Below are 56859 nucleotides of genomic sequence, written 5' to 3' on the forward strand. Positions count from 1 at the left end.
GATCCGATACGGTCCGCGTCGGCCCGCAGGGCGGTGCTGCTGCGCAGCGGCGGCGCGTGCGAGAACCCCGCCTGCGCCGGCCGCCCGGCCGACCTCACCGACCGCGGCGAACCGCTCCTCGAGGTCGACCACGTCATGGAGATAGCCCGCGGCGGGCGTGACCACCCGAGCCAGATGGTGGCCCTCTGCCCCAACTGCCACGCGGTCAAGACCCGTGGGCGGAGCCGGCACGCCCTCACGGAGATCCTCCGGGGCGTCGCTGCCGCGCGGCACCGGGAGGCGTCGGCGCAGGGACCGGCAGGGGCCGGGGAGGCTGCTGGGCCGGTGTCCGCGGCTCCCGTGCCGTGATCGGCGAAGACGGGATGCGGTGGCGGTGCCGGACCTTCCCGCCCCCCCTGTCACGGCAGACCCTGAGGTGATGCTGCCCCGCTCCCCCGTGTCGCCGGAGCGCCAGGAGAAACGGCGCGTCGGCGGCCGCACCCAGGGCGATCCTGAACCCCTGATCAGCTCAGGAAACTCAGCCGCACCTGGCGGTCCGGGTTGTCCTTGTTGGTGTCGACCACGCAGACGGACTGCCACGTGCCCAGCGCCATCTCGCCGCCGATGACCGGGATCGTGGCGTGCGGGGGCACCAGGGCCGGCAGGACGTGGTCGCGGCCGTGGCCGGGGCTGCCGTGGCGGTGCTGCCAGCGGTCGTCGGCGGGGAGCAGGGTGTGCAGGGCGGCCAGCAGGTCGTCGTCGCTGCCTGCGCCGGTTTCCAGGATGGCCACGCCGGTCGTGGCGTGCGGGGTGAAGACGTTCAGCAGACCGTCCCGGCCCGCCGCGACCTCCCGCAGGAAGGAGGCGCAGGCGCCGGTCAGGTCGTGGACCGTTTCCCGGGTGCCGGTGGTGATCCGCAGCGTACGGGTGGTGAATGCGTCGCTCATGCCTCCCATGGTGTCACCGCGCCCGCGCGTGTCCCGCGAGGCGCCGTGGACGTGACGGGGCGTCGGCCCCACGATGGGGGGATGACCTCCGACGCCGCGTCAGGCAGTCCGGGCACGGCACCGCTGCCCGCTGCGGTCGACGTCGTGGTCGTCGGCGGCGGGGTCATCGGCGCGAGCATCGCGTTCCACCTGGCCGAGGCGCGCGCCGGGCGGGTGCTGCTGGTGGAGCGGGACACGCCCGCGTCGGGGTCCTCGGGCAAACCCGTCGGCGGCGTGCGGGCGCAATTCTCCGACCCTGTCAACGTACGGCTGGGGCAGCGCAGTCTGGAGGCGTGGCGGGCGTTCGGGGAGCGGCCCGGGGCGGACGTGGGGCTGGAGAGCGTCGGCTATCTGTTCCTCCTGGCGGACGAGGCCGAGGTGGAGACGTTCCGGCGGGGCCTGGAGGTGCAGCACGCGCACGGCGTGCCGAGCCGGCTGCTGACGCCGGGAGCGGCGCACGCGCTGTGCCCGTACGTCGACCCCTCGTCGTTCGTGGCGGCCGCCCACTCCCCCGCCGACGGGTACGCGCTGCCCGGGGCGGCCGTGCGCGGCTATCTGCGGGCCGCGGAGGCGCTCGGCGTGACCGTCCGCACCCGGTGCGCGGTCACGGGGGTCGAGACGTCCGGCGGGACCGTCCGCGCCGTCCGCACGACCGCGGGGACGGTGCGCACCGGCACGGTCGTCTGCGCGGCGGGCGCCTGGTCGCGGGCGGTCGGCGCGATGGCGGGAGTGACACTGCCGGTGACCCCGCTGCGCCGGCAGATCGCGCTGACCGGGCCGCTGTCGCCGGCCCCGCCGCGCGTGCCCTTCACCCTCGACTACGGCTCCACACTGTACTTCCACAACGACGGCGCCGGCGGGCTCGTGCTCGGGATGTCCGACCCGCGCCAGGAGCCCGGGTTCGGGCGGGAGTTCACCGAGGACTGGCTGGAGCTCTTCCGCGAGGCCGCGGCCCGGCGCGCGCCGCCGCTCGCCCATCTGCCCGTGACCGGCGGCTGGGCGGGCCTGTACGAGATGACGCCCGACCGGAACGCGCTGATCGGCGAGGCCCGGGGCGTCAGCCGGTTCCTGTACGCGACGGGCTTCTCCGGGCACGGCTTCCTGCAGGCACCCGCGGTCGGGGAGGTGGTGCGCGACCTGTACCTCGACAGGAGCCCGGTGGTCGACGTGGGGCCGCTGACCGCCGACCGCTTCGCCGGCCCCGCCACCGCGCCGCGCACGGAGGCGCACGTCATCTGAGGCGTACGGGGACGACCTGCCGCTCGCCCAGGGCGTGCGCTTCCCGTGAGGGCGAGTCCGCGGACGACTGCGACCGGGGCGGGCCCACGGGCCGTGCCGGGAAGAACCGCGGCCCCGCACTGGTTGGTGGAAGCGTGAATTACTTCGTGGATGTGGACGTCGTCGTCATCGGCGCCGGACAGGCCGGCCTCTCCGCCGCGTACCACCTGCGGCGCACCGGCCTGGAGCCCGGCCGGGACTTCGTCGTCCTGGACCACGCTCCCGAGCCGGGCGGCGCCTGGCAGTTCCGCTGGCCCACGCTCACGTACGGCAAGGTCCACGGCATGCACGCGCTGCCCGGCATGGAGCTCACCGGAGCCGATGCCGGCCGCCCCTCGTCGGAGGTGATCGGGGGCTACTTCGCGCGGTACGAGGAGGAGTTCGGCCTGCGGGTGCACCGGCCCGTCGACGTGACGGCGGTGCGGGACGGCGACGGCGGCCGGCTCCTCGTGGAGACCTCCGAGGGCACGTACGCGACCCGGGCGCTGGTCAACGCGACCGGCACCTGGGACCGGCCGTTCTGGCCCCGCTATCCGGGTCAGGAGACCTTCCGCGGGCGGCAGCTGCACACCGCCGGCTACCCCGGTCCGCAGGAGTTCGCCGGGCAGCGGGTGGTCGTGGTGGGCGGCGGGGCCTCCGGGACGCAGCACCTGATGGAGATCGCCGAGGTCGCGGCGGAGACCACCTGGGTGACCCGCCGCGAGCCGGTGTGGCGCGAGGGGCCGTTCGGGGAGGCCGAGGGGCGGGCGGCGGTCGCCTTGGTCGAGGAGCGCGTACGGCGCGGCCTGCCGCCGCAGAGCGTGGTCGGCGTGACGGGGCTGCCGCTCACCGACGCCGTCGAGCGGGCGCGGGAGCAAGGCATCCTCGACCGGCTGCCGATGTTCGACCGGATCACCCCCACGGGTGTGGCCTGGGACAGCTTCCCCGGGCGCGACGGGGAGCCGGAGCAGGGGCGGACCGTCGACGCGGACGTCATCCTGTGGGCCACCGGTTTCCGCGCGGCCATCGACCATCTCGCGCCGCTGCGGCTGCGCGAGCCGGGCGGCGGCATCCGGCTCGAGGGCACGCGGGCGGTCCGTGACGAGCGCGTCCATCTCGTCGGGTACGGGCCGTCCGCCTCGACCATCGGCGCGAACCGCGCCGGGCGGGCCGCCGTCCGCGACGTCCGGCGCCTGCTGGACCGCGACCGCGACCGTGCCCCGGTGGCGGCCTGACCCGAGTGCGGGACGGTGTGCGGGACCGGCGGCCGGGACCGTCAGCCCGCCACCGCGTCGCGCCGGGCCTCGTTGAACTCCTGCACGTTGCGCTGGTGCTCCGCGTAGTCGGCGGTGAACCGCGTGTCGCCGGGCCGCACGGTGACGAAGTACAGCCAGTCGCCCGGCGGCGGATCGATCGCGGCGTCCATCGCCTGCTCGCCCGGGTTGTCGATCGGGGTGGGCGGCAGACCCTGGCGGTTGTACGTGTTGTACGGGCTGTCCATCCTCGTGTCGGCGTGCGAGGTGTCGAGCGTGGAGCGGCCCAGCGCGTAGTTGAGCGTCGAGTCCATCTGGAGGGCCATGCCCCGGGCCAGCCGGTTGTAGACGACGCGGGCCACCTTGCCCATGTCCTCCACCGTGTCCGCCTCGGCCTGGACGATGCTCGCGATGGTCACCATCTGGTAGGGGCTCACCCCGTTGCGCTGCGATCCCGCGCTGATGCGGTCCGCACCGAACCGCTCGTGGGCGGTGCGCACCATGTAGTCCAGCAGGCCCCGCGGGGTCGTCTTCTTGTACACCGGGTACGTGGCCGGGAACAGGAACCCCTCCGGGTTGCCCTGCGCGTCCGCCGGCAGCTTCAGCCTGCCGCTCTCGGCGACCTGGCGCGTGGTGCCGGCCGGCGCCCCGAGCGCCTGGTCGACCGCGCTGTACACCTGGGTGGCGCGCCAGCCCTCCGGGATGAGCAGCATCCTCGGCTTCTCCGGGGGTGGCGGGGCGGGGGGCTCCCTGAGCAGCAGAAGCGGCACCAGGACGGCGGCAGCCGTGACGACGACCAGGCCGGCGGCGAGGGAAAGCCAGCCGCGGCGGGTCATCGGGGACCGGCGCCGGGGCGTGCCCTGCGGGGACTCGTTCACCATGCGGGCACGCTAACCCGTGGTGTCCGCCGAACCCGGCAGCCTGCCGTGCCCGTGGCCCTCGACCACCGGGTCGGCCCTGAACAGACGAACGCGGGATCGGATGTTCGCCGGAACGTGTGATCGCATCGGGGTTTCCGTGCCGCGCGCGGGTGCGGCCCGTGATGCTTACGGTGCGCAAGCGACGGGCTGCAGACCTCGGTTGCGCCGTCCCACACACGCACCACGAAAGCACAAGGGGAACGCACCCTCATGAACGTCCTCACCGACCTGCTCGCCGGCTTCCTCCACTTCGTCGGCCGGCTGGTCTGACGCCGGTCCCCCCGAAGCGCCGCTGCTCCCGCGTCCCAGGGAGCAGCGGCTGCTGCGTTGTCAGGGGCTCGTCCGGCGGGGGGGGCGAACCGAGGCGAGCACCGGCCCGGGGCCGGAGGGTCACGGTGCCGCGGGGGTGAGGTGTGCGTCGCCGCGGACCAGGGCGGCGTAGCGGCCGTCCAGCCGGAGGAGTTCGTCGTGGGTGCCGCGTTCCGTGATGCGGCCCCCGTCGAGGACCACGATCTCGTCGGCGTCCCGGACGGTGGAGAGGCGGTGCGCGATGGTCAGGGTGGTGCGGCCCGCGGAGAGGGCGTCGATGGCCTGCTGCACCGCGTGCTCCGTCCGGGTGTCGAGGGCGCTGGTCGCCTCGTCCAGGATGAGGACCGGCGGGTCGCGCAGGATGGTGCGGGCGATCGCCAGACGCTGCTTCTCACCGCCGGAGAACCGGTACCCGCGCTCGCCGACGAGGGTGTCGTACCCGTCGGGCAGCGAGGCGATGTGGTCGTGGATCTGGGCCGCCCGCGCGGCCGCGTGGATCTCCTCCTCCGTGGCGTCGGGGCGGGCGAAGCGCAGGTTGTCGGCGACGGAGGCGTGGAAGAGGTAGGTCTCCTGGGAGACGACGCCGACGGCCCGGGCGAGGGTGTCGAAGTCCAGGTCGCGCACGTCGACGCCGTCGAGGGTGACGCGGCCCGCGGTGACGTCGTACAACCGGGGCACCAGATAGCTGAGCGTGGACTTGCCGGAGCCGGTGGGGCCGACGACGGCGAGGCTGCCGCCCGCCGGGACGGTGATGTCGATGCCGCGGAGCGTCTCGCCGCTCTTGTCGTCGTACCGGAAGTCGACGTCCTCGAAGCGGATCTCGCCGCGGACGGTGTCGAGGCGGACCGGGCTCTCCGGCTCGGTGATGTCGACGGGCAGGTCGAGGTACTCGAAGATCCGCTGGAAGAGGGCGAGCGAGGTCTGGATCTCGACTCCGGTGGACAGCAGGCTGACGGCCGGGCGGAAGAGCCCCTGCTGGAGCGAGACGAAGGCGACGAGCGTACCGATCGAGAGAGCGGCGCCACCGGCCTGGAGGGCGAGCCCGGCGGCCCAGTAGATCAGCGCGGGCATGGCGGCCATGACGATGCCGATGGTGGACATGCGCCACCGCCCGGCCATCGAGGAGCGCACTTCGAGGTCGACGAGGCGCTCGGACTCGGCGGCGAAGGAGCGGGTGAGGGAGTCGGCGCGGCCCATGGTGCGGCCGAGGAGGATGCCGCTGACCGAGAGCGACTCGGTGACGGTGGCGGCCATCGCGGCCATCTGCTTCTGGCGCTGCGTCGTGATCCTCTTGCGCTCGCGGCCGACCCGGCGGCTGATCCACACGAACACCGGCAGGAGCAGCAGGGAGACGCAGGTGAGCCGCCAGTCCAGGGCGAGCATCGCGACCACGGTCGCCACCACGGCGGTGAGGTTGGAGGCGAGGGAGGTGGCCGTGGAGGTGACGGTGGCCTGCATGCCGCCGATGTCGTTGGCGATCCGGGACTGCACCTCGCCCGTGCGCGTACGGGTGAAGAAGGCGAGCGGCATGCGCTGGAGCTGGTCGTAGACGGCGGTGCGCAGATCGTGCATGACGCGCTGGCCGACCGTCGTGGAGATCAGCGTCTGCAGGACGCCGAAGATGCTGGTGACCACCGCGGTGAGGATCATGCCGAACGCGAGCAGCGTGAGCAGACCGGTGCGGCCCTGCGGGATGGCGGTGTCGAGGATCTCGCGCAGCAGGAACGGCGAGGCGACCGTGACCAGCGAGGAGGCCGCGACCAGCAGCCCGACGACGGCGAGCCGGCCGCGGTAGGGGCGGAAGAGCCGCAGGATCCGCCGGATCTGGGCCGGCGGCTGCTCCGGGTCGGGAGGTGGTGGTGTCCAGGAGGACTCGGCGTGGATGCGCATGGGCTCCTCGGGGCCGGCGCGACCGCAGGGGGCGAGACGCGCAGTCGCGGGTGTCGGCGGACGCGGCGAGACTCGTGCGTACGCCCGGTCATCGTTTCAGAGCTTAGCTCATTGTTACCTGACCTCACAATGAGCGTGGTCCTGGTAGTCTGCCGTCATGGACTCCCCCGACGCCGACGGCGTGCTGGCCGAGCAGTTGCTGCGGCTGACCCGACGCCTCCACCGCAGCCAGCAGCGGCAGCTGGAGACGGCCGGCATCGCCATCACGCCCGCGCAGTCCCGGCTGCTGCGGATCGTCGCGCACTTCGACCGCCCGCCCCGCATGGCCGACCTGGCGGCCCGGCTCGAAGTCGTGCCGCGGGCCGTGACGAGCCTGGTCGACGGGCTGGAGGCGAGCGGCCGCGTGCGGCGGGCCCCCGACCCGGACAACCGCCGGGTGATACGGATCGAGCTCACCGACACCGGCCGGGACACGCTGCGGCAGCTGCGCAGCGCGCGCCGGGCGGCCGCGGAGGACATCCTGGCTCCGTTGACCGCCGAGCAGCGCGAGGAGCTCGGCGGGCTGCTGTCCACTCTGGTCGACGGGGATCAGGCGGTGGCGCGGGCGTGCGGCGAGGAGGCGAGCCTCCGGAGGTCCTGAGCGATCACGGGCCGCGCCACGCCCGCCCCGCACGTCCGCGTCCGGAGCGGCAGTGGTGAAGCGAGGTGCGACGTGAGAGGACCGTGTCATGCCGGTGCTGGAGCCGAATCCGGACGCGTTGCACCCCCGTGCCCGGCGTGCGCCGGCCCCCGACCGGGTGCCCGACCCGGTGGCGTACGGTTCACCGGGACGGCTGCGCGACGAGCTGAGCGCGCTGCTCGGCCCCGGCAAGGTGCTGTGGCGGGTTTCCGACCTCGTGCGGTACGCGTCGGACGCCAGCCCGTACCGCTTCGTGCCGCGGATCGTCGTGGTCGCCGAGAACGCCCACGACGTCGCGGCCGTCCTGTCGTACGCGCGCGACGAGGGCCGGGAGGTGGTCTTCCGGGCCGCCGGCACGAGTCTCAACGGCCAGGCGCAGGGCGAGGACATCCTGGTGGACGTGCGCCGGCACTGGGTGGGCGTCGAGGTGCTGGACGGCGGGGGCCGCGCCCGTATCCGGCCGGGCACCACCGTGGCCCGCGCCAACGCCGCCCTCGCCCGATACGGCCGGGTCCTCGGCCCCGACCCGGCGAGCGCCGTGGCCTGCACCGTCGGAGGCGTCGTCGCCAACAACGCCTCCGGCATGACGGCCGGCACGGCCCGCAACGCGTACCGCACGCTCGCCTCGCTCACCGTCGTCCTGCCGTCCGGCACCGTCGTCGACACCGCCGACCCGGCCGCCGACGCCCACCTCGCACGGACGGAGCCCGCACTGTGCGCGGAACTGCTCGCGGTCAAGGCCGGGATCGAGGCCGACGCGGAGCTGACGGCCCGCATCCGCACCAAGTACCGGCTGAAGAACACCAACGGCTACCGGCTGGACGCGTTCCTGGACGGCGCCACGCCCGCCGGGATCCTGCGCGGGCTGATGGTGGGCTCCCAGGGCACTCTCGGCTTCCTCTCGGAGGTCGTCCTCGACACGCTGCCCCTGGACCGCGAGACGGCCACCGCCCTGCTGTTCTTCCCCTCCCTGCCCGCCGCCGCGGCCGCCGTGCCGCTGTTCTCCCGGGCCGGGGCGCTCGCCGTCGAGCTGATGGACGGCCACGCGATGCGCGCCTCGGTGAGCGTGGCGGGGGTGCCCGCCGACTGGGCGGAGCTGCCCCCGCGGACGGCCGCGCTGCTGGTGGAGTTCCGCGCTCCGGACCCGGCGGCCCTGGAGGATCACGAGCGGGCGGCCCGGGAGGTGCTGGCGGGTCTGGAGCTCGTGGCGCCGGTCGCCTCGGTGACCAACCGGTTCACCCGGGATCCGGTGGTGATCGACGGCTACTGGACGGCGCGCAAGGCGTTCGTCACCGCGGTCGGCGGCTCCCGTCCGCCCGGAACGACCCTCATCACGGAGGACTTCGCGGTCCCGCCGGCGCGGCTGGCCGAGGCCTGCGAGGCGCTGCTGGAGCTCCAGTCGGAGCACGGCTTCGACGCCGCCGTCGCGGGCCACGCCGCCCACGGCAACCTCCACTTCCTGCTGGCCTTCGACGCCGCCGACCCGGCCGACGTGGACCGCTACGCCGCCTTCATGGACGCCTTCTGCCGGCTGACCGTGGAACGGTTCGACGGCTCGCTGAAGGCCGAGCACGCCACCGGCCGCAACATCGCGCCGTTCCTGGAGCTGGAGTGGGGACCGAAGGCCACCGAACTGATGTGGCGCACCAAGCGGGCCTTCGACCCGGCGGGGGTGCTGGCGCCGCGGGTCGTCCTGGACCGCGATCCGCGCGGGCACCTGCGCGGGCTGAAGACCCTCCCCCGTGTCGAGGCGCTCGCCGACGCGTGCATCGAGTGCGGCTTCTGCGAGCCGGCCTGCCCCAGTTCGGATCTGACGACCACGCCCCGTCAGCGGATCGTGCTGCGCCGGGAGATGATGCGGCAGCCGGCCGGCTCACCGGTCGAGGACGCCCTGGCCGGGGCGTACGGCTACGAGGCCGTGGACACCTGTGCCGGTGACGGGGTCTGCCGGCTGGCCTGCCCGGTCGGCATCGACACCGGGGCCCTGATGAAGCGGCTGCGGCACCGGCGGCACTCCGCCCGCGAGGAGCGCGTGGCGGCGCTGGCCGCGCGCAACTTCGCAGCGGTGGAGGCCGCGGCCCGGCTCGCCCTGTCGGCCGCCGGAGGGGCCGGCGACCGCCTGACGACCGCGGTCACGGGCCTGGCGCGCAGGACGGTCCGGCCGGATCTGGTCCCCGCATGGCTGCCGGAGGTGCCCGGCCCGGCGCGCGCCCGGCTGCCGCGTACGGAGCGCGCCCCCGCGGCCGCCGTCTACTTCCCGGCCTGTGTGAACCGGATCTTCGGCGAGCCGGACGGGTTCGACGGCCCGTCGCTGCCGCAGGCCGTGGTCGCGCTCTCCGCCAGGGCGGGCAGGCCGGTGTGGATCCCGGAGGACGTGGCGGGCACCTGCTGCGCCACCGTCTGGCACTCCAAGGGGTACGAGGAGGGCGCGCGCGTGATGGCGAACCGCGTCGTCGAGGCCGCCTGGGGGTGGACGGCCGGCGGGCGGCTCCCCCTCGTGGTCGACGCCTCGTCCTGCACGCTGGGCCTCGCCCGGGAGATCGGGCCGTACCTGACCGGCCCGAACCGGGAGCTGCACGGCGGGCTGACGGTGGTCGACTCGCTCGTGTGGGCCGCGGACGAGCTGCTGCCGCGGCTGCGGGTGCGGCGCCGGGCGGGCTCGGCGGTGGTCCATCCGACCTGTTCGATGCGGCACCTCGGCGACGAGGGACGGCTCACGGCGCTGGCCCGGGCGTGTGCCGAGGAGGTGGTGGTGCCCGACGACGCGGGGTGCTGCGCCTTCGCCGGCGACCGGGGCCTGCTGCACCCGGAGCTGACGGAGTCGGCGACGGCCCGGGAGGCGGCCGAGGTGACGGCCCGTCCCTTCGACGCGTACCTCAGCGCGAACCGCATGTGCGAGATCGGCATGGAGCACGCGACGGGCCGCCCGTACCACTCGGCGCTGCTGGCGCTGGAGCGCGCGACCCGGCCCGGCTGACCGGCCGGCCCCGGGGGCCCGGGAGGCGCGGGGTGCCGCGGGTGCCGGCTCCCGCGCCGGTGCGGCCGGAGGGGGCGTCGGTCCCGCGCGCCGGGCCGGAAGGTCACCCGTGTCGGTGAGGGCGGGCCGCCTCGGTTTGTCCATGGGCCCGCAACGAGAGTCCAAACCGGCGTACTTGCGCACCACCCGTCCCGGCGGACAGGGTCCTGTGCGGAATTCATGGACCAGCCACGCACGTCACGTACGGGAGGTTCGATGAACGACGCAGCACCCGGGAACCACGGCTCGCCCAGCCGCCGTTCCGTCCTGCGGACCACGGCCGGTGTGGCGGGCGCCGCCGGTCTGGGCCTCGGCGCGTCGAGCGGCACCGCGGCCGCGGACGACGCGGCCGGGGCACCCGCTCCCCCGCGCCAGGGCCGCACCATGGCGGGAGTGCCCTTCGAGCGGCGCTCCACCGTGCGCGTCGGCATCATCGGCCTCGGCAACCGCGGCGGCAGCATGATCGACCTCTTCCTCGCGCTGCCCCATGTACGCGTGACCGCCGTCTGCGACCCGGTCAGGGCGAAGGCGGAGGCCGCGTCCGCCAAGGTGGTGAGGGCGGGGCAGCCGGCGCCGGCCGTCCACGCCGCCGGCGAGGACGACTACCTGAACCTCTGCGCGCGCGGCGACGTCGACTTCGTGTACGTGGCCACCCCGTGGGACTCCCACTTCGCGATGGCGCGGGCGGCGATGCTGGGCGGCAAGCACGTCGGGGTCGAGTGCCCCGTCGCGATGCGCCTGGACGAGCTGTGGGCCCTGGTCGACCTGTCCGAACGCACCCGCCGCCACTGCATGCAGCTGGAGAACTGCTGCTACGGCAGGAACGAGATGCGCGTGCTGCGGATGGCGCACGCCGGCGTGTTCGGTGAGCTGCTGCACGGCGCGGGCGCGTACAACCACGACCTGCGGGAGCTGATGTTCTCGCCCACGTACTACGAGGGTCCGTGGCGGCGGCTGTGGCACACCCGGCTGCGCGGCGACCTCTACCCCAACCACGGGTTCGGTCCGGTGGCCAACTACATGGACGTCAACCGCGGCGACCGCGCGGTCAGCATCAGCAGCTTCGGTACGCCCGCGCTCGGCCTGGCCGAGTACCGACAGGCGCACATGCCGCCCGGCGACCCGAGCTGGAAGGAGACGTACGTCAGCAGCGACCGCACGATCAGCATGGTCCAGACGGCCAGGGGCCGGGTGATCCGGCTGGAGCACGACGTGTCGACGCCGCACCCGTACAGCAGGATCAACAGCCTGGGCGGCACGAAGGGCGTCTTCGAGGACTACCCGGCGCGGATCTATGTCGAGCCGGACCACAAGGGCCACCAGTGGGGGGACTTCTCGGCGTACGCCGAGAAGTTCGACCACTGGCTGTGGAAGGAGCACTCCGCTCCCCCGGGCGGGCACGGCGGCATGGACTACATCATGGTCCTCCGGCTGATGCAGTGCATGCGGCTCGGTCTGGTCCCGGACTTCGACGTGTACGACGCGGCGACCTGGACGGCGCCGGTGCCGCTGAGCCACGCCTCCCTGCGGGCGAAGGGCGCGCCGCAGCAGATCCCGGACTTCACGCGGGGCGAGTGGAGGAAACCGCGGTCCGGGATGGATTCCGTCAAGCCCGGGTGACCGGGGGTGCGCGGGACCCGGTCGTCCGCCGGGCCCCGCGCGCCGGCGCCGTCAGCAGCGGCGGCGGTCCTCCGTCAGCGTGCCCTGCGCCGTCCGCAGGGTCCGGTCCCAGCAGCCCGCCGAGCCGTGCAGCCGGTAGCGCTCGGACGTGGTGCCCACCGCGTGCCGCTGGTCGCGCGGCACGCCGGTGGTGTACGTCGCGTCGCCCGCGTACGCGTCGTCGAGCCGCGACCACGCGAGCGTCCTGCCGCCCCGCAGGGTCGCGGTGCCGGCGCGGTCGCCGAGTGCGAGGACGGTGCGCAGCCGGTCCCCGGCGCCCAGGGTGGTCTCGCCGTCCATGGTGTACGTCCGGTGTGTACGGGTGACGGTCGCGCCCCGGGTGACGGTCTCGTCGTCCTTCCAGCGGGCCGTCAGGGCGTCGCGGTTCTCCCCGTCGGTCCAGCGGTGGGCGGAGGTGTGGGCGAGCGCGCGGGTCACGGTGGTGGTGACGCGGCCGTGCGAGGTGTCGAGGTGTCCGGCGACGCTGAGGCGGTGGCGGGCCGTGGTGTCGACGCGGTGCTCGGCACCGGGGGTGTACACCGAGGAGCCGGCGGGCGCGCTCTCCTCGTGGCGGGTCAGGGCGCCGGTGACGACGGCGCGGCCCTCGTCCTGCCAGACCAGCACGTTGGTGGGGACGGACCAGCCGGGCCGGCCGGCCGGGACGCCGGCGACGGAGACCTCGACGCGGTGCGGCCGGCCGTCGTTCAGCAGCGCGGCGAAGGGCGTCAGGTCGTAGACGACCGGCTTGACGTCGAAGGCGCGCGGGCCGGGGATGACGTACCAGAGGAACGGGTTGGACCAGCCGCCCGTCCAGACCACCGGGAACGGCGTGGCGATGCCGGCGAGCCGTCCGTCCACGCTGATCCGCACGTGCCGGTCGGGGCCGCCGGCGGCCTTGCAGGAGTAGGGGGCCTCGTCGGGCACGGTCATGTACCAGTACTCCTCGCAGCCGCCGCCCGAGCCGGTGGCGTACACCTCGGCGAGGATGCGCTCGGTGTTGCGCGGGGTGGTGAGGGCGGGGGTGGCGAGCGGGATCACCCGGTCGGGGACGTCGGCGGCGGCCGGTGGCCGGCCCGCGTGGAAGGTGAGGGTGACCGTGACGTCGATGACGCCGGTGTAGGTGTCGTCGACGACGTTGCCGATGAGCATCTCGACGGGCTGCGGCCGGCGCAGGGTGTCGCTGTAACGGGTGATGTCCTTCTCGACCGACCAGGTGATGCCCTCCGGGGAGGGCTGGGGCGTGGAGGTGCGGAAGACCTCGACGCAGCCGATGGCGAGGTGGCCGAGGCGGTCGTACTGGCGGCCCTTGACGGTGCCGTCGAGGCGCAGGACCACCGCGCTCCACCGGTCGCCGCAGCCCTCCGGGGGCGCGTAACTGCCGCGGTACGGCGTGAAGTCACGGAACTGCGCCCGGGCGACGGTCACCTCGCAGGAGCGGGTTCCGGCCGGGCGGACGACGGGCGGGGCGGCGGTGAGGGGGTCGTGCCAGTCCGTGCCGAACTCGGCGGGCGGCTGCTGCGGCGCGGGGCCCGCCGTGCCGCTGGCCGGGGCCGCGGTGGCGGGGGTGGCGGCATCCGCCACCGGAGTCGCGGTGGGGCCGAACAGTGCCGCCAGGGCGAGCGCGGGCACTGTGAGCATGCTCATGACGTTCCGTGGTCTCATGGGGGGCGAGTGAAGCGTGCGCCGTCGCCGCCCGCCAGACGGGCGGGTGGACCTTGGCGCGTTCTGCGCCGTCGTGCCGGAAAATCGATTGCCGACGCCCGGGCCGTGAGGCGAACCTTGCACGGTTTCCCCCCGCCGGCCGTCGATCAGATCCCTGGGGCGTCATGCAGATCCACCACCTTCCGTACGCCGACCCGGGTGACCCCGACGTACGGTCGGGCGCGCGCTTCCTGCTCTGGCTCGGGCGCAACCAGCTCGGCGGGCAGCTCATGTCCCTCGGCTGGGGCCTGCTGCACCAGCTCGGCATCGCGGGGCTCCCGCTCGCCGTGGGCCTGGCGGTGCAGGCCGTCGTGGACGGCTCCCCGGGCGGCCTCGCGCTCGCCGGCGGCCTGTTGGCGCTGCTCGGCGCGGCCATCTCGGTGGGCGACACGATGATGCACCGCACCGCCGTCACCAACTGGATCACCGCCGCGGCCCGGGTCCAGCAACTGCTGGCCCGCAAGACCGCCGAGCTCGGTTCGCTGCTGTCCCGGCGGGTCGCCGCGGGTGAGGTCGTCGCCGTCTCCACCGGTGACGTGGAGAGGATCGGCTGGTTCGTCGAGGCGCTGTCGCGGTTCGGCGCGTCCGCCCTCACCCTGATCGTGGTGTGCGCCGGACTGCTGTTCTACCAGCCGGCGCTCGGCGCGGTCGTGGCCGTCGGCATCCCCGTGCTCGCGCTGGCCGTGCTTCCGCTGCTGCCCCGCGCCACCCGGCGCGCGGACGTCCAGCGGGAGAAGGCGGGCCGCGCGACCGAGCTGGCCTCGGACACCGTCGCCGGGCTGCGCGTGCTGCGCGGCATCGGTGGTGAGGAGCTGTTCCTCGACCGCTACCGCACGGCCTCCCAGGAGGTCCGCGAGGCGGCGGTGCGCAGCGCCCGCATGTGGGCGCTGATCGCGGCGATGCAGGTGGTGCTGCCGGGCCTGCTGCTGATCGGCGTGGTGGTGTACGGGGCGAAGCTCGCGCTCGACGGGCGCATCGAGGTCGGTCAACTGGTCACCGTCTACAGCGCGGTCACCCTCACGCACTACCCGCTGCGGACCTTCGAGGAGATCGCGATGGCCTTCTCCTTCTCCCGGCCCTCCGCGAAGCGGGCGGCGCGCGTGCTGGCCCTCACGCGTACGGTGACGGCCACCGACGCCCACCCCCGGTCGCCGCGCGGGGACCTGTACGACCCGGTCACCGGACTGCGCGCGCCGCAGGGCCTGTTCACCGCGGTGGTGTGCGGGGACCCGGACGCGGCGGGGAGGCTGGCCGACCGGCTCGGCGGGCACCCGGCCGAGGACGCCGACGGCGCCGGCGGTCATGTGTCGGTCCTCCTCGGCGGCGTGCCGCTGGACGAGCTGCCGCTGGACGCGGCGCGCACCGCCGTTCTCGTACAGGACAAGGACCCGGTGCTGCTGTCGGGCACCCTGCGGGAGCTGCTGGACGTGCCCTCGTCGGGAGCGGTGAGCGCCGACGAGGCGCTGGAGGCGGCGCAGTGCGGGGACGTCCTCGACGCGCTCGTCCAGGGGACGGCGGACACGGGCGGCGACCCCCTGCGGACCCGGATCACCGAGCGGGGCCGGTCCCTGTCCGGCGGGCAGCGCCAGCGGCTCGCGCTGGCCCGGTCCCTGGTCACCGACCCGGAGGTGCTGGTGCTGGACGAGCCGACCTCGGCGGTGGACTCGCACACCGAGGCGCGCGTCGCGGCCGGCGTCGCACGGCTGCGCACCGGCCGCACGACGGTGGTGATGGCCTCGTCGCCACTGCTGCTGGACCGGGCGGACCGGGTGGTGCTGGTCCACGAGGGCGAGGCGGTGGCGGTGGGCACGCACCGCGAACTGCTGGCGGGCGAACCGCGGTACAGGGCGGTGGTCACCCGCGAGACGGACGACGAGCGTGCCGGACCGGTGCGCGCGCACGAGCTGGTGCACAGCGAGGAGAACGCATGATCGGCATGGCGCCACCGGAGTACGACCCGGCGGCCCCGGAGTCCGCGACGACGCTGCCCGTCGGCACCGCGGCGACGGTCCGGGCGTACGTGACCGGGCTGCTGCGCCGGCACCGCACGGCGTTCACCGTGCTCGTCGCCGTCAACGCGGTGGCCGTCATCGCCTCGATGGCCGGTCCCTACCTGCTCGGCTCGGTGGTCGAGCGGCTCGCGGACGGCACGCGCGAGCTGCACCTGCCGCTGACGGTCGGCCTGTTCGCGGCCGCGCTGGTCGTGCAGACGGTGTTCGTACGGCTGGTGCGGTTGCGCGGCGCGATGCTCGGCGAGGAGATGCTGGCGGACCTGCGCGAGGACTTCCTCGTCCGGTCGGTGGGGCTGCCGCCCGGTGTACTGGAGCGCGCCGGGACGGGCGACCTGCTGTCACGGATCACCACCGATGTGGACCGGCTGGCCAACGCCATGCGGGAGGCCGTGCCGCAGCTCGCCATCGGTGTGGTGTGGGCGGGGCTGCTGATCGGCGGGCTGGCGGTGACCGCGCCGCCGCTGGCCGTGGCGATCCTGGTGGCGGCGCCGCTGCTGATCGCGGGCTGCCGCTGGTACTTCCGGCGGGCGCCGGCCGCGTACCGCTCGGAGGCCGCGGGGTACGCGGCCGTCGCCGGCGTGCTCGCCGAGACGGTGGACGCGGGCCGGACCGTCGAGGCGCACCGGCTGGGCGCGCGGCGGATCGCCCTGTCGGAGCGGCGTATCAAGGAGTGGACGGCGTGGGAGCGGTACACGCTCTTCCTGCGTTCGGTGCTCTTTCCGGTGATCAGCGTGACGCACACGACCGTGCTCGCCGCGGTCCTGCTGATCGGCGGCTGGTTCGTGCTGCGCGGCTGGCTGGACGTGGGGCAGCTGACGACGGGCGCGCTGCTGTCGCAGATGCTGGTGGAGCCGGTCGGGATCATCCTGCGCTGGTACGACGAGCTCCAGGTGGCCCAGGTGTCGCTGGCGCGCCTGGTGGGCGTGCGCGAGATCGAACCGGACGCCGGGGACGCGGCGGTCCGGCCCGAGGGGCGCGACGTGCGGGCGGAAGCGGTGCGCTTCGGGTACCGCGAGGGCGTGGACGTGCTGCACCGGGTGTCGATGGACGTGGCGCCCGGCACGCGGCTGGCGCTGGTCGGGCCGTCGGGCGCGGGCAAGTCCACGCTGGGCCGGCTGCTGGCCGGGATCTACGCCCCGCGCGAGGGGCGGGTCACGCTCGGCGGGGCCGAGCTGGCGCGGATGCCCGCCGAGCGGGTGCGCCGGCACGTGGCGCTGGTCAACCAGGAGCACCACGTGTTCGTGGGCGCGCTGCGGGACAACCTGCTGCTCGCCCGGGCGGGCGCGCGGGACGAGGAGCTGTGGGCGGCGCTGGCCGCGGTGGACGCGGACGGGTGGGCGCGGGCGCTGGCGGACGGCCTGGACACGGAGGTCGGCTCCGGCGGGGCGGCGCTCACCCCGGCGCAGGCGCAGCAGGTGGCGCTGGCGCGCCTGGTGCTGGCCGACCCCCACACCCTGGTTCTGGACGAGGCGACGTCGCTGCTCGACCCGCGGGCGGCCCGGCATCTGGAGCGGTCGCTGGCGCGGGTGCTGGAGGGGCGTACGGTCGTGGCGATCGCGCACCGGCTGCACACCGCGCACGACGCCGACCTGATCGCGGTCGTGGAGGGCGGCCGGATCAGCGAACTGGGCACCCACGACGCACTGGTGGCGGCGGACGGCGCGTACGCGGCGCTGTGGCGCTCCTGGCACGGGTAGGCCGCTGCCCTGACGCACTGGCGCGCGAGGTCCCGGCACGGGCGCGGCAGTTCGCGGGCACGGGCGCGCAAGTCATCCGCACGGGCGGGGCGTTCGCCGTACTCACCGGCGCGCGCCCCGCCCGGCTCCCTTCCGGTAACCACCGGAATAAGCGGCGGCGAAATGCCCGGATCGCGGCCGGCCGGGGCACCGGGATTTCTCTCCGGTGGTCACCTGACATACCGGCCGCGCTGCGGTCGACACCCGAAAGTGCAGGCTGGCAGGCTGTCGGGCGACCAGGCCGGCCACCATGCACGGGGGGTACCGAATGACCGCGCCGACGCGCAGCGGGGGCGTATCGGGTAATTCCGCGATACCGTCCCTGGGTTTCCGGGACAACGTCTCGGGAATTCTCGCCGCCCGCCGTGACCAATTGGGTTTCATCCAGCACGCGGCCGCCCAGGGGGACATCGTCCGTATGCGGCTGGGCGGACTCCCGATGGTGCTGATCAATCACCCGGACTACTTCCAGCACGTACTGGTGGACGCGCACGCCCATTACGACAAGGACAACTTCCTCTACCGGGCGGTGCAGACCGTCTTCCGCGGCGGCCTGGTGTCCAATCCCGGCGGGGAACGCTGGCGTGTGCGGCGCCGGATGATGCAGCCCTCGTTCAACCGCGGCAGCATCGTCGACTTCACCCCCGGGATGACGGAGCTGACGGGCGGACTGCTGCGGAAGTGGGCGGACCGGCGCGATCCCGGGGCGGTGGTGGACGTCTCCGGCGACATCGGCGACCTGACCCTGAAGATCGTGCTGCGCTCGCTGTTCGGCGTGGAGGCCGGAGCGGAGGTCCGGGCGTTCGAGCGGAACTTCCTGGAGCTCAACACCATCGTCGGCAACTTCTTCCGGATGCCCTTCCCGCCGCTGGGGCGCCGCCCGCGGCTGCGGGCGCTCATCCAGGAGATGGACGACTTCGTCGACCGCCTGATCCGGGCCCGGCAGGCGGACCCGCAGGACCGGCGCGACCTGTTCGCGGCGCTGCTGAACGGGACGCACGGCCCGGACGGCGGCGTGTTCACCCAGGAGGAGCTCCTCGGCGAGATCCTCTCCACGATCGTCTCCGGGTACGAGACGTCGAGTCACTCCATCGCCTGGGTGTTCTACCGGCTGGCCCGGCACCCGGAGATCCAGAGCCGGGTGCAGGAGGAGGCCGACCGCGTCCTGGAGGGGCGGGTACCGACGCTTAAGTCCCTGGCGAAGATGCCCTACACCCGCATGGTCATCGACGAGACCCTGCGGCTGCACACGCCCGCCTGGCAGACGATGCGCCGGGCCCTGCGGGACGACGAGATCGGCGGTTACCGCGTCCCCCGCGGGTCGAGCGTCTACCTGAACTTCCTCACCTACCACCGCCACCCGGACTTCTGGCCCGAGCCGGAGCGCTTCGACCCCGAGCGGTTCACCCCGGAGAACGTGGCGCGGCGGCCCCGCAACGTGTACCAGCCGTTCGGCAGCGGCCCCCGCTTCTGCATCGGCAAGTACTTCGCGCTCACCGAGATCCACCTCGTCACCGCGATGCTCGCGCAGGTCTTCACCGTGTCGGTGCCCGCGGGGCAGCCGCCCGTCGGCTTCGCCCCCCTCGTGACCCTGCACCCCAAGGGCGGGATCCGCCTCCACCTCACCCCCCGGTGACCGGCCGCGCCGCACGCGCACCCCTCGCCCCGCCGTCCGGCACCGTCCGGCCGGCGCCCGCGCCGCCCAGCCCTCAGACCACCTCGATGAACGGGGAACCGATGTCCTCACGCCCGTCCGCGCCCACCGTGGGCCGGCCGACCGGCACCCGAGAGATCCCGACGATCCGCCGCAAGGACGGCCTGGGCGGGGCACTGGCCTTCCGCAACGACCAGCTCCGCTTCCTCGGGGCGGGACTGGACCGGTACGGCGACATCTTCCGCTTCCGGCCGCTGGGCATCCCCATCGTGATGGTCAACCACCCGGACTACATCCGGCACATCCTCGTCGAGAAGGGCGAGAGCTACGACAAGGACGCCGTGCTCTTCCGCGTGGTGCGGCCGGTCCTGCGGCAGGGCCTGATCGCCAACCCCGACATGGAGCTGTGGCGCCGGCAGCGGCGGATGATGGCACCGCACTTCACCCCCCGCACGGTCGGCAACTTCGCCCGCAACATGACCGACGAGACCGCCCTGATGCTCCAGCGCTGGGAACGGCGCCCCGGTGAGGTCCTGGACGTCACCGACGAGATCGGCCAGCTCGCGCTGCGCATCGTCAACCGGTCGCTGTTCAGCGCCGAAGTGGGCGCCACGGCGCAGGCGTTCGAGCGGGCGTTCGGCACGGCCAACGCCATCCTGGGCGCCTTCTTCCGCTTCCCGTTCCCCCCGCTGAACGTCCCCACCCCGCGCAGCCGCAAGCTGCACCGGGCGATCGACGAGATGGACACCTTCGTCTCGACCTTCATCCGGGCGAGGCTGGCCGAGGACACCCCCGCGAGCGAGGACGCCGACCTGCTCACCCTGCTGCTCCACTCGGTGGACGAGGAGGACGGCAAGGGGATGGACCTGGAGCAGCTGCACCACGAGGTGCTGAACATCTGCATCGGCGCCTACGAGACCACCACCAACACCCTGTCGTGGGCCTTCTACCTGCTCGCGCGGCACCCGGAGGTGGAGGCGAAGCTGCACGCCGAGGTGGACGCCGCCCTGGGCGGGCGGTCCGTCCCGTCGTTCGAGGACCTCGCCTCGCTGCCGTACACCCGGATGGTCATCGACGAGACGCTGCGGATCTACTCGCCCGCCTACCAGTTCATGCGCCGGGCGCGCGAGGAGGACACCGTCGGCGGGTACCGGGTGCCGGCCCACACCAACATCCTGGTCAACAGCTACTTCCTGCACCGGCACCCGGACTTCTGGGAGGAGCCGGAGCGCTTCGTGCCCGAGCGGTTCACGCCCGAGGCGATCGCCGCCCGGCCGAAGCACGTCTACACGCCCTTCGGGGCCGGCCACCGGATCTGCATCGGCAAGCACTTCGCCCTGACCGAGCTGATCCTCGTCCTGGCCACGGTGGCCCGCCGCTACCGGCTGACCCTGCCCGACGCCGCCACCGAGGTGGTGCCCGAGGCCCTGATCACCCTGCACCCCAAGGGCGGGATCCACCTGCGGCTGGAGGAGCGCCGATGACCGGCGAGCGGACGGACACCACCGCGAGGACGCACATACCCGAGCTCCACTGCCCGCTGCCGCACCGGGTGAACCCGTACGCCGAGCAGGCCCGCCGGCACCTCAGCCACTGGGTGGGGACGGTGGGTCTGATCCAGCGGGAGTCGGCCAGGCGGCGTTTCGAGCACGCCGACTTCGGCTGGTTCGCCTCGGTGGTCTACCCGACGGCCGACGAGGAGGGCATCGCGCTGATGGCGGACTGGTTCGCCTGGCTGTTCCTGGTCGACGACCAGCTCGACGACGGCGCGTTCGGCCGGGACCCGGAGCACGCGGGGCAGGTGGTCGCCGGGATGCGCGCCGTCCTGGAGAGCGCGGACCACGGCGAGGCCGCGGCGCGCCGGACCGGGCTGCCGACGGCGGTCTCCTCCCTCGCGGACCTGTGGCGGCGTACCGCGCCCGGGATGCCGGCGGCCTGGCGGCACCGCTTCGTGCGGCACCTGGAGGACTGCCTCACCGCCGCGGCGGTGTGGGAGGCGGGAAACCGGGTGCGCGGGATCGTCCCCGAGGAGGACGACTACATCGAGAACCGGCGCCACACCGGGGCGATCTACGTCTGCATGGACCTCATCGACGTCGTGGAGCGCCTCGACGTGCCGGTGGAGCTGTACGACAGCGAGGCGTTCCGGGAGGCGCTGGACGCCGCGTGCAACGTGGTCTGCTGGACCAACGACATCTACTCGCTGGAGAAGGAACGTTCCCTCGGTGAGGTGCACAACCTGGTGCACGTCGTCGAGCACCACCGCGGGCTGGACGCCCGGCAGGCGATGGACCACGTCTGCGAGGCCACGTCCGCGGAGACCCGCCGGTACCTGAAGCTGGAGGAGCGGCTGTTGCACCGCTATCCGGAGCACTCCGGGGTGCTCCTCCCGTACGTCTCCGGCATGCGGACCTGGATCCGCGGCAACCTCGACTGGTCGAGCCGTACCAAGCGGTACCAGGCGCAGGCCGGGGCGCCCGTACCGCAGCCCGCGTCGTACCTGGAGCCCGACCTGGTGGTGGCCGACCGATGACCACGACCGTCACCACCACGGACACGTCGGACGCCTGGGAGGTGCTGCGGCGGGCCGGCGAGCTGACCGGTCCGCGGATCCGCACGGCCCTCGACCGGCTCGGTGAACCCGCCCGTACCGTCGCCCGGTACCACTTCGGATGGTGCGACGCGGACGGCCGGCCGGCCGACGCGGGGTGGGGCAAGGGGCTGCGCGGCGCACTGGTCCTGGGCGGTGCCCGGGCCGTGGGCGGCGACGTGGGGGCGGCGCTCCCGGCCGCCGCCGCGGTGGAGCTGGTGCACAACTTCTCGGTGCTGCACGACGACGTCATGGACCAGGACGCCACCCGGCGCGGCCGGGCCACGGCGTGGACCGTGTTCGGCAGTGCCCAGGCGGTGCTGGCCGGGGACGCGATGCTGGTGCTGGCCGTGCAGGAGCTGGCGTCCGCCCCCGCCCACCACTGCGCGGCCGCGCAGGAGCTGTGCCGTGCGCTGCTGGACCTGGTCGCCGGCCAGAGCTCCGACCTCGCCTTCGAGGAACGCGCGGACGTGGGGCTCGACGAGTCGATGACCATGGCGGCGGGCAAGACGGCGGCGCTCTTCGCCGGCGCGTGCGGCCTCGGCGCCATCGCCGCCGGGGGCTCCGCCCGGCAGGTCGAGGCGCTGCGGGGCTTCGGCCACCACCTGGGCCTGGCGTTCCAGCTCGTGGACGACCTGCTCGGCATCTGGGGCGACACCCGCGCCACCGGAAAGCCCGTCGGAGCGGATCTGCGCCGGCGCAAGAAGTCCCTGCCGGTCGTCGCGGCACTCGGCAGCGGGACGCCCGCCGGCCGGCGGCTGGCCGAGCTGTACGACGACGAGCGCCCGATGGAGGCCGCCGACGTGGTGCGGGCGACCGCCCTGGTCGAGGAGGCCGGCGGGCGCAGCTGGGCCGTCGGCGAAGCGGCCCGGCAGCAGTCCGCGGCCCTGGAGCGGCTGGCCGGGGCCGCCCCCGACGCGGACGCCGCCCGCGGTCTGCGGTCCCTGGTGGACCTGGTCACCCACCGCAGCAGCTGACCGGGGCCGGCAGGTCGCAGGTCGCCAGGTCGCAGATCGCACTCACGAGAGAGGGAACATCACCGATGCGCGTGCTGTTCGCCACCATTTCCGAGAAGACGCACATGTACAGCATGGTCCCGCTGGCGTGGGCGCTGACCACGGCGGGCCACGAGGTGCGGGTGGCGAGCAGTCCGGCGCTCACCGACGCCATCACCCGCACCGGCCTGACCGCGGCGCCCGTCGGCACCGACCACCGGATGCACGACGGGTTCGCCGCGCACCAGGACCTGGTCGCGCGGATCTACGACGCGCGCAAGCGCGACGACCGCACCGAGGCGCGGGCCCTGTACCGCACCCTGCACACGCTGCTGGAGAACGAGGCCACGGACTGGTCCGAGCCGAGCAGGGAGCGGGAGACCTGGGACAGCGTCCTGACCAAGTACCGGGTGGGCGTCGAGCACATGTACCGCGTCTACAACGACGGCATGGTCGACGAGCTGGTGGAACTGGCCCGCGCGTGGCAGCCGGACCTGGTGGTCTGGACGCCGCTCACCTACGCGGCGCCGGTGGCGGCCCGGGTGGTGGGCGCCGCCCACGCCCGCCTGCTGTGGTCGGTGGACATCTACGCGGCGATGCGCGGCGTCTTCCTCGCCCTGAAGGAGCAGCAGCCGCCGGAGCGGCGCGAGGATCCGCTCGCCGACTGGCTCACCGGACACCTCGCCCGGCACGGCAGCGACTTCGCGGAGGAGGTCACGACCGGCCAGTGGACCGTCGACCAGACTCCCGGGAGCGTGCAGCTGCCGCTGGACGTGCACCGCGTCCCGATGCGCTACGCGCCGTACAACGGCCCCTCGGTCGACCCCGCGTGGGTGCGGGAGCCGCCCGCCCGGCCCCGGGTCTTCTTCACCCCGGGGCACTCCTCGGCCGCCGTCATCGGCGCTTCGTACATGCCGGTGCAGGAGATCCTGGACGCGGTGGACGGCCTCGACATCGAGTTCGTCGCCGCGCTGCCCGCCCGGGAGACCGATGCGGTGCTGCGCGTCCCGGACAACACCCGGGTCGTCGACTTCGTGCCGCTGCACACGCTCGTGCCGAGCTGTTCCGCCCTCCTGCACCACGGCGGTTTCGGCGGCTGGTCGGCGGCCCTGCTGCACGGCGTGCCGCAGTTCCTGCTCCCGGTCCGCTTCTCGGACCTGTGGACCAAGGCGACCCTGCTCGACGCCCAGGGGGGCGGCGCCTACCTGCACGCGTCGGAGGTGACGGCCGAGACGCTGCGCGCGGGCCTGACCCGCCTGCTGGAGGATCCGTCCTACCGGTCGGGGGCCGCGCGGCTGCGCCGGGAGATGCTCGCGGCGCCCACCCCGAACGACCTGGTGCGCACCCTGGAGGAGCTGACGGCGGCGTCGCGAGGCGCGGGTTCCTGAGAAAGCCGGTCCGGGACGCGGTATCCAGGGCCTCGCGTCCGGTCCGTGCCGGGCTCGTGGCGTCCGAAAGACCTCAGATCACGTCGAGGGCGGCGGCCCCGCCCACGCCGCCCAGGATCATGAAGGCCGGCATCAGCACCTTCAGCTCCACCCAGCTGCCCGCCCGGAAGCGCAGCACGGCCGGCGGGCCGACCGGGTACCAGCGCTTGCGGCCGACCGGGATCGGCCACAGGATCGGGCAGCCGGAGACGGTCAGGGCGTCCCCGATGTCGTGGACGAGCGCACCCAGCACGATCGGCAGGCCGAGCCACAAATATTCCTGCCCGGGCGCGGTGAACAGCCAGCCCGCTCCGTTGCCGGGCTGGTCGAGGATCCCGGCGAGGATCCAGGCGCTGGTCGCGCCCAGCAGCCACACCAGCACGTCGCTGGACACCCGGGCGGCGCGCCAGAGCAGGCCCTCGACGGCCAGCACCAGGTGGACGAAGAGGATCGCCAGGACCGCCCACCGGCCACCCCGGATGGCCAGCCCCGACGCACCCGCCCCGCACAGGACCGCCCACACCCAGGTGTGCGTCAGGGTGCGGTGCCCGCCGCTCCGGCGGGCGTCGGCCGGGGTCTTGGTCGCTTTGTAGACGGCGTACGACAGCTTGTCGACGATCTCGCACAGCCCGCGCGATATCGGCCCGAAGGCGCGCGAAATGGTCGCCGACTTGTGGTCGAGGTCGGGGGCGAGCGCCGCTCCCGCGCAGATCAGGGCGCCGACGACGAGCACCGGCCAGGGCATCGGACGGCCCGCGGCCGCGGTGGCGGCCCCCACCCCCAGCCATGCGGCCGCGCCGGAGAGTGAGTGCGCCGGTCCCATCATGATGTTGTGCCCCGCCCCGTGTGTTCCGTGCCGCGTCGTGCCGCGTTCCCCGCGCCGCGCGGCGAGTTGACGGGACAGCGTATCGCCCGGTGATCTTCCTGGGGACGGCCGGTTCCCGTTCATGGGGGTGGGCCAGGCAAGATGGGGGCGTGACCCTTATCGATCAGCTGCCGCCGGACGCCGACCCCGATGCCCTCTTCGAGGCTTTCTCGTCATGGGCCGAGGAGCGGGGCATCACCCTGTACCCGGCCCAGGAGGAGGCGCTGATCGAGGTGGTCTCCGGGGCCAACGTGATCCTCTCCACCCCGACCGGCTCCGGGAAGAGCCTGGTCGCGGCGGGTGCGCACTTCACGGCGCTCGCGAACGACCAGGTGACCTTCTACACCGCGCCGATCAAGGCGCTGGTGTCGGAGAAGTTCTTCGACCTGTGCAAGCTCTTCGGCACCGAGAACGTCGGCATGCTGACCGGCGACGCGTCCGTGAACGCCGACGCGCCCGTGATCTGCTGCACCGCCGAGGTGCTGGCGTCGATCGCGCTGCGGGACGGCAAGGACGCCGACATCGGCCAGGTCGTGATGGACGAGTTCCACTTCTACGCCGAGCCGGACCGCGGCTGGGCCTGGCAGATCCCGCTGCTGGAGCTTCCGCAGGCGCAGTTCGTCCTGATGTCGGCGACGCTCGGTGACGTCTCCATGTTCGAGAAGGACCTCACGCGCCGCACCGGGCGTCCCACCTCCGTGGTCCGCTCGGCGACGCGGCCGGTGCCGCTGTCGTACGAGTACCGGCTGACGCCCATCACGGAGACGCTGACCGAGCTGCTGGAGACCAAGCAGGCACCGGTCTACATCGTCCACTTCACCCAGGCGCAGGCGGTGGAGCGGGCGCAGTCGCTGATGAGCATCAACATGTGCTCGCGCGAGGAGAAGGACCGGATCGCCGAGCTGATCGGCAATTTCCGCTTCACCACCAAGTTCGGCAAGAACCTCTCCCGGTACGTGCGGCACGGCATCGGCGTGCACCACGCGGGCATGCTGCCCAAGTACCGGCGCCTGGTCGAGAAGCTGGCGCAGGCGGGCCTGCTGAAGGTCATCTGCGGCACGGACACCCTGGGCGTCGGGGTCAACGTCCCGATCCGCACGGTGCTGTTCACGGCGCTGACCAAGTACGACGGCAGCCGGGTGCGCACGCTGCGCGCCCGCGAGTTCCACCAGATCGCGGGCCGGGCCGGCCGCGCGGGCTTCGACACCGCGGGTCTCGTGGTGGCGCAGGCGCCCGAGCACGTCATCGAGAACGAGAAGGCGCTCGCCAAGGCGGGCGACGACCCGAAGAAGCGGCGCAAGGTGGTCCGCAAGAAGGCACCGGAGGGGTTCGTCGGCTGGACGGAGAACACCTTCGAGAAGCTGATCGCCTCCGAGCCGGAGCCGCTCACCTCCCGTTTCCGCGTCACGCACACCATGCTGCTGTCGGTGATCGCCCGGCCGGGCAACGCCTTCGAGGCGATGCGCCGGCTGCTGGAGGACAACCACGAGCCGCGCAGGAACCAGCTGCGGCACATCCGCCGCGCCATCGCGATCTACCGGTCCCTGCTCGACGGCGGGGTCGTCGAGCAGCTGGACCGGCCCGACGCCGAGGGCCGCACGATCCGGCTCACCGTCGACCTCCAGCAGGACTTCGCGCTCAACCAGCCGCTGTCGACCTTCGCGCTGGCGGCGTTCGACCTGCTGGACCCCGAGTCGCCGTCGTACGCCCTGGACATGGTGTCGGTGGTCGAGTCGACCCTGGACGACCCGCGCCAGATCCTCGCCGCCCAGCAGAACAAGGCGCGCGGCGAGGCGGTCGGCGCGATGAAGGCCGACGGCGTCGAGTACGAGGAGCGGATGGAGCGGCTCCAGGACATCTCGTACCCGAAGCCCCTGGAGGAGCTGCTGTGGCACGCGTACAACACGTACAAGAAGTCGCACCCGTGGGTCGGTGACCACCCGGTCTCGCCGAAGTCCGTCATCCGTGACATGTACGAGCGGGCGCTGTCGTTCACCGAGTTCACCTCGTTCTACGAGCTGGCGCGGACCGAGGGCATCGTGCTGCGGTACCTGGCGTCCGCGTACAAGGCGCTGGACCACACCATCCCCGACGACCTGAAGACCGAGGACCTGGAGGACCTGATCGCCTGGCTGGGCGAGATGGTGCGGCAGGTGGACTCCTCGCTGCTGGACGAGTGGGAGCAGCTGGCCAACCCGGAGGTGGAGACCGCCGAGCAGGCCCAGGAGAAGGCCGACCAGGTCAAGCCGGTCACGGCCAACGCCCGCGCGTTCCGGGTGCTGGTGCGCAACGCGATGTTCCGCCGGGTGGAGCTGGCCGCGCTGGACCAGCTGCGGGAGCTGGGCGAGATGGACGCGGAGTCCGGCTGGGACGAGGAACGGTGGGCGGAGGCGATGGACGCGTACTGGGAGGAGTACGACGACCTCGGCACCGGCCCCGACGCCCGCGGCCCGAAGCTCCTGTCCATCGAGGAGGACCCGGCCCACGGGCTGTGGCGCGTCCGGCAGACCTTCGCCGACCCGAACGGCGACCATGACTGGGGCATCGGCGCGGAGGTGGACCTGGCGGCCTCGGACGAGGAGGGCCGCGCGATCGTCCGCGTCACCGACGTCGGCCAGCTCTGAAAGGACCCGTGGATGACCAACCCCGCCGAGCGACTCGTCGACCTGCTCGACCTGGAGCGGATCGAGGTGAACATCTTCCGCGGCGCGAGCCCGCAGGAGTCCCTGCAACGGGTCTTCGGCGGGCAGGTCGCCGGCCAGGCGCTGGTCGCGGCCGGCCGCACCACGGACGGCGACCGGCCGGTGCACTCGCTGCACGCGTACTTCCTGCGGCCGGGCATCCCGGGGCTGCCGATCGTGTACCAGGTCGAGCGGGTGCGGGACGGGCGGTCGTTCACCACGCGGCGGGTCACCGCCGTCCAGCGCGGCAAGACGATCTTCAACCTGACGGCCTCCTTCCACCAGTCGGAGGAGGCGGGCTTCGAGCACCAGCTGCCGCCGCGGCTGGAGTTCCCGCCTCCGGAGTCGCTGCCGCCGGTGGCGGACGAGGTGCGCGAGCACCTGGGCGCGCTGCCGGAAGCGATGGAGCGGATGGCGCGGCGCATGCCGTTCGACATCCGGTACGTCGACCGGCTGCGGTGGACGGCGGAGGAGGTCAAGGACGCCGATCCGCGCAGCGCGGTGTGGATGCGCGCGGTGGGCCCGCTGGGTGACGACCCGCTGGTGCACACCTGCGCGCTGACGTACGCCTCCGACATGACCCTGCTCGACGCGGTCCGCATCCCAATCGAACCGCTGTGGGGGCCGCGGGGGTTCGACATGGCGTCGCTGGACCACGCGATGTGGTTCCACCGGCCGTTCCGGACGGACGAGTGGTTCCTGTACGACCAGGAGTCGCCCATCGCGACGGGGGGCCGCGGTCTGGCGCGCGGCCGCATCTACGACCGGGAGGGCCGGCTCCTGGTCTCGGTGGTGCAGGAAGGTCTGTTCCGCAGGCACTGAGCCGGTCCGCGCCGACGGCCCGATCCGGCGCATCGGCCGGATCGGGGCGCGGTGCCGCGGGGCGACGTGTTTTCATCGAGCCTGTTGGCATCGCATCCCGCAGTTCCCGACGAGGAGACCCCATGAGCCTGTACGACACCCCGCTGCGCACCCTGTCCGGTGAGCCGACGAGCCTGGCCGCGTACCGGGACAAGGCGGTCCTGGTGGTCAACGTCGCCTCCCGGTGCGGTCTGACCCCGCAGTACGCGGGGCTGGAGCGGCTGCACAAGCAGTTCGCCGACCGCGGCTTCACGGTGCTGGGGGTGCCGTGCAACCAGTTCGGCGCGCAGGAGCCGGGCACGTCGGAGGAGATCGCCACCTTCTGTTCGGCGACGTACGGTGTGACGTTCCCGCTGCTGGAGAAGACCGACGTCAACGGCCCGGACCGGCACCCGCTGTACGAGGAGCTGACGCAGGTGGCCGACGCGGACGGCGCGGCCGGGGACGTGCAGTGGAACTTCGAGAAGTTCCTGATCTCCCCGCGGGGCGAGGTCACCCGCTTCCGCCCGGCCACGGACCCGGAGTCGCCGGAGCTCGTCGCGGCGGTCGAGGCGGCGCTGGGCGCCTGACGCGCCGGAGGGTAAGGACGCCTCCCAGGGTGCGGGCGCGTCGGAGGGTGCGGGCGCGTCAGCGGGCGGGGCAGGCGGACCACAGGCCGGCACCGGCCTGGCGGGCCGCCGCCTGGGCCGCGGCCATCGTCTTCGCGTACTTGTCATTGGGTTCGAACAGCACGCTGGTGGCGTGGCCGCCGCGGACCAACGACTCGTTGACGAAGACGTTCTGCTCGTTCCACACGTAGAGCAGGTACCGGTCGTAGCGGTCCTTGAGCTCGACGTCCCGTTCCGTGCGCAGCCGGCTGCCGACGGGCAGGAGTTCGGCGGTACGGGCCGTGGCCTCGCGGCTGAAGCAGTCGCCCCGCTCGGGGGCGTCGATCTCCAGCAGCCGTACCCGCGCCACGGCGCCGGCGGGAACGACCCTGCCGTCGCCCCGCACCTCGACGGTGTCGCCGTCGATCACGCGCAGCACGACCGGTCCGCGCTGCCGGACCGGTTCGGGCTGCGCGGCGGCGGGCGGCGCCAGGCCGACGAGTCCCACGGTGGCCGCGAGGGAGGCGACGACGGCACCGGTCCGGGCCCGCCGGTGGGGTGCGGTCCATGAGGAAGGGTGCATGACTCCCCCTCTCATCAGGGGTTGCGTCCTTCAGTAGAGCACCGGGAGCATGCTCACGCGACCGCGCTGAGGGTGTCCGCGAGGCGGTGCCGTGCCGCGCGGGCCGCGGGCAGGGCCGTCAGGGCGATCGCCCCGAGCACGGCGGCCGCGGCCAGCAGGACGAGCTGCGCCGCGGGCGGGGCGTGCGCGATGCCCGCGCCGACCCCGATGGCGTGGGCCTCGCGGTCGATGAGCCAGTGGGCGAACGGCACACCGGCGGCCGTCGCGACGGCCGCGGCGGCGAGGGCGGTGCACCCGATGGCCGTGACGGTGACGGCCGTGATCTGGCGCGGCGACAGCCCGATGGCCTTGAGGGCGAGCAGATCGCGTTCCGCCTCGCGCAGGCTGCCGCCGATGGCGGTGGACAGTTCCGTGAGCCCGATGAGGGCGAGGACGCCGATCAGCCCGGCGACGACCCCGCGCAGCGCGGAGAGCCGGTCGGCGGGGTTGCTGACCTCGTGGATCTCCAGCCGGCCCGCCGAGGCCTCGGCGAGTCCGGCGCGGACCGCGCGCGGGTCGGCGCCCGGGGCGAGCTGGAGCTGGTAGAGGGTGGGGCGCAGGGCGGGGTCGTTCTCCCGGAGGGTGTCGAGCGAGGTGGAGATGACCCGGCCGCCGTTCTCCGGCTCGATGCTGCGGCCCACCAGGTGCAGGACCTGGGGGTGGCCGCCGACCGTGACGCGCACCCAGTCGCCGACGCGCACACCGAGGAGGTCGAGCAGGCCCTGTCCGGCGACGGCCTCGTCGGGGCCGGTGGCCGGGCGGCCCTCCGCGATCGAGTACGGGTAGGGCTCCTCGCGGGTCCCGAGACCGCGCAGCGCGATCGTGCCGGTCTGCCCGGGGACGAGGGCCGCGACCTCCAGGCCCGGGTGGGCCGCGGTGACGCGTCGGTCGGCCTTCAGCAGCGCGGTCGCCTCGCGGTCGCTCAGGGCGGCGTCGGGTCGGGCGGTGAGCGCGGCGGCCAGGCCCAGCTGTTCGGGGCGGCTGTCGAAGCGCTCGATGGTGGTCCATGCGCCGAGCGCCACCGTGATCAGCAGCAGCGGCAGGGCGAGGCGGACGATCGTGGCGGGGGCGCGGCGCCCGCGGCCGAAGGCCCGGTGCCAGCCGAGGACGAGCGCGGCCGGGACGCGCAGCCCGAGGGCCTGGCGGGCGGCGCCGGACAGCCCGCCGCCGGGGGCGACGCCGGCGGGCAGGACCGGTACGGGCTCCACACGCCCCGCCCGCCAGGCGGCCAGGCAGGTCGCCGCCCCGATGAAGAGCACGGCCGCCACAGGGACCGCGAGCAGCGCCGCGGTGTGCCCCGGCAGGCCCTGCCACACCGCGACGGCGTCGCCGAGCCGGCCGGGCAGCCGGCCGCCGAGCGTCTGGGTGAGCACGGTCGCGAGGGCCGCGCCGAGCGCCGCGAAGGCGAGGTGCTGGACGAGGAACACGCGCACGACCTGACCGGGGGTGAAGCCGATGGCCTTGAGGACGGAGATGTCCCGGAGGTGGCCGCGCACGCGGGTGCTGATGGCGCCGAACACGGCGAGCGCGGCGGCGATCAGCGCGCCGAGGCCGAACAGGCCGAGGACCTGGCCGAGCAGCCGGGTGTCGCCCTGCGCCTCGGCACGTGCCTGCTGCCAGGTGCTGACGTCCGTCACGGCGCCCGCGCCGAGCGCCGTCACGGCACGCTGCACCGCGTAGCCGGTGTCGTCGGGGTCGTCCAGCCGCAGTCCCACGACCTGCCCGCCGGTGCGGTCGACGGGCACGGCGCCCGGCAGGGCCCACACGGTGCCGGGCCGCTCACCGGGCCGGTAGCGCGGCTCGGCGGAGTCGGCGACGCCGAGCACGGTGAGGGTGCGCGGCGCCGGCCCGTCCTGGTGCGGGCGGGCGGCGGCGGTGCCGGCCGGCAGGGTGAGCCGGTCGCCCGGTTCCGCCCAGAGGGCGCGGGCCAGGCCCGTTTCGAGGACGACGCCCTCCGGGACTGCCGGGTCGAGCCAGCGTCCCGCGGCCAGGAGCGGACGGCCGGTCGCGGGGGGCTGTGCGCCGGCGGCGCGCAGCTCGACACCGGCGCGGGCGCCGCGCGAGGCGAGGGTGGTGGTGGCGGTGCGGTAGGGGCCGGTGACGGTGTCGGCGCCGTCGAGGGCCGCGAGCCGGGACGTCTCGGCCGACGCCCCGGTGTGGATCAGGACGTGCGCGCCGCGCGACTGCGCGAAGATCCGCTGCCAGGGGTTGGTGGCATAGCCGAAGAGCGCCGTCGCCAGCAGCAGCGAGGCGACGATCCCGGCGGTCGCGGCGACCATGAAGAGCGCCTCACCGCGGTGCGTCCGCAGATCGGCGTGTGCCCAGCGCAGCATCGCCCGCACGCCGGTCAGTCCTTCAGTTCGTTCAGTTCGAGCACACCGGACAGGCCGCGGCCGCGCGAGGGGGTGCCGCCGAGTTCGGCGTCGTCGGCGATGCGGCCGTCGAAGAAGCTGATCACGCGGTCCGCGGCGCTGGCGAGCCGGGCGTCGTGCGTGACGAGGACGATGGTCTGGCCGCGCTGGTGGAAGCGGGTCAGCAGCCGCATCACCTCGCGGGTGCCCTTGCTGTCGAGGCTGCCGGCCGGTTCGTCGGCGAGCAGCAGCCGGGGCTGGTTGACCAGCGCCCGGGCGAGGGCCACGCGCTGCTGCTGGCCGCCGGACAGTTCGCCGGGCATGCTGCGTTCCTTGCCCTCCAGACCCAGTTCGGCCAGCAGCTTCTCGCGCTCGGCGCGGGCCTGGCGTGCGGTGCGGCCGGCGAGCAGGGCGGGCAGCTCGATGTTGTCGGCGACCGTCAGGTTCGACACGAGGTTGAAGAACTGGAAGACGATGCCGATGCGACGGCGCCGCTCCACCGCCCAGCGGGCCTCGCTGTAGCCGTCCGTGCACTCGCCGTCGAGCCACAGGGATCCGCTGTCGGGCCGCTGGAGCCCGCCGAGGAGGTGCAGCAGCGTGGACTTGCCGGCGCCGGAGGGGCCGGTGACGGCGACGAACTCGCCGCGCCGGACGGTCAGGTCGACGCCGCGTACGGCGTGTGCGGGCGCGCCCTCGCCGTGGTGGGTCTTGACGAGTCCCTCGGCGCGCAGCAGGGGTATGGGGGCGGCGTCCGTCACTGCAGCTCCTCCAGTTCCTCCTGGCAGCGTTCCAGCCAGTCGAGGTCGGCCTGCAGGTGCAGCATGGCGCCCTCGATCAGCAGGTGGGCTATGCGGTTGTCCCGGTCTTCGGTGGCGGCCAGCTTGGACAGGTTGCGCATGGTGGTGAGGTACTCGCGGCGCTGTCTGTTGATGAGGGCGATCTGGTCGGCGAGACCGGTCCGGGGGGCCAGGGCGAGCTTCATGAAGAACTCGTCCCGGACCCGGGGTTCGTCGGCCGTCTCCTCGAACCAGGCGCGCAGCGCTTCCTGCCCGGCGTCGGTGAGGCGGTAGATCTTCTTGTTGGGCCGGCTCTCCTGGGCGATCTCCTCGCCCTCGATCAGCCCCGACTTCTCGAGCCGGCCGAGCGTGACGTAGATCTGGCCGACGTTGGTGGGAGGGTACGCGGAGCCCAGCAGCTGCTCAAGGTCCTGCTTGAGCTCGTAGCCGTGGGCGGGGCCCCGGGCCAGCAGCGCGAGGAGGGGAAGGCGCACCCGTGCTGTCCTCCTCCGCGTGCTCCAATGTGATGGGGGCTCTAGTATCGCCCATGCCTAACGGGTATACATGCCCTGATGCCGGACGAAGGTGTACGGCGGTGGTGCTCAGGGAGGAACCTATGCGGTGGATACGCGCCGCCGGTAGGGGTCTCCTGGCACTGGCGGTCGTCCTGTGCGGCCACGCCGCCTCGGCCGGGCCGGCGGACGGAGGGCGTGACGACGGGCGCGGGCCCATGACGCTGGCCACCGCGGGTGACCTCACCGGATATCTGGGCCCCGTGCTGGAGGGGTGGAACCGCGCGCACCCCGGCGAGCGGGTCCGCCTCGTCGAGCTGCCGGATTCGGCCGACGAGACCCGTGCGCAGATGATCACCGATCTGAGGTCGGGCGCGGGCCGCTTCGACGTCCTCAACATCGACGTCGCGTGGACCTCGGAGTTCGCGGCGGCGGGCTGGATCGCGCCGCTGGAGCGTGAGCGCTTCCCGCTGCGGAGCTTCCTGCCGCCCGTGGTGGACACGGCGACGTACGACGGGAAGCTGCACGCGGTCCCCTACGTCACCAACGCGGGGATGCTCTTCTACCGCAAGGACGTCCTCGACGGCGCGGGGGAACGTCCGCCGCGCACCTGGGCGGAGCTGGAGCGGCAGGCGCGGACGATCGCCCCGCGCCACGGGCTGGCCGGCTACGCGGGGCAGTTCCTGCCGTACGAGGGCCTGACGGTGAACGCCGCGGAGGCCGTGTACTCGGCGGGCGGCACGATCCTGGGCGACGACGGCGAGCGGGTCACGGTCGACTCCGCCGCCGCCCGTTCCGGCCTGGGCTTCCTGGCCCGGGGCGTCCGTGACGGCTGGATCCCGCGCGAGGCGCTGACCTTCAAGGAGGAGGAGTCCCGCCAGGCGTTCCAGGACGGCCGGCTGCTCTTCCTGCGCAACTGGCCGTACGCGTACGCCGGCGCCTCCGGGCCCGGGTCCGCGGTCGCGGGGAAGTTCGGTGCCGTGCCGCTGCCGGGCCCGGACGGGCCCGGGACGAGCGTGCTGGGCGGCTCGAACCTGGCCGTCAGCACCCATGCGCGCCATCCGAGGTCGGCGCGCGACCTGATCGCGTACCTCACGAGCGAGCAGGTGCAGCGCCGGGTCCTCACCGAGGGCGCGCTGCCGCCGGTGCGGGCGGCGCTGTACACGGATCCCGCGCTGGTGCGCGCCTTCCCCTACCTGCCGGCGCTGCGGGCCAGCGTGCTCGCGGCGGAGCCGCGCCCGAAGAGCCCGCACTACGAGCAGGTCAGCCTGGCCGTGCAGGCCGTGGCGCACGACGTGATGGCGCAGCACCAGACGCCCGAGGCGGCGGTGCGCCGGCTGGCCGCCGAGCTCGCGGCGATCGCCCGCCGCCGCTGATCCCGCACCGAAGCTGATCACCCCGCCAGACCCCCTACCTACCCGTTAGGTACCAGCGTCCGGACCAAACCCGCTCGGGAGACCGGACAAGCCGGGATATAAGCCCCTGCCTACCGTTTCGTTGCCGCACATTCATTGACACCCTCTCGTCATCGCTACTTAACATGCATGCATAACCGCTACCCGCTCTGGGTGGCGTGCACCCCTTCACGAAGAAACAGGTCAACGGGTGATGCTCACAGCCCTCAGCAGCCGCCACTGGTGGCGCGACGCGGTGATCTACCAGGTGTACGTCCGCAGCTTCCTGGACAGCACCGGCGACGGGATCGGCGACCTCGCCGGGGTCCGGGCCGGCCTGCCGTACCTGAAGAAGCTCGGTGTCGACGGCATCTGGCTGAGCCCGTTCTACCCGTCACCGCAGCACGACCACGGATACGACGTCGCGGACTACTGCGACGTCGACCCGGTCTTCGGCGACCTCCACGAGTTCGAGCGGCTGGTCGCCGCCGCCCACCGCCTCGGCATCAAGGTGCTCCTGGACATCGTTCCGAACCACTGCTCCAGCGAGCACGCCTGGTTCCGCGAGGCGCTCGCCTCGGGCCCCGGCAGCGAGGCCCGCGCCCGCTTCCACTTCGCCGAGGGCCGCGGTCCGGACGGCGACGTACCGCCCAACAACTGGCACGCCATGTTCGGCGGTCCGGCCTGGAGCCGGGTGGTCGAGGCGGACGGCACGCCCGGGCAGTGGTACCTGCACATGTTCACCCCCGAGCAGCCGGACCTGAACTGGCGCAACCCGGAGGTGCCCGCCCACTTCGACCAGGTGCTGCGGTTCTGGCTGGACCGCGGGGTCGACGGCTTCCGCATCGACGTGGCCGCCGGGCTCTTCAAGCACCCCGAGCTGCCCGACTCCCCCGATCCCGAGGCCGACGCCCGCACCCGCGACTCGGTCAACCCGCTCGCCTGGAACCAGCCCGAGGTCCACGACGTGTGGCGGGCCTGGCGCGCGGTGTGCGAGGAGTACACGGCCCGCGACGGCCGCGAGCGCCTGCTCGTCGGCGAGGTGTCGGTGCCGACCGCCCGCGAGCACGCCAAGTACGTCCGCCCGGACGAGCTGCACCAGGCGTTCTTCTTCGACCTGCTCAGCGCGCCCTGGGACGCCGACGCCTTCCGCAAGGTCATCGACGAGGCCATCCGCGACATCGCCGGCACCGGCTCGACCGTCACCTGGGTGCTCAACAACCACGACCAGATCCGCAGCGTCACCCGGTACGGGGACTCCGGCACCGAGGGCAGCGGCCTGGGCGCCGCCCGGGCCCGGGCCGCCGCACTGCTGATGCTGGCGCTGCCCGGCGCCGCGTACATCTACCAGGGCGAGGAGCTGGGCCTGCCGGAGGTCGTGGACCTGCCGGACGAGGTGCTCACCGACCCGATCTTCCGGCGCACCGGCAGCCGCGCCCGGATCCGCGACGGCTGCCGCGTGCCGCTGCCCTGGTCGGGCCACGCCTCGCCGTTCGGCTTCAGCACGGGCGCGGAGAGCGCGCGCCCGTGGCTGCCGCAGCCCGGCTGGTTCGCCGAGCACGCCACCGAGCGGGCGCTGGCCGACACCCGCTCGTTCTGGCACCTGTACCGCGACGGCCTGCAGCTGCGGAGCAGCCTGCCGCAGCTGGGCGAAGGCACCCTGCGCTGGCTGGACACCCCGCCGGGCGTCCTCGGCTTCGTGCGCGGCGACGGGCTCGTCTGCGCCGTGAACTTCACCACCGCCCCGGTGGCCGCCCCGGTCACCGGCGCCCCCCTGCTGTCCAGCGGGATCTGCCCGGACGGCGTCCTGCCCGGATCCACCGCCGCCTGGTGGATCAGCGACGACCTCACCTCCTCCCCGAAGGGAACCCAGAGATGACGCGACGACCGATGCTCCGTCGGACCGCCCTGGCCTGCTGCTCGGCCCTCACCCTCGCGCTCGGCGCCACCGCCTGCGGCGGCGACCCGGTCAGCGCCGGCGGCGGGAGCAAGGAGCTCAGCGGGCAGACCCTGAACGTGGCGGGCGTGTGGTCCGGCGCCGAGCAGAAGAACTTCCAGAAGGTGCTGGACGCCTTCACCGAGAAGACCGGCGCCAAGACGCAGTTCGTGTCGACCGGTGACAACGTCTCCACGGTCGTCGGCAGCAAGATCGAGGGCGGCAACGCACCGGACGTGGTGATGGTCCCCCAGGTCGGCGTGCTCCAGCAGTTCGCCCGGAAGAACTGGCTCACGCCGCTGTCCAAGACCACCGAGAAGTCCGTCGACACCAACTACGCGCCGGTCTGGAAGGACTACGGCTCCGTCGGCGGCAAGCTCTACGGCCTGTACTTCAAGGCGGCCCACAAGTCGACCGTCTGGTACAGCCCGGAGGCGTTCGAGCAGGCGGGCGTCAAGCCGCCCAAGACGTACGACGAGATGCTGAAGACCGCGCAGGCGGTCTCCGACTCGGGCCTGCCGGCCTTCGCGGTCGCCGGTGAGGACGGCTGGACGCTCACCGACTGGTTCGAGAACATCTATCTCTCCCAGGCCGGCCCGGAGAAGTACGACCAGCTCGCCCAGCACAAGATCAAGTGGACCGACCCGACGGTCGTCAAGGCGCTGACCACGCTGGGGTCGCTGTTCTCCGACAAGAAGCTGATCGCCGGCGGCCAGAAGGGCGCACTGGCCACCGACTTCCCCGGCTCCGTCGAAAAGGTCTTCGGCCCCGACCCGGAGGCCGGGATGGTGTACGAGGGCGACTTCGTCGCCGGGATAGCCAAGGACCAGTTCGGCAAGAAGATCGGCGAGGACGCCCGCTTCTTCCCCTTCCCCGCGGTCGCGGGCGGCAAGGAGCCGGTCGTCAGCGGGGGTGACGCGGCCGTCGTGCTGAAGGACGGCAAGAACCCGAAGGCCGCCATGGCGTTCCTGGAGTTCCTCGCGACGCCGGAGGCGGCGGCCGTGTGGGCGGAGGCCGGCGGCTTCCTCTCCCCCAACGAGAACGTCGACCTCGCCGCGTACGGTGACGTCACCCTGCGCGAGGCCGCCAAGTCGCTGATCGACGCGGGTGACTCGGTGCGCTTCGACATGTCGGACCAGGCGCCCGCGGCGTTCGGCGGCACCAAGGGCACGGGTGAGTGGAAGCTGCTGCAGGACTTCCTGCGCGACCCGTCGGACCCGGCCGCCACGGCGGCGCAGCTCGAGGCCGCCGCCGCCAAGGCGTACAAGAGCTGAGGCGGACGCCATGACCACACTCACCGCTCCTCCCCCGCAGCCGCGGGCCGACGCCCCGCCCGGCGGGCCGGCCGGCAACCCGCGGCTGCGGGCCCGGCGCCGGCGCCGGATGATCGCAGTGGCGTTCGTCCTGCCCGCGCTGCTGCTGCTCGGCGCGCTGGTGGTGTACCCCGTGCTGTTCTCCGTCGGCCGCAGCTTCTTCGACGCGACCGGCACCCGGTTCGTCGGCGGGGGCAACTACGCGGAGATGTTCCGCGACCCGGCCACGCTCACCGCCATCCGCAACAGCGCCATCTGGGTCGTCGTCGCGCCGACGCTGCTCACCGGGCTCGGCCTGATCCTGGCCGTCCTGGTGGAGAAGGTCCGCTGGGCCACCGCGTTCAAGCTGCTGCTGTTCATGCCGATGGCCGTCTCCTTCCTGGCCGCCGGGATCATCTTCCGGCTGGCGTACGAGGAGGACCCCGACAAGGGTGTGCTCAACGCGGCCGTGGTCGGCGTGCACGGCGTCTTCGAGGACTCGTCGTCCTACCCGGCGGCCCGGCCGCGTGACGGCCAGGGGCTGGACAAGGCACCGGACGGCTCGTACGGCACCACCAGGACGGTGTCCCCGGGGCAGTCGGTCGCCCTCGGCCTCGTCGGCGTCCCGCCCAAGGAACTGCCCGCGGCCGCCGAGCCGGCGTCCGCGGGCGGGACCCCGGGCCCGGGCGAGGTGCGCGGGGCCGTGTACCTGGACTTCACGCCCGGCGGCGGGGGACGTCCGGGCGTGATCGACGACGCCGAGCGCGGACTGCCGGGCCTGACGGTCGAGGCGGTCCGGGACGGCACGGCGGTCGCCACCGCGACCACGGCGGCGGACGGCTCGTTCCGCTTCGCGGACCTGGGCCCCGGCGCGTACACCGTCCGGCTGCCCGCGAAGAACTTCGCGCCGCCGTACGAAGGCGTGTCGTGGCTCGGTCCGGCGCTGGTCACGCCGGCGATCATCGGTGCGTACCTGTGGATCTGGACGGGCTTCGCCATGGTGCTGATCGGCGCCGGCCTGTCGTCGCTGCCGCGCGACTGCCTGGAGGCGGCCCGGATGGACGGTGCGAGCGAGTGGCAGGTCTTCCGCCGGATCACGGTGCCGCTACTGGCTCCGGTCCTGACGGTCGTCTTCGTGACCCTCGTCATCAACGTGATGAAGGTCTTCGACCTCATCTACATCATCGCGCCCGGCCCGGTGCAGGAGGACGCCACCGTGCTGGCCACCCAGATGTGGCTGGTGTCCTTCGGCGGCGGCAACAACCAGGGGCTCGGCAGTGCGCTGGGCGTGCTGCTCCTGCTGCTGGTGATCCCGGCCATGGTGTTCAACGTCCGCCGTTTCCGCAGGAGTCAGTCATGAGCGCGACCGTATCGACGCCGGGCGGCGGGCGGCTGCGCCGCTGGCTGGGGAACGGAGTGGTGCAGGCGTTCCTGGCCGTCATCGGCCTGATCTGGGTCACTCCGGTCGCGGGCCTGCTGCTGTCGTCACTGCGCTCGGCGCAGGACAGCGCGGCGAGCGGCTGGTGGACGGCGCTGACCGACCCCGGGCAGCTGTCCTTCGACAACTACGCGGCACTGCTGGGCAACGCGGGCATCACCCGGGCGTTCTGGAACACGGTGCTGATCTCGGTGCCGACGACCGTGCTGGTCGTCGTCATCGCGGCGCTCGCCGGATACGCCTTCGCCTGGCTGGAGTTCCCCGGCCGTGACTGGATCTTCCTGCTGGTGGTGGCGCTGCTGGTGGTGCCGGTCCAGGTCGGCCTGCTGCCGGTGGCGAAGCTCTTCGGACAGCTGGGGCTGTTCGGCACGATCCCGGGCGTGGTGCTGTTCCACGTCGCGTACGGTCTGCCGTTCGCGGTGTTCCTGCTGCGCAACTACTTCGCCGACATCCCGCGGGAGATGCTGGAGGCCGCCCGTATGGACGGCGGCGGCGAGTGGCGGATCTTCACGCAGCTGGTGCTGCCGGTGGGCCGGCCCGCCATCGCGAGCCTGGCGATCTTCCAGTTCCTGTGGGTCTGGAACGACATGCTGGTGGCGCTGCTCTTCGCCGACACCTCCTCGCAGCCGCTGACGGTGGAACTCCAGTCGCAGGTGCGCCAGTTCGGCAGCAACATCGACGTCCTCGCGCCGGGCGCCTTCCTCTCCCTGGTCGTGCCGGTGGTGGTCTTCTTCGCCTTCCAGCGGCACTTCGTGCAAGGCGTGATGGCGGGGTCGGTCAAGTGAGGTGACACGGACCGGCGGGGCGCCTCACACGGGGGAGGCGCTCCGCCACCGGCCCGGCACGCGGTCAGCGGATCGGCATGCCCGACAGGGTGCGGGCGATGACCAGGCGCTGGATCTCGCTCGTGCCCTCGAAGATGGTGTAAATGGCGGCGTCGCGGTGCATGCGCTCCACCGGGTACTCGCGGGTGAAGCCGTTGCCGCCGAGGATCTGGACGGCCTGCGCCGTGACGGTCTTGGCGACCTCGCTGGCGTACAGCTTGGACATGGAGCCCTCGGCCGCGGTGAACGGCTTGCCGGTGGTGGCCATCCAGGAGGCGCGCCACACGAGCAGGCGGGCGGCGTCGATCCGGGTGCGCATGTCGGCGAGCTGGAAGGCGATGCCCTGGTTGTCGATGATCGGGCGGCCGAACTGCCGGCGGGTCTTCGCGTAGTCGAGGGCCACTTCGTACGCGGCGCGGGCGGTGCCCACCGCCATCGCGCCGACGGCCGGACGGGAGGCCTCGAAGGTGGCCATGGCGGCGTTCTTCACGCGCTCGCCGCCCTTCGCGGCCTTCTCGCGGGCCCGGGCGAGCCGCTCGTCCAGCTTCTCCTTGCCGCCGAGCAGGCAGGAGCCGGGGACCCGGACGTCCTCCAGGACGACCTCGGCGGTGTGGGAGGCGCGGATGCCGTGCTTCTTGAACTTCTGGCCCTGCGAGAGGCCCGGGGTGCCCGGCGGCACGATGAAGGACGCGTGCCCCTTGGAGCCCAGGCCGGGGTCGACGACCGCGACGACGACGTGGACGCCCGCGATGCCGCCGTTGGTGGCCCATGTCTTCGTGCCGTTGAGGACCCACTCGTCCTTGGCCTCGTCGTACACCGCGCGGGTACGCATCGAGGCGACATCCGAACCGGCGTCGGGCTCGGAGGAGCAGAAGGCGGCGACCTTGACGTCGTCGGCGTCGCCGTACATCTGCGGTATCCAGGTGCCGATCTGCTCCTCGGTGCCGTTCGCGAGGACGCCGACGGCCGCGAGGCCGGTGCCCACGATGGACAGGGCGATGCCGGCGTCGCCCCAGAAGAGCTCCTCCATGGCCACCGGGATGCCGAGACCGGTGGGGTCGAAGAACTGCTGGGCGTAGAAGTCGAGGGAGTAGATGCCGACCTTGGCGGCTTCCTGGATGATCGGCCAGGGAGTCTCCTCACGCTCGTCCCATTCGGCGGCGGCCGGTCGCATGACGTCCCTGGCGAAGCCGTGCAGCCAGTCACGGACCTGCTTCTGGTCGTCGTTGAGATCGAGCGTGAACTCGGCCATGGTTCCTCCCGGCGTGTTACTAGCGGTAACCGCAGTCTGTTACCGGCAAGTAGCCGCTGTCAACCGACAGCGGGCGGAGGACGGGTGTTACGTTGCGCAGGCGTCACGGAATTCGCACGGGCGGGGAGAAACGCTATGGACACCACACATCGGACCGACCAGCAGAGGTCCGCCGACCAGCGGCGACGCGAGCTGCTGGAGGCCGCCGACCGCGTGGTGCTCCGCGACGGGCCCCAGGCGTCGATGAACGCCATCGCCGCGGAGGCCGGCATCACCAAGCCGATCCTGTACCGCCACTTCGGCGACAAGGGCGGCCTGTACCGGGCCCTCGCCAAGCGCCACACCGACGCCCTGCTGGCCGCGCTGCGCACCGCGCTGGACGCACCGGCCGAACGGCGCCAGCGGGTCGAGGCCACGCTCGACACCTACCTCGCCGCGATCGAGGCGCGGCCGCAGGTGTACCGCTTCCTGATGCACCCCTCGGACGACACCGGCCACCAGCCGGAGCAGGGCTTCGACATAGGCCGGCACTCGGCCCCCGTGCTGCGCCGGATGGGCGAGGAGCTCGCGCAGGTCATCGCCGAGCGCGTCGACCTCGGGCCCTCCAGCGAGGTGATGGCCCGGGTGTGGGGACACGGCATCGTCGGGATGATGCACGCGGCCGGCGACTGGTGGCTCGGCGAACGCCCGTGCACGCGCGCGGAGTTGGTGCGCGGCCTGGCGGACCTGCTGTGGGGCCGGCTGGAACAGGTCGACGACCGCGCGGGCGGCGCCGGCTTCTAGGGGGTGCCTTCCGGGCCGGGCCGCGCGGGCGGCGCCGGCCTCTCATTTGCCTTCCGGGCCGGGCCTCGCTGATCGGGCAGCAGGTCCCGGAAGGACGGGCCGTGGACCGCGGCCGTCAGCGCCGTCAGCGGTTCCGCGCCCAGGGCGCCCGGCGTGCCGCCCTCAGCGCCTTCGCCCGGCGCCAGCCGGTGAGGCGATCGGGGTACACCAGCCCCTCCACGTGGTCGCACTCGTGCTGAAGGCACCGCGCGAAGAACCCCGTCCCCTCCACGCGCACCGGGGCACCCAGCAGGTCCACGCCCTCCACCACCGCGTGGTCGAAGCGCTCGGTCCCCGCTTCCAGGCCCGGGAGGGACAGGCAGCCCTCGGCCCCGCGCATCGTGACCCCGTCCGCCTCCACCAGCCGGGGGTTGACGACGTGGCCCAGGTGCCGGACGTCCTCGTCGTCGGGGCAGTCGTAGACGAACACCCGCAGACCGACACCGATCTGGTTCGCCGCGAGGCCGACGCCCTGCGCCGCGTACATCGTCGCGAACATGTCCTCGATCAGCCGGGCCAGGGACGGGCCGAAGTCGGTGACGGGCTCGCAGGGCGTGTGGAGCACCGGTTCGCCGAGCAGCGTCATGGTGTGGACACGGCCGGAACTGCCGGGGATCGGGCGGTTTCGCATGGCGTCAGCGTACGTTCCGTACCGGTTGCGCCGTCACCCGACCGTTTCAGCAGGTGGCGCGGTTCGGGCCCTCGTCCGGATCTCGATAGGCTGAGCCCGGACCCACGCTAGGAGGAACAAGGACGATGGCAGGCAACTCGGAGCCGCTGTCGCCGCGAGCCAAGCTGGCCGTGACGGCAGGCAAGGCCGCAGCGGCGGTGTCTCGCGCGGCGGGACGCGGCAGCGGATCGGTGATCGGCGGCCGGGTGGCGCTCAAGCTCGACCCCGACCTGCTGGGACGGCTGGCGCAGCACCTGGACGTGGTCCTGGTGTCGGCGACCAACGGCAAGACCACCACCACCCGGCTGATCGCCGAGGCGCTGCGGGCCAGTGGCCCGGTCGTCTCGAACGCGCTCGGCGCGAACATGCCCGCGGGCATCACCTCGGCCCTCGCGGGCGGCTCGGACGCGAAGTACGGCGTCATCGAGGTCGACGAGAAGTACCTGGCCGGGGTCGCGCGCGACGTCGAGCCCAAGGCGATCGCGCTGCTCAACCTCTCGCGCGACCAGCTCGACCGGGCCGCCGAGACGCGGATGCTGGCCGAGAAGTGGCGGGAGGGCCTGTCCGGGTCCAAGGCCGTCGTCATCGCCAACGCCGACGACCCGCTGGTCGTGTGGGCCGCGTCGTCCTCCGCCAACGTCGTCTGGGTGGCGGCCGGCCAGGAGTGGAAGGACGACGCCTGGTCGTGCCCCGCCTGCGGCGGTGTCATGCAGCGCCCCGGCGACGACTGGTTCTGCGGCGAGTGCGGCTTCCGCCGCCCCGCCCCGAGCTGGGCGCTCAGCGGCGACCACGTGCTGGACCCGCACGGCTCGGCCTGGCCGATCCACCTCCAGCTCCCCGGTCGCGCCAACAAGGCGAACGCCACCACGTCCGCCGCGGTCGCGGCCGTGTTCGGCGTACCGCCGCAGGTCGCCCTGGAGCGGATGTACCAGGTGCAGGCGGTGGCCGGCCGGTACGACGTGGTCTCGTTCCTCGGCCGTGAGCTGCGGCTGCTGCTGGCGAAGAACCCCGCGGGCTGGCTCGAAACGTTTTCGCTGATCGACCCGCCGCCCACGCCGGTGATCCTCTCCGTCAACGCCCGCGGCGCCGACGGCACGGACACGTCCTGGCTGTGGGACGTGGACTACACGCGACTGGCCGGGCACCCGATCGTCGTCATCGGCGACCGCCGCCTCGACCTGGCGGTGCGCCTGGAGGTGGCGGGCCTGGACTTCCGGGTGAGCGACACGCTCGACGAGGCGGTCCAGCTGTCCCCGCCGGGACGGATCGAGCTGATCGCCAACTACACCGCGTTCCAGGACGTACGCCGCCGCGTCGGCAACTGAGCCCGTGAAGGACAAGAGCATGAGCGACAGCAGTCTGCGTCTGGTGTGGGTCTACCCGGACCTGCTCAGTACGTACGGAGACCAGGGCAACGCCCTCGTGGTGGAGCGCCGCGCCCGGCAGCGCGGCCTGGACGTGCAGCGGGTGGACGTGCGCAGCGACCAGCCGGTCCCGACGTCCGGCGACATCTACCTCATCGGCGGCGGTGAGGACCGTCCGCAGCGGCTGGCGGCCGAGCGGCTGCGCCGCGACGGCGGGCTGAACCGCGCGGCGGGCAACGGCGCGATCATCTTCTCGGTGTGCGCCGGCTACCAGATCCTGGGCCACGAGTTCATCAACGACCTCGGTGAGCGCGAGCCGGGGCTCGGCCTGATCGACGTGATCTCCACGCGCGGCGAGGGCGCCCGGTGCGTCGGCGACGTGCTGGCGGACATCGACCCGGCCCTGGGCCTGCCCCAGCTGACCGGCTTCGAGAACCACCAGGGCATCACGCACCTGGGTCCGACCGCCCGCCCGTTCGCCCGGACCGTCTTCGGCAACGGCAACGGCACCGGGGACGGCACCGAAGGCGCGTACAACGAGACCGTTTTCGGGACGTACATGCACGGACCGGTCATGGCGCGCAACCCGCAGATCGCGGACCTGCTGCTGAAGCTGGCCCTCGACGTGAACGCGCTGCCGCCGACCGACGACCGGTGGTACGAGGCGCTGCGCGCGGAGCGGATCGCGGCGGCCAGCCAGCCCGCCTGACGCCGGGTCCATTGTCGGATTCTCCGAATACCGTCCAGTAGTCGGACGCTCGGTTCGGCCCCGTCACCCAACGCCGGTAGGGTGGCGGGGATCCAACCGGACGACGTGGTCCGGGAGTCGGCCCACGTTGCAAAGGTATTTCGGGCTATGCGCATTGGTGTGCTCACCTCCGGCGGCGACTGCCCCGGTCTGAACGCCGTCATCCGCTCCGTCGTGCACCGTGCCGTCGTCGACCACGGCGACGAGGTCATCGGCTTCCACGACGGCTGGAAGGGCCTCCTGGAGTGCGATTACCGCAAGCTCGACCTGGACGCGGTGGCGGGCATCCTGGCCCGCGGCGGCACGATCCTCGGTTCCTCCCGCGTGCAGCCGGCCCATCTCGTGGACGGCGTCGAGCGCGCCAAGGGGTACGTCGCCGAACTGGGCCTCGACGCGATCATCCCGATCGGCGGCGAGGGCACGCTCAAGGCCGCGAACCTGCTCTCCGAGGCGGGGCTGCCGATCGTCGGCGTGCCGAAGACGATCGACAACGACATCGCGTCGACCGACGTCACCTTCGGTTTCGACACGGCCGTCGGCGTCGCCACCGAGGCCCTGGACCGGCTGAAGACCACCGCCGAATCGCACCAGCGGGTGCTGATCGTCGAGGTCATGGGCCGGCACACCGGCTGGATCGCGCTGCACTCGGGCATGGCGGCCGGTGCGCACGCGATCGTCGTCCCGGAGCGCCCCTTCGACATCGAGGAGCTCACGGCCCGGGTCGGCGAGCGCTTCCGTGCGGGCAAGCGGTTCGCGATCGTGGTGGCCGCCGAGGGTGCCAAGCCCCGCGAGGGCACCATGGCCTTCGACGAGGGCGGCAAGGACATCTACGGCCACGAGCGGTTCGCCGGTGTGGCGCAGCAGCTCGCCGGCGAGCTGGAGCAGCGCCTCGGCAAGGAGGCGCGTGCGGTGATCCTCGGCCACGTCCAGCGGGGCGGCACGCCCACCGCGTACGACCGGGTGCTGGCCACCCGCTTCGGCTGGCACGCGGTGGAGGCGGCGCACCGGGGGGAATTCGGGATGCTGACCGCGCTGCGCGGCACCGACATCGTGATGGTGCCGCTGGCGCAGGCCGTCGAGACGCTGAAGACGGTGCCGTCGGAGCGGTACGACGAGGCCGAGACCGTCCTCTGATGTCTGTTGTGCGGTGAATGACCCGCCCCCGGTCGCAGTCGCGACCGGGGGCGGCTCTAGTCTTGACCGGCAAGCGGACGACCAGCACGAATCAGGAGCCGGCGGATGGATCACAGCGGGCACGGCATGACGATGGACCTGCCGCCGTTCACGCTGGGGAGGGGGCTGGCGTTCTCACCGGAGCCGTTCTTCCTGGCCGGCTGCCTGCTGGCGCTCGCGCTGTACGGCTGGGGCGTGGTCCGGCTCCGCAGGCGCGGTGACGCCTGGCCGGTCGGACGGATCGTGTTCTTCGTCGCCGGTGTGCTGACCGTGGCGCTGGTGATGTGCACCAAGCTGAACGACTACGGCATGGTCATGTTCAGCGTGCACATGGTGCAGCACATGGTGATCAGCATGCTGTCGCCGATCCTGCTGCTCCTGGGGGCCCCGGTCACCCTGGCGCTGCGGGCGCTTCCGGTGGCCTCGCGGCGCGGCGGCAAGGGCCCGCGGGAGCTGCTGCTCGCGCTGCTGCACAGCCGCTACATGCGCATCGTGACGCACCCGGTGTTCACGATCCCGCTGTTCATCGCGAGCCTGTACGCGCTGTACTTCACGCCGCTGTTCGACTTCCTCATGGGGTCCAAGCCGGGGCACATCGCGATGATGGTCCACTTCCTCGCGGTCGGCCTGGTCTTCTTCTGGCCGATCATGGGCGTGGACCCGGGCCCGCACCGCCCCGGCTACGTGATGCGGATGCTGGAGCTCTTCGCGGGCATGCCGTTCCACGCCTTCTTCGGGATCGCGCTGATGATGGCGTCGGAGCCGATGGTAAAGGCGTACGCCAACCCGCCGGCCTCACTCGGTATCGAGGCGCTCGCCGACCAGAACGCCGCGGGCGGCATCGCCTGGGCGTTCAGCGAGATCCCCTCGGTGCTGGTGCTGATCGCGCTGGTGTACCAGTGGTACCGCTCCGAGCAGCGGCACGCAGTGCGCAAGGACCGGGCCGCCGACCGGGACGGCGACAAGGAGCTCGCCGCCTACAACGCCTACCTGGCGTCGCTGCAGGCGCGCGGACAGTAGCGCACAGGACCGCACAGGCGGTAGCGCCCGGGGCGCCTACCTGGCGTCGCTGCAGGCGCGCGGACAGTAGCGCACAGGACCGCACAGGCGGTAGCGCCCGGGGCGGCCTCGGGGTGACCATGGTCCTACGGCCCGTCGGCCTGGCGGCCGGGGCCGGGAGGAGGGCGCGCATGTCCGGTTCCACGAAGGCGATGAGTGTGCTCACCGTCGGGGCGCTGGTGCTGACGACGGCGTACACGGTTGCGCTGGGCAGCAACGGCTGGCTCTGGTTCGGGTGGGTGGTGCTCGGTCTGCTCACGCTCGGCATGGCCGCGACGCGCGACTCCTGACCCACGTCGCGGCCCTTCCCGCTCCGATCGCCGTGCCGTCGTGCCCGCCCGTCACACGGCCGGGTGCGACGCGTCCGCGGCGGCGTCGCGCTCCGGTGCGGCGGCACCGCCGGGGGCGGAAGCGTCCCGGTCGGAAGCGTTCCGGCTGGATGCGTCACGGCCGGAAGCGTCAGGGGCGGAGGCGTCCCGGTCGGGAGCGCCGGGCGCTGTGCGGTCCGCGCCGCGCCGGTACACGGCCACCGCTCCGAGCACCAGTCCCGCGGCGAGCACGAGCAGTCCGCGCAGCCACACCTGCGCCTCGATGCGGGTGGCGAGCAGGACGCACGAGGCCGCGCCCAGGACGGGGATCACGGCCGGCGCCCGGAAGTGGCCCCCCGTGCCCCGGTCCCGGCGCAGCACCAGCACGGCGGTGTTGACCAGGAAGAAGACCACCAGCAGGAGCAGGACCAGCGTGGAGGCGAGGGTCGCGACGCTCCCGGTGAGGGCCAGCAGCATCGACAGCGCGGTCGTGGCCGCGATCGCCACCCACGGCGTACGGCGCGCGGGCAGCACCCGGGTGAGGACCGGGGGCAGCAGCCCGTCGCGGGCCATGCCGTAGGCGAGGCGCGAGGACATGATGCCCGTGAGCAGGGCGCCGTTGGCCACGGCGACCAGCGCGATCGCGCTGAACAGCCACACCGGTACTCCGCCCGCCGCCCTGACCACTTCCAGGAGCGGCCCACTGGACCGCGCCAGTGTGCTGGTCGGTACGGCCGCGGAGGCGGCGATGCCGACGAGCACGTACACGCAGCCGGCCGTGGCGAGCGCGCCGAACAGGGCGCGGGGGTAGGAGCGCCGCGGGTCGCGGGTCTCCTCGGCGACGTTGACGGAGGTCTCGAAGCCCACGAACGAGTAGTACGCCAGCACCGCGCCGCTCAGGACGGCCGCCGCCGCCCCCTGCCCGGCCGTGCCGAGCTGGGTCAGCCGCCCGGCGTCGCCCTCGCCGCGCAGCAGGAGCCATGCTCCGAGGGCGACGATGACGACCAGGCCGCCCACCTCGATGAGCGTGGCGACGACGTTGGCGCGGGTGGACTCGCGGATGCCGCGCGCGTTGAGCAGCGCGAGGGCGGCCAGGAACAGCACGGCGACGAGCGCGACGGGGAGCGTGGCGAAGGCCGACAGGTAGTCGCCGGCGAACCCGCGGGCGAGCGCCGCGACGGACACGACCCCGGCGGCCAGCATGCAGAACCCGGCGAGGAAGCCGGCGAACGGGCCGTAGGCGCGGGTGACGTAGTGCGACGCACCACCGGCCCTCGGGTACTTGGTGGCGAGCTCGGCGTACGACGCCGCCGTGAGCAGCGCGAGGACGAGCGCGACGGTCAGGGGCACCCAGACGGCGCCGCCCGAGTCGGCCGCGACCTGGCCGATCAGGACGTAGACGCCCGCTCCCAGGACGTCGCCCAGGATGAAGAAGTAGAGCAGCCGCGTGGTGAGGGCGCGCCGGAGCGGCTGCCCGTGATCGTTCGCTGTGGACATGCGTCCTGTCTTTCCTGGGGCCCGGCCGTTGCGCGGCCGTCGGTCCCGTCTTTCCGGAGCCCGCCGGTGCGCGGGCCCCCGGTCCCGTCTGCCCCGGAGCCCCGCCGCTACGCGGGCCCCCGGTCCCGTCTTCGCGGAGGTCGCCATAACGCCGGGCCGCCGCTCCCGGCCGCGGCCCCGCCGGGGGGATCAGCGCCGCATGGGCCCCCAGGGGCGGCGCTGGCGGGCCACCTCTTCCTCGGCCTCCTCGATCACCGCGAGGTCGATCCAGCAGACCGGCTCGATGTCGCGGAGCAGCGGCTCGTTGTCCGGCCCCCGGGCCACTTCCCGGCCGCGCAGGGTCCAGGGGCGTACGTCGCCGTCCCGCTCCTCGCGCAGGTGGCAGTAGTCGTAGAGGCGCCTGGCGACCCACAGCCGCACCGGGCGGTCGCCCCACCACTTCTCGATTTGGAGGGGGTTCGCCGACAGGCCGGGCATGGTGATCCCGGTGAGGTGGTCCGCGCTGTGCGTGTCCCGCACGTCGTCGGCCGGGCTGCGGGACCAGCGGATGTAGAGCGGCCCGTGGTGTTCCACCAGGTCACCCAGTTCCGCGAGGCTGCTGACGGTGGGCAGCTCGGTCACGCCGTCGGGGGCCGTCCTGCGCTCGGGCGGCACCGGTGCGGTCTCGTCCATGGGGGGTCACGCTCCTTGTCGTACCGGACGTCCGCCGCGTACCCCGCGTGACGACCGGTGATTCCACCGATGCCCGTGTGCCGTGAGCGCCGCGACAGTGGCACCGCTGGTGAACACGGCGGTGACGCCCGGGCACCCGGGGCCGCGCCGCCACGACCGAGAGGACGACTCAGTCGTGCAGCGACACACCTTGGCGGCGCTCCTCGCCGCGGCTTGCATTGGCATGACCATGACCCCCGGTGCCGCACAGGCCGCGGACAACCCCTACGAGCGCGGCCCCGCCCCCACCACCGCGAGCATCGAGGCCGTGCGCGGGCCCTACGCGGTCTCCCAGACCACGGTCTCGTCGTTGAGCGTGACCGGCTTCGGCGGTGGCACCATCCACTACCCGACCACCACCGCCGACGGCACCTTCGGAGCCGTGGCCATCTCCCCCGGCTTCACCGGAACCCAGTCCTCCATCGCCTGGTACGGCCCCAGACTCGCCTCCCAGGGCTTCGTGGTCTTCACGATCGACACCAACACCACCCTCGACCAGCCCGACAGCCGCGGCCGCCAGCTCCTCGCGGCGCTGGACTACCTCACCCAGCGCAGCACCGTGCGGAGCCGCATCGACAGCACGCGGCTGGGCGTGATGGGCCACTCCATGGGCGGCGGCGGTTCGCTGGAGGCGGCCAAGAGCCGGCCCTCCCTCCAGGCAGCGATCCCCCTCACCGGCTGGAACACCGACAAGACATGGCCGGAGATCAAGACCCCGACGCTGCTCATCGGCGCCGACGGCGACTCCATCGCACCGGTGGCCACGCACTCGGAGCCGTTCTACACGAGTCTGCCCGCCACGCTCGACAAGGCGTACCTGGAGCTGAACGGCGCGGACCACTTCACGCCGAACACCTCCGACACCACCATCGCGAAGTTCAGCATTTCCTGGCTCAAGCGGTTCATCGACAACGACACCCGCTACGAGCAGTTCCTCTGCCCGCTGCCGCGCCCGAGCCTCACCATCGAGGAGTACCGGGGCAACTGTCCGCACACCTCCTGACAGCCCTCCCCGCGGCACCGCCGGGACGGACCCGGGGTCCGTCCGGGGACCCGGAACCGGTGCTGCGGCACAGAGTTCCGCCTGCGGCGTTGGGCACGGGCCCAACGCCGCTTCCCGGCTCGTTTACACCGAAGTAACGTGACCGGTATGACCGGGATATACGGCCGGAGCGCTGAACTCGAAGCCGTAGCAGCTCTGTTGGACGGGCTGCGATCCGGCCGCGGAGGCGCGCTGCTGATCGCCGCGGAGCCGGGGATGGGCCGCACGGCGCTCCTCCGGCGGGCCGCCGCGGACTTCACGAACGGCCGCGCCGTGTACACGAAGGCGGTGCCGGCCGAGCGCGGCCTGCCGTACAGCGGGGTGCACGCGCTGCTGTGCGCCACGGGAGACCGGGGCGCCGCCGGCGTCCTGCGCTCGGGGCTGGAGCCGGGCGGTCTGATGGAGCTGCTGCGCGGCGCGGGGCCCGCCGGGGCCGGGCCGCTGCTGGTGTGCGTCGACGACGCGCACCTGTGGGACGCCCGGTCGCGGGCGGAACTCGGCTTCGCGGCGCGGCGTCCGCAGTCGCCGCGCACCGTCGGACTGCTGCTGTCCGTGGCCGGACACCGGGAACGTGACCCGGACTTCGCGGGGCTGCCCGTCCTGCGCCCGGGTCCGCTCGGCGACCGCGCGGCGGCCGCGCTGGTGGACGGGCTGACCGGCGGCTCGGCCGATCCGGCGGTCCGGGACGCGATCCTGTACGAGGCCGGGGGCAACCCCGCCCTGATCGAGGCGGTCGTCGCCCGGCTGACACCGGCGCAGCTGGCCGGGCAGGAGTCGCTGCCCCGGCCGCTCGCCGACCGCGGTGTCCTGCTGCGCACGTTCGGCAGCCGCCTGGAGGGGCTGGCGCCGGACACCGGACAGGTGCTGCTGCTCGCGGCGGCCGCCGAGGAAGTGGAGCCGTCGGCCGCGGGTGCGGAGACGGCCGTGGTGCTCCGGGCCGCCAGGGAGGCGGGCATCGGCCCGGAGGCGCTGGACGCCGCCGAGGCGGCGGGTGTGATCAGGGTGGCCGGGGAGGCGGTGCAGGTCGTCCGGTTCGTCAGCCCGCTGCTGCGCCGGGCGGTACTGGCGCACGCCACGCTGTCGCGGCGCCGGGCGGCGCACGCGGTGCTGGCCTCCGTCCTGCCGGGTGAGCGCCACACGCTGTCCCGGCTGCTGCACCGGGCCGCCGCCGCGGAGGGCACCGACGCACGCCTCGCCGACGAGCTGGCGGCCGCGGCGGGGGCGGGCCGCTCGCCCGGGGCGCCGGGTGTACGGGCGGCGGTCGGCCTGTCGCGCCCGGGGACCGCTGCCCACGCCGCGGGCCCGGCCGGGGCGGGCGCGGAACCGGGAGGCGTGGGCGCGGAACCGGGCGACGCGGGCGCGGGGCCTTTCGGGACCGTGTCCGTCGCACCGGCCCCGTCCGTCGCCACCGGTGCACCGGGCGGGGGCCTCGGGCCCGGCCCGCGGAGGGACGCCGCCGGGGCGGCCGCGGGCGCGGAACCGGGAGACCTGGGCGCGGAACCGGGGGACCTGGGCGCGGGGCCTTTCGGGGCCGCGGGCGCCGGGCTGCTGGAGCGGTCGGTGGCGCTGGCCCGTGCCGCGGAGCTCACCGCCGACGAGGGTGTCCGCGCGGACCGGTCGACGGCCGCCGCGGAGTTCGCCGGGCTGGCGGGGCGGCCGCAGGGGGCCCGGGAGCTGCTCGCCGCCGGGCGGCGGGCCGCGGACGCGGCCGTACGGGGACGGGCGGAGCTCCTGCGGGGCACGCTCGCCCTGGACGACGGCCCCGTCGGCGACGCCCACGCGATGCTCCGGGTGGCGGCCGCGACGCTCGGCCCGTACGACCCGGAACGCGCCCTGACCGCGCGGCTCGCGATGGCCGACGCGGCCTGGGCGATGGGCGACGTGCCGGCCTGCCTCGCCGCCCTGGCCGGCGACCGTCTCCCGGGCGAGCCCGCGCTGGCCCACGACTACCGGACCGGGTTGCGCGCGGCGCTCGGCGCGCGGCTGGAGGAGGCGCGGGAGCCGCTGCGCAGGGTGCTGGCCCGGGGCGCCGGCCAGGACGATCCGGTGTGGCTGCTGCGGGCCGGCGGCGCCGCGCTCGTGCTCGGCGACAGCCCGGCGGCGTGCCGCATCCACGCCCGGGCTCTGGCGCTCGCCCGGACGCGGGGGCTGGTCGGGCTGCTGCCCCGGGTGCTGGAGCACCTGGCGTACGCGGAGCTGCGGGCGGGACGGCACGCGCGGGCCCGGGCGCACGCCCAGGAGGGGCTGCGCCGGGCGCTGCGGGCCGGTACGCGCAACACGGTGGCCCACCAGCACGCCATCCTCGCGCTGGTGGCCTCGGTGGAGGGGGACGCCGGGGCCGTGGCCGGACACGCCGGGCACGCCCTGGCCGTCGCGCGCCCGCACGGTCTCGCCCAGGCCGCCACTCTGGCGGAGTGGGCGGCGGCCCGCGCCGACCTGGGGCGCGGCCGGGCGGACGACGCCGCCGCGCGCCTCCGCCCGCTGGTGCGGCCGGGTCCCCGCTGCGGCCACTTCGGCGTCCGCATGCTCGCCGTGCCGTGCTTCGTCGAGGCGGCCGTGCCGGCCGGACAGGACGACGACGCGCGGGCGGCGGCCGAGGCGTTCGCCGGGTGGGCGGCGCAGGGCGTCGATCCGCAGGCGCCCGCACAGCTCGCCCGGTGCCGGGCGCTGCTGGCCGGGCCCGCGGAGGCGGAGGCGCTGTACGCGGAGGCGCTGGACCGGCACGAGGAGGCGGGGGGCGACTTCGAGCGGGGTCGCACCCTGCTGCTGTACGGCAAGTGGCTGCGCCGCCGGCGCCGGCCGCTGGAGGCCCGGGGCCGGCTGCGGGACGCGCTGGTCGCCTTCGAACGCTCCGGCGCGCACCCCTGGGCCGAGCAGACCCGGGCCGAACTGCGCGCCACCGGGGAGGCGTCCGGGCCTCGCCGCGAACCGGTCGCGCTGCTGCCCGGGCTGACGCCGCAGCAGCTGCGGATCGCGCGCTGCGTCGCCGAGGGCGCCACCAACCGCGAGGTCGCGGCGCGGCTGTCGATCAGCCCACGCACCGTCGACCACCATCTGCGCAACGTCTTCGCGCTGCTCCAGGTGCGGTCGCGGGTGGAGCTGTCCCGGCTGATGGACCGGGCGGAGAGGTCCGGCGGGGTCCTCGGTGCCGACCGGAACAACGCCGTCGCGCACGAGTAAGGGCGCACGCCCGCGCACGGTGGCGCAGGGGGCGCCCGAGCGGCCCTGCCGTGCGCCCCGCACGCCGCACCGAAAGGTTCCTGCGCCGCGGTTGCGGGCAGTCGCATGTGTGTCATGCGAGCGCCCGGGCAGCGGCCGGGCGATCACCGGGAGGGGAAACCACATGACCCAGGTCCTTGTCCTGCACAGCGTCGGGTTGTTGAGGTCGGCGCTCACGGCGCTGCTCAGTTCGGAGGAGTCGTTCGACGTGGCCGCCTCCGGCTGGCGCACCGCCCAGCAGCACGTCGAGTCGTTACGACCGGACGTGTGCGTGGTCGACCTCGACTGTCCGGGCACCGCGACGATGCTGGAGGGCGGGTCGGCCGGGGGCGGAGCGGCGCTGGGCCGGCACATCGGACTGCTGGTGCTCGCCTCGGCGGCGAGGCCGGGGACGCTGCGCAAGGCCTTCGAGGCGCGGGCACTGGGGTACGTGGACAAGGACGCCTCGCCAGGACGCCTGGTGCGGGCCATCCGCAAGGTCGCGGAAGGCGAGCGGTTCGTCGACGAATCGCTCGCCTTCGGCTTTCTCGAGGCGTCCCGGATGCCGCTGACCGCCCGGGAGCTGAGCGTGCTGGCCCGCGCGGCCGAGGGGGAGTCGATCGCCGAGATAGCCCGCGGGCTGCACCTGTCGAACGGCACGGTGCGCAACTACATGGCCTCGGCCACGCGCAAGGTGGGGGCGCGCAACCGCATCGACGCCATACGGATAACGCAGGGCGCGGGATGGGTGTGAGCGGGCGCCGCGCCGGCCGTCAGCCCGCGGCGACGCCCACCAGGTCGCGGTAGAGCGGCGAGGCGCCCAGCAGTTCCCGGTGCGGCGCGCACACCGCGTGCGTGCCGTCCAGGACCAGCACGCGGTCGGCCCGTACCGCCGACGACAGGCGGTGGGCGATGACGATCAGGGTGCCGGGGCACGCGGCGAGGGTGCGCTCCGCGTGCTCCTCGCTCTCCGCGTCGAGGTGGCAGGTGGCCTCGTCGAGGACGAGCAGGGGCGCGCCGGCCAGGTGGGCGCGCGCGAGCGCGAGGCGCTGCCGCTCCCCCTGCGACAGCCTGCCGGGGTCGAGCACGGCGCCGATGCCCCCGAGGCGCCGTACCAGCGGGCCGAGGCGGAGGGCCTCGACGGTCTCCTCGACCTCGGCGGGCCCTGCGCCGGGGCGCAGGTAGCGGAGGTTGTCGCGGACCGTCCCGGTGAAGACGTGCGCCTGCTGCGGCAGCAGGACCCTGCGCGGGTCCGGTCCCGGCGGGCCCGGCCGGCGGGCGGGGGCGCCGTCGATCAGGACCGTGCCCCGGCCGGGCTCCAGCAGCCCGGCGAGCAGGGCCGCGAGGGTCGACTTGCCGATTCCGCTGGGGCCGACCACGGCAAGGTGCTCCCCCGGCTCGACCACCAGATCCAGACCGTCGAGCACCGGGCGGGCCCTGGGACCGTAGGCGAAGCCGACGCCCCTCAACTCGACGGCGGCGGCCCGCGGGTGCCGCGTCCCGGGCCGGCGGTGCGGGACCGTGGCCACCTGCGGTGGCCCGTGCGGAGCAGGGGGCACGGCTCCCGTGGCACCGTCGGCCGGGGCGGCGACCGCACCGGGGTCCGCCGGGGCGGCGACCGTGCCGGGGTCGGCCCGGGCGGCGGGCCCGGAGGGGGTGGCCCCGCCCTCCGGCTCCGTGCCGCCCTCTCCCCCGGCGGGCGCGTCGCCCGGCAGGCGGGGCTCCTGCGTCCCGAACCGGTCCAGCACCACCAGCAGCCGGGTACCCGCGGCGCCCAGCGCGGCCATCAGGGTGTGCAGCGCCGGCAGCAGCGCCTGGACGAGGTAGGTGAGCGCGCCCAGCAGCGCGCCCGCGGTGATCCCGCGCCGCAGCAGCCAGGGGGTCATCACCACGAGCGCCACGACCGGCAGCCGGCCCGCCGCCCCGAGGGCGAGGGTGCGGATCCCCGCCCAGCGGGCCAGCCGGCGCGACAGGCGCTCCGCGGTGTCGACGACCCGGCCCACGTCCTCGGCGATCCGGCGTTCGCCGCCGCACGCCACCACGTCCCGCAGTCCGGCGCCGACCGCGCCGACCCGGGCCGAGAGCTCCTCGTCGGCGTCGAGGAACGCCCGCTGCGCGGCGGCCATCGGGACGAGGGTCGCCACGAACAGCGCCAGCCCCAGCAGCAGCGGTGGAACGACGACCAGCAGCAGCGCGGGCGCCAGCGACGCCATGCCGAGCAGCGCGCCGAGGGCGGTGAAGACGAACGACCGGGCGGTGAGGACCAGTCCGGCGAAGCTGTCCCTGGCCATCTCGGTCTGGTGGACCAGACGGGACACCGCCGCGCTGTGCGCCGTACCGCCGCCCGTCCCGGCGGGATCCGTCACCGCCCGGGCGAGCGCCTGGGACACCGCCCGCCGGACCAGCCCGTCCCGCAGCGGTTCGACCAGTCCGGCGAGCCCGGCGAACACTCCGCGTACGGCGGCCCCGCCCACCAGGGCGGCGGCCGCGGCGGCCGCCAGCCACAGCAGGCCGGTGCCGGTCCGCCCGGCGAGGAAGCCGTCGTCCAGGGCGCGGGCCACCCCGTAGCCGGTGAGGAAGGTGTGCGCGGACTCCAGCAGGGACCAGCCGGTGAGGACGAGCAGGGCGCGCTTCCTGCGTTGCAGGAACCGCCGCGCCTGGGGCAGGACGCGGGCCGCCGGCCCCGGCTTCCTCATGACGCGCCCCCGTCGGCCGCGGCCGCGAAGACCGCCCGGTACTCCGGGTCGCGCCACAGTCGCGCGTGCGGTCCGGTGGCCCGTACGCGGCCCTCGTCCAGCCAGATCACCAGATCG

Annotated in this window: 45 protein-coding genes (2 of these 45 only partly in view); 30 read left to right on the top strand and 15 right to left on the bottom strand. The window is 73.7% G+C overall.

Features of this window, described 5'->3' with window-relative positions; genetic code table 11:
- Positions 1–348: the end of an HNH endonuclease gene (locus ACIA79_RS20265; protein ID WP_399429706.1), read on the top strand. The gene continues 921 nt to the left of window position 1, outside the view; only the last 348 of its 1269 coding nucleotides appear in the window; the start codon falls outside the window, past its left edge; it ends in the stop codon at positions 346–348.
- A gap of 155 nt (positions 349–503) precedes the next feature.
- Here ACIA79_RS20265 and ACIA79_RS20270 read toward each other — a convergent pair whose 3' ends face one another.
- On the bottom strand, positions 504–926 hold the full coding sequence (locus ACIA79_RS20270; RefSeq protein ID WP_031071216.1) for a YjbQ family protein: 423 nt from the start codon (positions 924–926) through the stop codon (positions 504–506).
- A gap of 81 nt (positions 927–1007) precedes the next feature.
- On the opposite strand from ACIA79_RS20270, the gene ACIA79_RS20275 reads away from it, so the two are divergent.
- Both ACIA79_RS20275 and ACIA79_RS20280 read left to right on the top strand, forming a co-directional pair.
- The gene (locus ACIA79_RS20275) at positions 1008–2204 is read left to right on the top strand and encodes an NAD(P)/FAD-dependent oxidoreductase (RefSeq protein WP_399429707.1); all 1197 of its coding nucleotides are present in this window, start codon (positions 1008–1010) and stop codon (positions 2202–2204) included.
- 134 nt (positions 2205–2338) lie between these two features.
- A complete protein-coding gene (locus ACIA79_RS20280) occupies positions 2339–3457 on the top strand; it encodes an FAD-dependent oxidoreductase (protein WP_399429708.1) in 1119 nt (372 codons plus the stop codon).
- A 41-nt stretch (positions 3458–3498) separates the two neighbouring features.
- Here ACIA79_RS20280 and mltG read toward each other — a convergent pair whose 3' ends face one another.
- Both mltG and ACIA79_RS20290 read right to left on the bottom strand, forming a co-directional pair.
- Positions 3499–4356, bottom strand: coding sequence for an endolytic transglycosylase MltG (gene mltG, locus ACIA79_RS20285; protein WP_399429709.1), 858 nt, complete (start codon positions 4354–4356; stop codon positions 3499–3501).
- A 429-nt stretch (positions 4357–4785) separates the two neighbouring features.
- Positions 4786–6594, bottom strand: coding sequence for an ABC transporter ATP-binding protein (locus ACIA79_RS20290; RefSeq protein ID WP_399429711.1), 1809 nt, complete (start codon positions 6592–6594; stop codon positions 4786–4788).
- A 157-nt stretch (positions 6595–6751) separates the two neighbouring features.
- On the opposite strand from ACIA79_RS20290, the gene ACIA79_RS20295 reads away from it, so the two are divergent.
- The 3 genes from ACIA79_RS20295 to ACIA79_RS20305 all read left to right on the top strand — a co-directional run bounded on the left by ACIA79_RS20295 (position 6752) and on the right by ACIA79_RS20305 (position 11909).
- Entirely contained in the window at positions 6752–7234 is a 483-nt protein-coding gene (locus ACIA79_RS20295; RefSeq protein ID WP_399429712.1) for a MarR family winged helix-turn-helix transcriptional regulator, read from the top strand.
- A gap of 88 nt (positions 7235–7322) precedes the next feature.
- The gene (locus ACIA79_RS20300; RefSeq protein WP_399429713.1) at positions 7323–10250 is read left to right on the top strand and encodes an FAD-binding and (Fe-S)-binding domain-containing protein; all 2928 of its coding nucleotides are present in this window, start codon (positions 7323–7325) and stop codon (positions 10248–10250) included.
- Positions 10251–10505: 255 nt separating this feature from the next.
- Positions 10506–11909, top strand: coding sequence for a Gfo/Idh/MocA family protein (locus ACIA79_RS20305; protein WP_399429714.1), 1404 nt, complete (start codon positions 10506–10508; stop codon positions 11907–11909).
- A 51-nt stretch (positions 11910–11960) separates the two neighbouring features.
- Here the strand turns inward: ACIA79_RS20305 and ACIA79_RS20310 are convergent, their stop codons facing one another.
- On the bottom strand, positions 11961–13610 hold the full coding sequence (locus tag ACIA79_RS20310; protein ID WP_399429715.1) for a peptide-N4-asparagine amidase: 1650 nt from the start codon (positions 13608–13610) through the stop codon (positions 11961–11963).
- 164 nt (positions 13611–13774) lie between these two features.
- Between ACIA79_RS20310 and ACIA79_RS20315 the strand changes: the two genes are divergently transcribed.
- From ACIA79_RS20315 to ACIA79_RS20345, 7 genes are all read left to right on the top strand, one after another.
- Positions 13775–15580: an ABC transporter transmembrane domain-containing protein gene (locus tag ACIA79_RS20315; protein ID WP_399429716.1), complete on the top strand. Its 1806-nt coding sequence runs from the start codon at positions 13775–13777 to the stop codon at positions 15578–15580.
- Complete coding sequence (locus ACIA79_RS20320) at positions 15577–17358, top strand: ABC transporter ATP-binding protein (RefSeq protein ID WP_399429717.1); 1782 nt, start codon at positions 15577–15579, stop codon at positions 17356–17358. The genes ACIA79_RS20315 and ACIA79_RS20320 overlap by 4 nt, the downstream gene beginning before the upstream one ends.
- Positions 17359–17665: 307 nt before the next feature.
- On the top strand, positions 17666–19033 hold the full coding sequence (locus ACIA79_RS20325; protein WP_399429718.1) for a cytochrome P450: 1368 nt from the start codon (positions 17666–17668) through the stop codon (positions 19031–19033).
- 101 nt (positions 19034–19134) lie between these two features.
- Entirely contained in the window at positions 19135–20535 is a 1401-nt protein-coding gene (locus tag ACIA79_RS20330; RefSeq protein ID WP_399429719.1) for a cytochrome P450, read from the top strand.
- Complete coding sequence (locus ACIA79_RS20335; RefSeq protein ID WP_399429720.1) at positions 20532–21584, top strand: terpene cyclase; 1053 nt, start codon at positions 20532–20534, stop codon at positions 21582–21584. Before ACIA79_RS20330 ends, ACIA79_RS20335 begins: the two co-directional genes overlap by 4 nt.
- Positions 21581–22618 carry a polyprenyl synthetase family protein gene (locus ACIA79_RS20340; RefSeq protein WP_399429721.1) on the top strand — a complete coding sequence of 346 codons (1038 nt, stop codon included), beginning with the start codon at positions 21581–21583 and terminating at the stop codon, positions 22616–22618. The genes ACIA79_RS20335 and ACIA79_RS20340 overlap by 4 nt, the downstream gene beginning before the upstream one ends.
- Before the next feature lie 65 nt (positions 22619–22683).
- The gene (locus tag ACIA79_RS20345) at positions 22684–24024 is read left to right on the top strand and encodes an activator-dependent family glycosyltransferase (protein ID WP_399429722.1); all 1341 of its coding nucleotides are present in this window, start codon (positions 22684–22686) and stop codon (positions 24022–24024) included.
- Between the two features lie 73 nt (positions 24025–24097).
- Here ACIA79_RS20345 and ACIA79_RS20350 read toward each other — a convergent pair whose 3' ends face one another.
- Complete coding sequence (locus tag ACIA79_RS20350; protein ID WP_399429723.1) at positions 24098–24889, bottom strand: metal-dependent hydrolase; 792 nt, start codon at positions 24887–24889, stop codon at positions 24098–24100.
- An 89-nt stretch (positions 24890–24978) separates the two neighbouring features.
- Between ACIA79_RS20350 and ACIA79_RS20355 the strand changes: the two genes are divergently transcribed.
- The 3 genes from ACIA79_RS20355 (at position 24979) to ACIA79_RS20365 (ending at position 29039) form a co-directional block, all read left to right on the top strand.
- Positions 24979–27552, top strand: coding sequence for a DEAD/DEAH box helicase (locus tag ACIA79_RS20355; protein ID WP_399429724.1), 2574 nt, complete (start codon positions 24979–24981; stop codon positions 27550–27552).
- Positions 27553–27564: 12 nt separating this feature from the next.
- The gene (locus ACIA79_RS20360) at positions 27565–28431 is read left to right on the top strand and encodes an acyl-CoA thioesterase (RefSeq protein WP_399429725.1); all 867 of its coding nucleotides are present in this window, start codon (positions 27565–27567) and stop codon (positions 28429–28431) included.
- A gap of 122 nt (positions 28432–28553) precedes the next feature.
- Positions 28554–29039, top strand: a complete 486-nt coding sequence (locus ACIA79_RS20365; protein WP_399429726.1) for a glutathione peroxidase — start codon at positions 28554–28556, stop codon at positions 29037–29039.
- 58 nt (positions 29040–29097) lie between these two features.
- Here the strand turns inward: ACIA79_RS20365 and ACIA79_RS20370 are convergent, their stop codons facing one another.
- Genes ACIA79_RS20370 through ACIA79_RS20385 form a run of 4 tightly spaced genes read right to left on the bottom strand, consistent with a single transcriptional unit; the run spans position 29098 to position 33300 of the window.
- On the bottom strand, positions 29098–29640 hold the full coding sequence (locus ACIA79_RS20370) for a thermonuclease family protein (RefSeq protein WP_399429727.1): 543 nt from the start codon (positions 29638–29640) through the stop codon (positions 29098–29100).
- Between the two features lie 53 nt (positions 29641–29693).
- Positions 29694–32021, bottom strand: coding sequence for an FtsX-like permease family protein (locus ACIA79_RS20375; protein ID WP_399429728.1), 2328 nt, complete (start codon positions 32019–32021; stop codon positions 29694–29696).
- A gap of 5 nt (positions 32022–32026) precedes the next feature.
- Positions 32027–32827 carry an ABC transporter ATP-binding protein gene (locus tag ACIA79_RS20380; protein WP_399429845.1) on the bottom strand — a complete coding sequence of 267 codons (801 nt, stop codon included), beginning with the start codon at positions 32825–32827 and terminating at the stop codon, positions 32027–32029.
- Positions 32785–33300, bottom strand: coding sequence for a PadR family transcriptional regulator (locus tag ACIA79_RS20385; RefSeq protein ID WP_399429729.1), 516 nt, complete (start codon positions 33298–33300; stop codon positions 32785–32787). Before ACIA79_RS20385 ends, ACIA79_RS20380 begins: the two co-directional genes overlap by 43 nt.
- 122 nt (positions 33301–33422) lie before the next feature.
- Between ACIA79_RS20385 and ACIA79_RS20390 the strand changes: the two genes are divergently transcribed.
- From ACIA79_RS20390 to ACIA79_RS20410, 5 genes are all read left to right on the top strand, one after another.
- Positions 33423–34694, top strand: coding sequence for an ABC transporter substrate-binding protein (locus ACIA79_RS20390; RefSeq protein ID WP_399429730.1), 1272 nt, complete (start codon positions 33423–33425; stop codon positions 34692–34694).
- A 232-nt stretch (positions 34695–34926) separates the two neighbouring features.
- Positions 34927–36591: a glycoside hydrolase family 13 protein gene (locus tag ACIA79_RS20395; RefSeq protein ID WP_399429731.1), complete on the top strand. Its 1665-nt coding sequence runs from the start codon at positions 34927–34929 to the stop codon at positions 36589–36591.
- A gap of 11 nt (positions 36592–36602) precedes the next feature.
- Positions 36603–37922 carry an ABC transporter substrate-binding protein gene (locus ACIA79_RS20400; RefSeq protein WP_399429846.1) on the top strand — a complete coding sequence of 440 codons (1320 nt, stop codon included), beginning with the start codon at positions 36603–36605 and terminating at the stop codon, positions 37920–37922.
- 10 nt (positions 37923–37932) lie between these two features.
- Positions 37933–39300 (top strand): carbohydrate ABC transporter permease, encoded by a 1368-nt coding sequence (locus ACIA79_RS20405; RefSeq protein WP_399429732.1) that lies wholly within the window; start codon positions 37933–37935, stop codon positions 39298–39300.
- Complete coding sequence (locus ACIA79_RS20410) at positions 39297–40163, top strand: carbohydrate ABC transporter permease (protein WP_399429734.1); 867 nt, start codon at positions 39297–39299, stop codon at positions 40161–40163. The genes ACIA79_RS20405 and ACIA79_RS20410 overlap by 4 nt, the downstream gene beginning before the upstream one ends.
- Before the next feature lie 64 nt (positions 40164–40227).
- On the opposite strand, the gene ACIA79_RS20415 is transcribed toward ACIA79_RS20410, so the two are convergent.
- Positions 40228–41454, bottom strand: a complete 1227-nt coding sequence (locus ACIA79_RS20415; protein WP_399429735.1) for an acyl-CoA dehydrogenase family protein — start codon at positions 41452–41454, stop codon at positions 40228–40230.
- 135 nt (positions 41455–41589) lie between these two features.
- On the opposite strand from ACIA79_RS20415, the gene ACIA79_RS20420 reads away from it, so the two are divergent.
- Positions 41590–42237, top strand: coding sequence for a TetR family transcriptional regulator (locus ACIA79_RS20420; protein ID WP_399429736.1), 648 nt, complete (start codon positions 41590–41592; stop codon positions 42235–42237).
- A gap of 124 nt (positions 42238–42361) precedes the next feature.
- Here ACIA79_RS20420 and def read toward each other — a convergent pair whose 3' ends face one another.
- Entirely contained in the window at positions 42362–42907 is a 546-nt protein-coding gene (def, locus tag ACIA79_RS20425) for a peptide deformylase (RefSeq protein ID WP_399429737.1), read from the bottom strand.
- A 125-nt stretch (positions 42908–43032) separates the two neighbouring features.
- Here def and ACIA79_RS20430 point away from each other — a divergent pair, with 125 nt between their 5' ends.
- From ACIA79_RS20430 to ACIA79_RS20450, 5 genes are all read left to right on the top strand, one after another.
- The gene (locus tag ACIA79_RS20430) at positions 43033–44271 is read left to right on the top strand and encodes a MurT ligase domain-containing protein (RefSeq protein ID WP_031071281.1); all 1239 of its coding nucleotides are present in this window, start codon (positions 43033–43035) and stop codon (positions 44269–44271) included.
- A 19-nt stretch (positions 44272–44290) separates the two neighbouring features.
- The gene (locus ACIA79_RS20435) at positions 44291–45019 is read left to right on the top strand and encodes a type 1 glutamine amidotransferase (RefSeq protein ID WP_031071283.1); all 729 of its coding nucleotides are present in this window, start codon (positions 44291–44293) and stop codon (positions 45017–45019) included.
- A 147-nt stretch (positions 45020–45166) separates the two neighbouring features.
- Positions 45167–46192, top strand: a complete 1026-nt coding sequence (locus ACIA79_RS20440; protein WP_399429738.1) for a 6-phosphofructokinase — start codon at positions 45167–45169, stop codon at positions 46190–46192.
- A 105-nt stretch (positions 46193–46297) separates the two neighbouring features.
- On the top strand, positions 46298–47251 hold the full coding sequence (locus ACIA79_RS20445; RefSeq protein WP_399429739.1) for a cytochrome c oxidase assembly protein: 954 nt from the start codon (positions 46298–46300) through the stop codon (positions 47249–47251).
- Between the two features lie 170 nt (positions 47252–47421).
- On the top strand, positions 47422–47580 hold the full coding sequence (locus ACIA79_RS20450; RefSeq protein WP_399429740.1) for a hypothetical protein: 159 nt from the start codon (positions 47422–47424) through the stop codon (positions 47578–47580).
- Positions 47581–47631: 51 nt separating this feature from the next.
- Here the strand turns inward: ACIA79_RS20450 and ACIA79_RS20455 are convergent, their stop codons facing one another.
- Positions 47632–49095, bottom strand: coding sequence for an APC family permease (locus ACIA79_RS20455; RefSeq protein WP_399429741.1), 1464 nt, complete (start codon positions 49093–49095; stop codon positions 47632–47634).
- 189 nt (positions 49096–49284) lie between these two features.
- Complete coding sequence (locus ACIA79_RS20460) at positions 49285–49767, bottom strand: DUF6098 family protein (protein WP_399429742.1); 483 nt, start codon at positions 49765–49767, stop codon at positions 49285–49287.
- A gap of 223 nt (positions 49768–49990) precedes the next feature.
- Between ACIA79_RS20460 and ACIA79_RS20465 the strand changes: the two genes are divergently transcribed.
- The 3 genes from ACIA79_RS20465 to ACIA79_RS20475 all read left to right on the top strand — a co-directional run bounded on the left by ACIA79_RS20465 (position 49991) and on the right by ACIA79_RS20475 (position 54800).
- Positions 49991–50809 (top strand): dienelactone hydrolase family protein, encoded by an 819-nt coding sequence (locus ACIA79_RS20465; protein ID WP_399429743.1) that lies wholly within the window; start codon positions 49991–49993, stop codon positions 50807–50809.
- A gap of 147 nt (positions 50810–50956) precedes the next feature.
- Complete coding sequence (locus tag ACIA79_RS20470; RefSeq protein WP_399429744.1) at positions 50957–54028, top strand: LuxR C-terminal-related transcriptional regulator; 3072 nt, start codon at positions 50957–50959, stop codon at positions 54026–54028.
- Positions 54029–54191: 163 nt separating this feature from the next.
- A complete protein-coding gene (locus ACIA79_RS20475; RefSeq protein ID WP_399429745.1) occupies positions 54192–54800 on the top strand; it encodes a LuxR C-terminal-related transcriptional regulator in 609 nt (202 codons plus the stop codon).
- 19 nt (positions 54801–54819) lie between these two features.
- Here the strand turns inward: ACIA79_RS20475 and ACIA79_RS20480 are convergent, their stop codons facing one another.
- Positions 54820–56742 carry an ATP-binding cassette domain-containing protein gene (locus tag ACIA79_RS20480; protein ID WP_399429747.1) on the bottom strand — a complete coding sequence of 641 codons (1923 nt, stop codon included), beginning with the start codon at positions 56740–56742 and terminating at the stop codon, positions 54820–54822.
- Positions 56739–56859, bottom strand: the end of a protein-coding gene (locus ACIA79_RS20485; RefSeq protein ID WP_399429748.1) for an ABC transporter ATP-binding protein. The gene runs 1601 nt beyond the window's last position; only the last 121 of its 1722 coding nucleotides appear in the window; its start codon lies beyond the right edge, outside the window; the stop codon is at positions 56739–56741. The genes ACIA79_RS20480 and ACIA79_RS20485 overlap by 4 nt, the downstream gene beginning before the upstream one ends.

Source organism: Streptomyces sp. NPDC051310 (genome assembly GCF_044455245.1).
Classification (GTDB): Bacteria; Actinomycetota; Actinomycetes; order Streptomycetales; family Streptomycetaceae; genus Streptomyces.

What these genes read in the sequence shown, in the direction of transcription:
- ACIA79_RS20450 (WP_399429740.1), top strand. Translation starts at nt 47,422, where the DNA reads ATGTCCGGTTCCACGAAGGCGATGAGTGTGCTCACCGTCGGGGCGCTG.
- ACIA79_RS20460 (WP_399429742.1), bottom strand. Translation starts at nt 49,767, where the DNA reads ATGGACGAGACCGCACCGGTGCCGCCCGAGCGCAGGACGGCCCCCGAC.
- ACIA79_RS20315 (WP_399429716.1), top strand. Translation starts at nt 13,775, where the DNA reads ATGCAGATCCACCACCTTCCGTACGCCGACCCGGGTGACCCCGACGTA.
- ACIA79_RS20370 (WP_399429727.1), bottom strand. Translation starts at nt 29,640, where the DNA reads ATGCACCCTTCCTCATGGACCGCACCCCACCGGCGGGCCCGGACCGGT.
- ACIA79_RS20310 (WP_399429715.1), bottom strand. Translation starts at nt 13,610, where the DNA reads ATGAGACCACGGAACGTCATGAGCATGCTCACAGTGCCCGCGCTCGCC.
- ACIA79_RS20465 (WP_399429743.1), top strand. Translation starts at nt 49,991, where the DNA reads ATGACCATGACCCCCGGTGCCGCACAGGCCGCGGACAACCCCTACGAG.
- ACIA79_RS20275 (WP_399429707.1), top strand. Translation starts at nt 1,008, where the DNA reads ATGACCTCCGACGCCGCGTCAGGCAGTCCGGGCACGGCACCGCTGCCC.
- ACIA79_RS20320 (WP_399429717.1), top strand. Translation starts at nt 15,577, where the DNA reads ATGATCGGCATGGCGCCACCGGAGTACGACCCGGCGGCCCCGGAGTCC.
- ACIA79_RS20420 (WP_399429736.1), top strand. Translation starts at nt 41,590, where the DNA reads ATGGACACCACACATCGGACCGACCAGCAGAGGTCCGCCGACCAGCGG.
- ACIA79_RS20290 (WP_399429711.1), bottom strand. Translation starts at nt 6,594, where the DNA reads ATGCGCATCCACGCCGAGTCCTCCTGGACACCACCACCTCCCGACCCG.
- ACIA79_RS20325 (WP_399429718.1), top strand. Translation starts at nt 17,666, where the DNA reads ATGACCGCGCCGACGCGCAGCGGGGGCGTATCGGGTAATTCCGCGATA.
- ACIA79_RS20435 (WP_031071283.1), top strand. Translation starts at nt 44,291, where the DNA reads ATGAGCGACAGCAGTCTGCGTCTGGTGTGGGTCTACCCGGACCTGCTC.
- ACIA79_RS20300 (WP_399429713.1), top strand. Translation starts at nt 7,323, where the DNA reads ATGCCGGTGCTGGAGCCGAATCCGGACGCGTTGCACCCCCGTGCCCGG.
- ACIA79_RS20405 (WP_399429732.1), top strand. Translation starts at nt 37,933, where the DNA reads ATGACCACACTCACCGCTCCTCCCCCGCAGCCGCGGGCCGACGCCCCG.
- mltG (WP_399429709.1), bottom strand. Translation starts at nt 4,356, where the DNA reads ATGGTGAACGAGTCCCCGCAGGGCACGCCCCGGCGCCGGTCCCCGATG.
- ACIA79_RS20395 (WP_399429731.1), top strand. Translation starts at nt 34,927, where the DNA reads ATGCTCACAGCCCTCAGCAGCCGCCACTGGTGGCGCGACGCGGTGATC.
- ACIA79_RS20350 (WP_399429723.1), bottom strand. Translation starts at nt 24,889, where the DNA reads ATGATGGGACCGGCGCACTCACTCTCCGGCGCGGCCGCATGGCTGGGG.
- ACIA79_RS20330 (WP_399429719.1), top strand. Translation starts at nt 19,135, where the DNA reads ATGTCCTCACGCCCGTCCGCGCCCACCGTGGGCCGGCCGACCGGCACC.
- ACIA79_RS20415 (WP_399429735.1), bottom strand. Translation starts at nt 41,454, where the DNA reads ATGGCCGAGTTCACGCTCGATCTCAACGACGACCAGAAGCAGGTCCGT.
- ACIA79_RS20410 (WP_399429734.1), top strand. Translation starts at nt 39,297, where the DNA reads ATGAGCGCGACCGTATCGACGCCGGGCGGCGGGCGGCTGCGCCGCTGG.
- ACIA79_RS20360 (WP_399429725.1), top strand. Translation starts at nt 27,565, where the DNA reads ATGACCAACCCCGCCGAGCGACTCGTCGACCTGCTCGACCTGGAGCGG.
- ACIA79_RS20390 (WP_399429730.1), top strand. Translation starts at nt 33,423, where the DNA reads ATGCGGTGGATACGCGCCGCCGGTAGGGGTCTCCTGGCACTGGCGGTC.
- ACIA79_RS20295 (WP_399429712.1), top strand. Translation starts at nt 6,752, where the DNA reads ATGGACTCCCCCGACGCCGACGGCGTGCTGGCCGAGCAGTTGCTGCGG.
- ACIA79_RS20470 (WP_399429744.1), top strand. Translation starts at nt 50,957, where the DNA reads ATGACCGGGATATACGGCCGGAGCGCTGAACTCGAAGCCGTAGCAGCT.
- ACIA79_RS20480 (WP_399429747.1), bottom strand. Translation starts at nt 56,742, where the DNA reads ATGAGGAAGCCGGGGCCGGCGGCCCGCGTCCTGCCCCAGGCGCGGCGG.
- ACIA79_RS20445 (WP_399429739.1), top strand. Translation starts at nt 46,298, where the DNA reads ATGGATCACAGCGGGCACGGCATGACGATGGACCTGCCGCCGTTCACG.
- ACIA79_RS20345 (WP_399429722.1), top strand. Translation starts at nt 22,684, where the DNA reads ATGCGCGTGCTGTTCGCCACCATTTCCGAGAAGACGCACATGTACAGC.
- ACIA79_RS20335 (WP_399429720.1), top strand. Translation starts at nt 20,532, where the DNA reads ATGACCGGCGAGCGGACGGACACCACCGCGAGGACGCACATACCCGAG.
- ACIA79_RS20430 (WP_031071281.1), top strand. Translation starts at nt 43,033, where the DNA reads ATGGCAGGCAACTCGGAGCCGCTGTCGCCGCGAGCCAAGCTGGCCGTG.
- ACIA79_RS20365 (WP_399429726.1), top strand. Translation starts at nt 28,554, where the DNA reads ATGAGCCTGTACGACACCCCGCTGCGCACCCTGTCCGGTGAGCCGACG.
- ACIA79_RS20455 (WP_399429741.1), bottom strand. Translation starts at nt 49,095, where the DNA reads ATGTCCACAGCGAACGATCACGGGCAGCCGCTCCGGCGCGCCCTCACC.
- ACIA79_RS20305 (WP_399429714.1), top strand. Translation starts at nt 10,506, where the DNA reads ATGAACGACGCAGCACCCGGGAACCACGGCTCGCCCAGCCGCCGTTCC.
- ACIA79_RS20400 (WP_399429846.1), top strand. Translation starts at nt 36,603, where the DNA reads ATGCTCCGTCGGACCGCCCTGGCCTGCTGCTCGGCCCTCACCCTCGCG.
- ACIA79_RS20475 (WP_399429745.1), top strand. Translation starts at nt 54,192, where the DNA reads ATGACCCAGGTCCTTGTCCTGCACAGCGTCGGGTTGTTGAGGTCGGCG.
- def (WP_399429737.1), bottom strand. Translation starts at nt 42,907, where the DNA reads ATGCGAAACCGCCCGATCCCCGGCAGTTCCGGCCGTGTCCACACCATG.
- ACIA79_RS20340 (WP_399429721.1), top strand. Translation starts at nt 21,581, where the DNA reads ATGACCACGACCGTCACCACCACGGACACGTCGGACGCCTGGGAGGTG.
- ACIA79_RS20270 (WP_031071216.1), bottom strand. Translation starts at nt 926, where the DNA reads ATGAGCGACGCATTCACCACCCGTACGCTGCGGATCACCACCGGCACC.
- ACIA79_RS20440 (WP_399429738.1), top strand. Translation starts at nt 45,167, where the DNA reads ATGCGCATTGGTGTGCTCACCTCCGGCGGCGACTGCCCCGGTCTGAAC.